Consider the following 42,936-nt stretch of genomic DNA (forward strand, 5'->3'; position numbering starts at 1 on the left):
GTGCTGTGCAGCGAAGCCGATTGTATTTCGGCGGCGACGGAACTGGGCTTCCCTTTGATCGTCAAACCGGCGCATGAAGGTTCAAGTATCGGGATGGCCAAAGTGAGTTCTGCGTCCGAGTTGATCGACGCATGGAAAGCGGCCAGTACCTACGATTCGCAAGTCTTGGTCGAACAATGGATTCAAGGTCCGGAGTTCACCATCGCCACCCTGCGTGACCAGGTGTTGCCTCCTATTGCCCTGGGTACACCGCACACGTTCTACGACTACGACGCCAAGTACATCGCCAACGATACCCAGTACCGCATTCCGTGCGGGCTGGATGCCGCCAAGGAAAAGGAACTCATGGATCTCACGGCCAAGGCCTGTGAGGCGCTGGGTATTGCCGGTTGGGGCAGGGCGGACGTGATGCAGGACGCCGACGGGCAGTTCTGGTTTCTCGAAGTGAACACCGCTCCGGGCATGACCGACCACAGTCTGGTGCCGATGGCTGCCCGTGCGGCCGGTCTGGATTTCCAGCAACTGGTTCTGGCCATTCTGGCCGCCAGTGTTGAAGACGCTAGAGGTTAAGACGATGCAAGGCGCTCAGCTCAGACATCAGTCACCCGCACCCGGCCGTAAGCCGGTGCCGCGGGGTGCCAGCCGAATGGTGGCCAAAGAGCCGATGTCTGCGCGCCTGCCGAAAGCCAACTTCGGTTTTCTGAAAAGCCTGTTCTGGCCAGTGCTGCTGGTGGTCCTGGGGTTTGGCACTTACGAAGGCGCGCAGCGGTTACTGCCGTACGCCGACCGGCCAATCACCAAGATCGCCGTGCAGGGCGACCTGAGCTACATCAGCCAGCAAGCGGTGCAGCAGCGAATCGCCCCGTACGTGGCGTCGAGCTTCTTCACCATCGACCTGGCCGGTATGCGCACCGAGCTTGAGCAGATGCCGTGGATTGCCCACGCCGAAGTGCGCCGGGTATGGCCCGACCAGGTGGTGATCCGCCTCGAAGAGCAACTGCCCGTGGCCCGTTGGGGCGACGAGTCGCTGCTCAACAACCAGGGCCAGGCGTTTACGCCCAAGGAACTGGCGAACTACGAACACCTGCCGCAGCTGTTCGGCCCACAACGGGCCCAGCAGCAAGTGATGCAGCAGTATCAGGTGCTGAGCCAGATGCTGCGGCCGTTGGGCTTCTCGATTGCACGCCTGGAACTGCGTGAACGCGGGAGTTGGTTCCTGACCACCGGTGCCGGCAGTTCCGGCCCCGGCATCGAGTTGCTGCTGGGACGCGGCAACCTGGTGGAAAAGATGCGCCGCTTCATTGCCATCTATGACAAGACGCTTAAAGACCAGATTACGAACATTGCGCGCATCGATCTGCGCTACGCCAACGGCCTCGCCGTTGGCTGGCGGGAACCTGTAGCGCCGACGACAGCCCAACCCGCTGTCGCAAAGAATTAAGAAGAGGCAGGACCCATGGCAAACGTGCAAAGCGGCAAAATGATCGTCGGTCTGGATATCGGCACCTCCAAAGTGGTGGCGCTGGTAGGCGAGGTCGCGGACGACGGCACGCTGGAAATCGTCGGTATCGGTACTCACCCGTCCCGCGGCCTGAAGAAGGGCGTGGTGGTGAATATCGAGTCCACCGTGCAATCGATCCAGCGCGCGATCGAAGAAGCCCAACTGATGGCGGGCTGCCGCATTCACTCGGCGTTCGTCGGCGTGGCGGGCAATCACATCCGCAGCCTGAACTCCCACGGCATCGTCGCGATTCGTGATCGCGAAGTGAGCTCCGCTGACCTCGAGCGTGTACTCGACGCCGCCCAGGCCGTGGCGATCCCGGCTGACCAGCGCGTGCTGCACACCCTGCCGCAGGATTACGTGATCGACAACCAGGAAGGCGTCCGCGAGCCTCTGGGCATGTCCGGCGTCCGTCTGGAAGCCAAGGTTCACGTGGTCACCTGCGCCGTCAACGCCGCACAGAACATTGAAAAATGCGTGCGTCGCTGCGGTCTGGAAATCGACGACATCATTCTCGAGCAGCTGGCCTCGGCCTACTCGGTGCTGACTGACGACGAAAAAGAGCTGGGCGTGTGCCTGGTCGACATCGGCGGCGGCACCACCGACATCGCGATCTTCACCGAAGGCGCGATCCGCCACACCGCAGTGATCCCGATTGCCGGTGATCAAGTGACCAACGACATCGCCATGGCGTTGCGCACCCCGACCCAGTACGCCGAAGAAATCAAGATCCGCTACGCCTGCGCCCTGGCCAAACTGGCCGGTGCCGGTGAAACCATCAAGGTGCCGAGCGTCGGCGACCGTCCACCGCGTGAACTGTCGCGTCAGGCTCTGGCCGAAGTGGTCGAGCCGCGTTATGACGAACTGTTCACCCTGATCCAGGCCGAGCTGCGTCGCAGCGGCTACGAAGACCTGATCCCGGCGGGCATCGTCCTGACCGGCGGCACGTCGAAGATGGAAGGCGCCACCGAACTGGCCGAAGAAATCTTCCACATGCCGGTCCGCCTCGGCGTGCCGCATGGCGTCAAGGGCCTGGATGACGTGGTGCGCAACCCGATTTATTCCACTGGCGTTGGTTTGTTGATGTACGGCCTGCAGAAGCAGTCCGACGGAGTTTCGTTCTCCGGCATCGGCAGCCGCGACAGCTACAGCAACGAAGAGCCACAGGCGCCGTTGCTGGACCGATTGAAGAAGTGGGTTCAAGGCAACTTTTAAAAGCAGCTCGGAGCGTCAAGCTTCAAGCGGCACGCAATAGCAGTAGATGCACCGCAACAAACAGCAGTAGGCGAAAAAACTAGAGAATGTAAGGAGAGGGAAAATGTTCGAACTCGTAGACAACATCCCCGCAAGCCCGGTAATCAAAGTTATCGGTGTTGGCGGTGGCGGCGGCAACGCTGTCAACCACATGGTCAAGAGCAACATCGAAGGCGTTGAGTTCATCTGCGCCAACACCGATGCTCAAGCGCTGAAAAACATCGGCGCGCGGACCATCCTGCAACTGGGCACCGGCGTGACCAAAGGTCTGGGCGCTGGCGCCAACCCTGAAGTAGGTCGTCAGGCCGCTCTGGAAGACCGTGAGCGCATTGCCGAAGTCCTGCAGGGCACCAACATGGTGTTCATCACCACCGGCATGGGCGGTGGTACCGGTACCGGTGCTGCGCCGATCATCGCCGAAGTGGCCAAGGAAATGGGCATTCTGACCGTTGCTGTCGTAACGCGTCCGTTCCCGTTCGAAGGCCGCAAGCGTATGCAGATCGCCGATGAAGGCATCCGCATGCTCTCCGAAAGCGTCGACTCGTTGATCACCATTCCCAACGAGAAGCTGCTGACCATCCTCGGTAAAGACGCAAGCCTGCTGTCGGCTTTCGCCAAGGCAGACGATGTACTGGCCGGTGCCGTTCGCGGTATCTCCGACATCATCAAGCGTCCGGGCATGATCAACGTCGACTTCGCCGACGTGCGTACCGTGATGAGCGAAATGGGCATGGCGATGATGGGCACTGGCTGCGCCAGCGGTCCGAACCGTGCACGTGAAGCCACTGAAGCGGCGATCCGCAACCCGCTGCTGGAAGACGTGAACCTGCAAGGCGCGCGCGGCATCCTGGTGAACATCACCGCCGGTCCTGACCTGTCCCTGGGTGAGTACTCCGACGTGGGTAGCATCATCGAAGCCTTCGCTTCTGAGCACGCGATGGTCAAGGTCGGTACCGTGATCGATCCGGACATGCGCGACGAACTGCACGTTACCGTGGTTGCCACCGGTCTGGGCGCGAAAATCGAGAAGCCTGTGAAGGTCATCGACAACACCGTTCACACTTCGATGGCGGCTGCTCAGGTGCAACAACCGGCTCCGACCCGTCAGGAAGCACCTGCGGTGAACTACCGTGATCTGGACCGTCCGACCGTCATGCGCAACCAGGCTCAGGCCGGTGCTGCGGCTGCCGCGAAGATGAATCCGCAAGATGACCTGGACTACCTGGACATCCCGGCTTTCCTGCGTCGTCAGGCTGATTGATGGAATGTATCAGGGCTATGAAGGTGATTGGTGTTCAGCAAAGGCTCGGTCTGCTATCATCGCCAGCCTTTGTTGATACCAGTTCGCAATTTGCGCTGAAGCGGCCCAAGCCATGATTAAACAACGCACACTGAAAAATATTATCCGTGCCACAGGTGTAGGCCTGCACTCCGGTGAGAAGGTCTATCTGACCCTCAAGCCTGCGCCTGTCGACACTGGCATTGTGTTTTGTCGCGCTGACCTCGACCCTGTGGTGCAGATACCTGCCCGCGCGGAAAACGTCGGTGAAACCACTATGTCGACGACGCTGATTAACGGCGACGTCAAAGTGGACACGGTAGAGCACTTGCTCTCGGCCATGGCTGGCCTGGGCATCGATAACGCCTACGTCGAGCTCTCCGCGTCCGAAGTCCCGATCATGGATGGCAGCGCTGGACCTTTCGTATTCCTGATTCAATCGGCTGGCCTGGAAGAACAGGACGCCGCCAAGAAATTCATCCGCATCCTGCGTGAAGTGACAGTGGAAGACGGCGACAAGCGCGCCACTTTCGTCCCTTTCGAAGGGTTCAAGGTGAGCTTCGAGATCGATTTCGATCACCCGGTATTCCGGGACCGCACCCAAAGTGCAAGCGTGGATTTTTCCAGCACTTCGTTCGTAAAAGAAGTCAGCCGCGCCCGTACCTTTGGTTTCATGAGTGATATCGAGTACCTGCGCAAGCACAACCTCGCACTCGGCGGCAGCGTTGAAAACGCGATCGTGGTCGATGCCGATGGCGTACTGAACGAAGACGGTCTTCGCTATGAAGACGAATTCGTGAAGCACAAGATCCTCGATGCCATTGGCGATCTGTACCTGCTGGGTAACAGCCTGATTGGTGAGTTCAAAGGCTTCAAGTCCGGTCATGCACTGAACAACCAGTTGCTGCGCAAGTTGATTGAGCAGACAGATGCTTGGGAAGTGGTGACGTTCGAAGACGCCAGTACCGCACCGATCTCTTACATGCGCCCGGTTGCGGCAGTGTAAGTAAAAAACCTCTCTAGTTTTTTGAAGGCCATCCTCGGATGGCCTTTTTTTATGCCTGTGGTTTCTCTAGTGCCTGATCTGGCCTCTTCGCGAGCAAGCTCGCTCCCACAGGGGAATGCACTTCAAATGTGGGAGCGAGCTTGCTCGCGAAGGCGCCGGTGCAATCGCCACAGACCTTTCAGGTAGCCACCACCACCCGATTGCGCCCACCTTCCTTGGCCTGATACAGCGCCTTGTCCGCCGCAAACAACAGCTGCTCCAGCGTCATTTCCTTCGCCGCCGTCCACGTCGCGATGCCAATGCTCACGGTCATCGGCCACTCCGCGCCGTCGACCAATGGCAACTGCTCTACCGCCTGACGAATATGCTCGGCAATCTGCTGTGCGCCATGGCCATCGGTCTCGGCCAGAATCACTGAAAACTCCTCGCCGCCATAGCGCGCCACCAGATCCGCCGGTCGCCGCACATTTTCGGTGATGACCTTGGCCAGCGTCTTCAGTGCCCGGTCGCCGGCCTGATGGCCATGCCGGTCATTGAACGCCTTGAAGTGATCGGCATCGATCATCATCACCGACAACGGCTGGCCTGAACGCTGGGCGCGGAACCACTCGTGGCGCAACGACTGATCGAGCATGCGCCGGTTGGCCACGCCGGTCAGTGCATCGGTGGCGGCCAGTTGCGCCAGCTCGCGCTCGGCGCGCTGGCGCAAACGCAGCTCCCGGGCGAGCAGCCAGGTCAGCCAGAGTAATCCGGCGCAGAGCACGCCGGTGGCACCACTGATCAGTATCGCGGTACGGCGCCAGGTGCCGAACACTTCATCGCTGGACAGCGCGACCATCACCGTCAGGGGCAGATTGCCGACCCGCGAATAGGTGTAGAGGCGTTGCTGATGGTCCATGCTCGAGGTGCTGGTGAAACTGCCACTGCCGTCCTTGTCGCCCAGTATCCGCACCACGTTTGGTCGGTTGCCGAAACTCTTGCCGATGGAGTCGCTTTGCAGATACGGCTTCTGCGCCAACAGGACGCCGTCGCTGTTGATGATGTTCAGCGTGCTGTCTTTGCCGATGTCGAGGCTGTTGAACAACTGATCGAAGTAGTCGAGCTTCATCGACGCCACCGCCACGCCGACGAACTCGCCGGTGTCCGAGGAGATCCGCCGACTGAAGCTGATGCGCCACTGGTTGGCCTCGTCGCAATCGCAGCGGGTTTTGAATGGACGACTGATGAACATACCGGTGTCGCGGTTTAAGGCATGGGCGAGGAAGTACTCGCGGTCGGCAAAGTTGCCCGGCTTGGGCACTATCCGTGAAGAGTCGGCGACCACATCGCCGTGCTTGTTGAGCAACAGGATGTCGCCCTTGAAGCGGGCCGCCGTGGAGCGGTCGAACAGCGCCAGATGGCGAATCTGCGGGGTGACGTCGTGCAAGTCATCGCGTTGGGCGGCGGCGATCAGGCCTTGCAGGGTCAGGTCGTAGAGTTCGACCGTGCGCAGCACGTCGGCGTCGATCAACTGCGCGATGGTGGTTGCGCTACGGGTGGCCGTTTCCTGAGCGCTGGCGTGCTCGCGAATCAGTAGAAAAGTGACGATGCACAGAATCGCGATCACCGTCAGCGAACTGCCGCAGATCAGCAGCAATTCGGGGCGTCCGGTCTTGCCCGCAGGTGAGGTACGGTTCGCGATCATGGTGGGGGCTGTCGGTTGAGGAGATCTTGTTAGCGTAGTTGCACAAACACTGAATCGACTGTGGCGAGGGCGCTTGCTCGCGCTGGGTCGCTTAGTGACCCCTCTTTTTTGCGGAGGGGCCTGCTGCGCAGTCCAGCGGGAGCAAGCGGCCTCGCCACAGGATCTGTGCGAGTCGCGCCTGACTTTGGGGGTGATCTTAGAAGACGTTGATCGGGTAGTCGATGATGACACGGTATTCATCTGTGTCAGTGTCGATCGCGCCGTAGCCGTTGCCGCCACGGTTGGTCGCCCATTGCAGGCGTATCGCGAGGTCTTTGGCCTGGCCGCTCTGCACCAAGTATTTCAGGTCGATGTCGCGCTCCCAGTGCCTGGCGTTGCGACCGTCGGCGCTGTACCACGAGGCGTAACCTTTGCTGGCCGGGTCGACCTTGGTCAGGTCCACGGTACCGCGCGAGTAGGACACCGCCGAGGTCAGGCCCGGCATGCCGAGACCAGCGAAGTCATACGCGTACTTGAGCTTCCACGAGCGCTCGTTCGGACCATTGAAGTCCGAGTACTGCTGGGAGTTGTCGAGGTAAACGCTGTCACCCTGGCTGATGTAGTCGAACGGCGTGTTGCCGTTGACCCGTTGGTACGCGGCCGTGACGCTGTGGCTGCCGATACCGATGGTGAAATGCAGGCTGTAGGTGTTGTTGTCGATGTCACCCAGCAATGCGTCGCCGGTGTCCTGCGTGTGATAGAAGTGCAGGCCCGGGTTGAGGCTGACCAGATCGTTAAGCGTCCAGGTGTAGTCGAGGTCGTAGTAGTACTGGTTCCAGATGTCCTTCAGCTCGGCGGCGTACAGGTTGCTGGTCAGGCCTTCGACGCCGCTCCAGGAAACCCCGGCCCAGTTCAGATGGCGGCTTTCGTCACCGTCGGCGAGTTGGCCGTACGAGGTGCCGATGCGCTGGCGACCGCTCTGGTTGTAAGGCTTGGTGAAACTGGCCTGGCCACCCTCGAACATCCAGCCGTCGAAGCTGTGGTTGGTCAGGCTGACGCCACGGAAGGTCTGCGGCAGCATGCGGCTGTCACCACCGGCGATCACCGGGTTGGTGAGGAACAGGTCGCCGGCCTTTAACTCGGTATCGAACGCACGCATTTTCAGGGTGCCGCCGGCAGTCGAGAATGCGCCCGGTGCCTTGCCGTTGCCATCGCTCACCGGGAGGATGCTCGAACCATCCGTGCCGCCACCGCCATCGAGCTTCAGCCCGAGCATGGCGTGCGCGTCGATGCCGAAGCCGACGGTGCCTTCGGTGTAACCCGACTGGAAGATCCCGAGAAACCCCTGGCCCCACTCGATGTTGTCGTCCGTCTGCTGCAGACGGTTGCGATTCATGTAGTAGTTACGGGCGTTGAGGTTGAGGCTCGCGCCTTCAACGAAACCTGCTTTGGCCGCTTCGTCGGCCTGGGCGGCGGGAGCAATCGTTGCGGCGATTGCAATGAATAACGGGGTATAGCGGACTGGGTAACGCACTTGCGGTAAAGCTCCTTGGGTCAACTGACCCCTCAATGTCTTGAGGGGCTGGATGTTTCTTGTTGTTACAGACGAACCGGATGGCTTTCAGACCACAACGAAAAAAGGCCGCTGAACATCAGCGGCCTGGAATGACGACGGTTGAACGGGAAGAGCCAAACAACCGCGTCGAGGGAAACGTTGGAACGGCGCGCGACTCAGCTGTCCTTCTCGGACGCTTTAGCCTGGGAAGCGGCGGCCTGCGGGGCTTGTGTGGCGTCTTGCGATTTGGCCATCACTTCTGCCTGAGACTGTTCGAATGCGTGAGCGCGAGCGGCATTCTGCGCTACGAACGACTGCGATTCTTCAGCCATCGCCATCGGCGACAGGATCAACGAGGACAAAACGAAAGCGCTGGCAATACCCATACTGTTGGACATCTTGAAAACCTTCTTGCTTGGCAAGTGCTGTTTGGTGCGGGCAAAGATAAGGTTGCCGGGCGTTGGGAAACAGCGTGATTTTCATAAATGACTGTTACAGCAGAAGCAAAAGTCACCCCCTCACCCCAGCCCTCTCCCCCAAGGGGGAGAGGGGGAAAGGGAGCAGATCTCCATGCTTTTCAAAGCCGGAGTTCGACTGGCTATTTCAGGTCGGCGTACTTCGGAACAACAACGCGGTCAGTCCCAGTGGGCTAGGGGGAAAGGGAGCAGATCTCCATGCTTTCAAAGCCTGAGTGCGACTGGTTATTTCAGGTCGGCGTATTTCGGAAGAACAACGCGGTCAGTCCCAAAGGGGCGAGGGGGAAAGGGAGCAGATCTCCATGCTTTTCAAAGCCTGAGTGCGACTGGTTATTTCAGGTCGGCGTACTTTGGAAGAACAGCGCGGTCAGTCCCAAGGGGGAAGGGAGCAGGTCTCCATGCTTTTCAAACCCTGAGTTCGGCTGGCTATTTCAGGTCGATGTATTTCGGAACAACAACGCGGTCAGTCCCCTCTCCCTCTGGGAGAGGGTTAGGGTGAGGGGCTTTTCAGACCGGCAGATAAATCCCGAAGGTATTCATCCCTCGATCACTGCGCACAAACACATCCCCGCCATGCATCAGCGCAATCGCCTTGACGATCGCCAGCCCCAAACCATGGTTGTTGCCGCTGTTGCTGCGCGACGCATCCACTCGGTAGAAGCGCTCGAACAGGCGCGGCAAATGCTCGCTGGCAATCGGCGATCCGGGGTTGGCCACGCCGATGCTCACCTGGTGCTCTTCCACCTCGATGTGCACTTCGATCACCTGGCCCGGCCCGGTGTGCTGCACCGCGTTGCTCAACAGATTGATCAACGCCCGACGCAAATGCGCGATCTCGATCCGCACCTGCGCATCGCCACTCACGTGCACCTGTACTTGCGCGTCTTCGAGGATGAAATCCAGGTACTCCAGCGTGGTCGCCACTTCATCGGCCAGCGAAGCTTCGGTGAGCCTGGTCGCCTTGCTGCCCTGATCGGCGCTGGCCAGAAACAGCATGTCGTTGATGATCGAGCGCAGCCGTTCCAGCTCTTCAAGATTGGATTGCAGCACCTCGAAATAATGCTCGGCAGAGCGCCCGCGGGTCAGTGCGACCTGGGTCTGGCCGATCAGATTGGTCAGCGGCGAGCGCAGTTCATGAGCCACGTCGGCGTTGAACGATTCCAGCCGCGAATAAGCTTGTTCGACCCGTTCCAGCGTCGAGTTGAACGAGTCGACAAACTGCTCAAGCTCCGGCGGCAACGGCGACATCCGCAAGCGCCCGGCCCGCAGTGGCGGCGCCAGTCGTTGCGCCTCCTGAGACAGTTTGATCAGCGGTTTGAGGCCGATGTGCGCCACCCAGTAACCCAGCGCGGAAGCCATCAACACCCCGGCAATCGCCAGGCCGATCAGGGCGATCAGCAGGTTGTGCTGGGTCTCGTGGAAGGTCTCGGTGTCGATGCCGATCATGAAGCGCAGCGGCGGACGCTGATCCTTGGCCGGCAGTTCGGTAAGTAGCACTTTCAGCGGATAGGGATGATCGGGCAACTGCAGGTCATGCATGCCCGTCGGGCCTTTGGCGAAGGCGCGGATCAGCGCATCCGGCTGACCATATTCGTAGCCCGGATCACCACTCACCACCCAGAACCGAATGCGTTTGTCCTCTTCGCCCAGCAGCTTCAGCTTGGCGTTGATCTTCACCCAGTGTTCCGGCGTGCCGTAGCGATTGAGCGCCGACTCGAGCACGCTGTAACGTGCGTCCAGTTCGGCTTCCGGCAGCAGGCCGAGGCCTTTGTCGACCTGCTGATACAACGCGCCGCCGATCAACAGAAACACCAGCAGCGCCACCAGCGTAAACATGCCGCTTAAACGCAGGGCAATCGAGTTACTGGACACCGCGGCTCTCCAGCACATAACCCATGCCGCGAATGGTGTGCAGCAGTTTCTCGTCGAACGGCCCGTCGAGCTTGGCGCGCAGGCGTTTGATCGCGACTTCGACGACGTTGGCATCGCTGTCGAAATTGATGTCCCAGACCATCTCGGCAATTGCGGTTTTCGAGAGGATTTCACCCTGGCGGCGGGCGAGGACGCTCAACAGCGAGAACTCTTTGGCGGTCAGATCCAGTCGGGTACCGGCCCGAGTGGCCTTGCGGCTGATCAAATCTATCCACAGGTCGGCGATGCTCACCTGCACCGGTTCATGGCCGCCGCTGCGCCGGGTCAGCGCTTGCAGGCGCGCCACCAGTTCGAGGAAGGAAAACGGCTTGCCGAGGTAATCGTCGGCACCGTCGCGCAGGCCTTTGATCCGGTCTTCGACCCGTTCGCGGGCGGTGAGCATGATCACTGGCGTCTGCTTGCGCGCACGCAACGCGCGCAGCACACCGAAGCCATCCAGGCCCGGCAACATCACGTCGAGGACAATCACCGCGTAGTCGCCTTCCAGCGCCAGGTGCAGGCCTTCGACGCCGTCGCGGGCCAGATCCACGGTGTAACCCTGTTCCGTCAGACCGCGGTGCAGATAATCCGCGGTTTTTTCCTCGTCTTCGATAATCAGAACGCGCATGACCCTGCCTCAGTCTGTGGTCGCCAGTGCCGCCGTGGGTACTGGTTTGGGGCGGTGAAACAGCCGCTCAAGCCACAAGTATATGACCGGCGTGGTGAACAGCGTCAGCATCTGGCTGACCAGCAACCCGCCGACCACGGCGATCCCCAGCGGCTGGCGCAGTTCGGCGCCGGTGCCGTAGCCGAGCATCAGCGGCAGGGCGCCGAGCAGGGCGGCGAGGGTGGTCATGATGATTGGCCGGAACCGCGTGATGCACGCCTCGAAAATCGCCTCCTGCGGCGACAGCCCTCCATTACGCTGCGCTTCAAGGGCGAAGTCGATCATCAGGATGCCGTTCTTCTTGACGATACCGATCAGCAACACCAGCCCGATCAACGCCATGATCGAAAAGTCCTGGCCGCAGATCCACAGCATGATCACCGCACCCAAACCTGCCGCCGGCAGGGTCGAGATGATCGTCAGCGGGTGCACGAAGCTCTCATAAAGCACGCCGAGAATGATGTACACCGCCACCAGCGCCGCAAGAATCAGCCACGGCTGACTGGCCAGCGAACTCTGGAACGCCTGCGCCGCGCCCTGGAAATTGCCGCTGATCGCCGTCGGCATGCCGATCTCGGCCTTGGCCTGATTGAGCAGGATCACCGCATCACCCAGTGCCACGCCGGGCGCGAGGTTGAACGACAGGTTGGCGGCGGGGAACATGCCGTCGTGGGCAATCGACAGCGGACCGATGGTCGGCGCGTCGAATTTGGCCAGCGCCGACAGCGGCACCATCTCGCCACTCAACGGCGAGCGCAGGTAAAAGTAATTGAGGCTTTCGGCCTTGCCACGTTGTTGGGTGTCCAGCTCCAGAATCACGTTGTACTGGTTGACCTGGGTCTGGAACTCATTGATCTGCCGTTGGCCGAAGGCGTCGTACAGCGCCTCGTCGACATCGCTCGCGGTCAGGCCGAAACGTGCGGCGGCGCTGCGGTCGATGCTGATGTGGGTGATGCTGCCGCCCAATTGCAAGTCGTTGGAGATGTCGCGGAACGCCGGGTTGCTGCGCAGTTTTTCGGTCAGGCGCTGGGTCCATGTCGCGAGGGTTGCGCCGTCGTTGCTCTTGAGCACGTATTGATACTGTGCGCGGCTCGGGCCGGAGCTGAGGTTGATGTCCTGGCCGGCGCGCAGATAGAGGACGATGCCGGGGACTTTCATCAGTTGCGGACGAATCCGGTCGATGAACTGACTGGCCGAGACATCACGGTCGCCGCGTTTTTTCAAAGCAATCCAGAAGCGCCCGTTGGCGATGGTCTGGTTGCTGCCGGACACACCCACCGAGTGGGAAAACGCTTGCACGGCCGGGTCGGCGGCGACGATTTCGGCCATCGCCAGGTGTTTTTTCACCATGTCGCCGTAGGAGATATCCGCCGCGGCTTCGGTGGTGCCGAGGACGAAACCGGTGTCCTGCACCGGGAAGAAACCCTTGGGGATAAAGATGTAACCGCCAATCGCCATCGCCAGCGACAGGCCAAACACACCAATCATCAGTTTCTGATGGGCGAGGGCGCGGCGCAGGCCTTTCTCATACCAGCCGAGCAGGCGTTCGCTGAAGCCCGGTTTATCGCTGGCGTGATGCACCGGTTTACGCATGAACAGCGCCGCCAGCGTTGGCGCCAGGGTCAGCGACACCACCACGGAAATCATGATGGTCGAGGTCGCCGTCAGGGCGAATTCCTTGAACAGCCGTCCGACCACGCCGCCCATGAACAGCAGCGGAATAAACGCCGCCACCAGCGAAAAGCTGATCGACACCACGGTGAATCCGATCTCGCCGGCGCCCTTGATCGCCGCTTCGCGCATATCGTCGCCGGCCTCCAGATGTCGGTGGATGTTTTCCACCACCACAATCGCATCGTCGACCACGAAGCCGACCGCGACGACGATCGCCACCAGCGTCAGGTTATTCAGGCTGAAGCCCAACAGGTACATGAGGGCGAAACTGGCGGTCAGCGACACGCCGAGTACCGCCGACACAATCATCGTCGCCGACAACTGGCGCAGGAACAGCGCCATCACCGCCACCACCAGCAGGATCGCGATCAACAGGGTGATCTCGACTTCATGCAGCGAGGCACGAATGGTCTGGGTGCGGTCGATCAGGGTTTTCACCTGCACCGAGGCCGGCAACATGGCTTCGAGGCCGGGCAGGGCGGCTTGAATACGGTCAACGGTTTCCACAATGTTGGCGCCGGGCTGGCGCGAGATCACCAGGTTTACCCCCGGTTGATCGCCGGCCCACGCTTGCACATAGTCATCTTCCGAACCGTTGATAACGTTAGCGACATCTCTTAGGTGAACCGGGGCGCCGTCCTTGTAGGAAACGATGAGCTGGCGGTATTCCTCGGGCTGGAACAACTGGTCGTTGGTCGACAGCGTGGAAATACTCGACTCGCCATACAGCGCACCTTTGGCCAGGTTGAGGCTGGTCTGCTGGATCGCCAGACGAATGTCGGCGAGGGTCAGGCCGATCGCCGCCAGTTTGTCGGCTGAGGCTTGGACGCGGATTGCCGGACGTTGCTGACCGGTGATGTTGATTTGGCCTACACCGTCGATCTGACTGATCTGACGCGACAGCAGGGTTTCCACCAGGTCGCTGAGTTCGGTGCCGGGCATCTGCGTCGAGCTGACGCTGAGGATCAGCACCGGGCTGTCGGCGGGGTTGACCTTCTTCCAGGTCGGCAGCGTCGGCATGTCCTTGGGCAGTTTGCCGGCGGCGGTGTTGATCGCCGCCTGGACTTCTTGCGCGGCGGTGTCGATGCTCTTGTCGAGGGTGAATTGCAGGGTCAGCAGGCTGGAGCCGAGGGCACTGCTGGAGGTCATCTGGGTCATGCCGGGAATGGCGCTGAATTGCACCTCCAGCGGCGTGGCCACGGACGAGGCCATGGTGTCGGGGCTGGCGCCGGGTAACTTTGCCGAAACTTGAATCGTCGGAAATTCCGCTTCCGGCAGTGGTGCAATCGGCAAGCGCGGGAAGGCAATCGCGCCGACCAACACCAAGGCAATCGTCAGCAGAATCGTCGCGACCGGGTGGTCGATGCACCACGTGGAGATGCCTTTGTGCTCCTTCATGGTTTCGGCTCCGCTTGCACCACCTGCGGCGGCTCGCTCATGACCTGCACCGTGGAACCAGGTTTGAGCCGCGACTGGCCGTCGGTCACCAGCACGTCACCGGCCTTCACGCCTTTGATGATGTCCTGGCCGCTGCCCTGATAAACCATCTGCACTTGTACGACTTCGACCTTGTCGCCGTTCACCCGGTAGACGAAGTGTTGATCGAGCCCACGTTGTACGACGGTGGGCGGGACCACCAGCGCATCTTTGTCGAGGGCTGTCTGAATTTTTACCGTCACCAGCAGGCCGGGCCAGAGCTTCTGGCTGGCGTTGTCGAACTCGGCCTTGGCGCGGATGGTGCCGGTGTTGGCGTTGATCTGGTTGTCGATCAGGGTCAGGTGGCCTTCGCCGAGCAGGTTGCCGGTTTCGCCGTCGGTGTCGGCGCCGATGTAGGCTTTGACCGGGGCGTGTTGCGGGTCGTTGATCAGGCCTTGCAGGGTCGGCAGCATTTGCTGGGGCAGGGAGAACTCCACGGCGATCGGGTCGATCTGGGTCACGGTGAACAGGCCCTGGGCATCGGTCATGCGCAGGAAGTTGCCTTCGTCGACGGTACGAATACCGACGCGACCGGTGACCGGGGAGCGAATCTGTGTGTAGGACAGTTGTACCTGCGCCGCGTCGATCGAAGCCTGATTGCCTTGGGCGGTAGCTTTCAGTTGGTTGACCAGGGCTTGTTGCTGATCGTAGGTCTGCTTGGAGACGCCGTCGTCGACGCTGAGCAATTTGTAGCGTTTGAGGTTGACCAGGGCGACTTGCAGTTGCGCCTGGCTTTCGCCCAGTTGCGCGCGGGCCTGGTCGAGGCTGGCGCGGATGGAGCGGTCGTCGATGGTGGCCAGCAGGTCGCCTGTTTTGACGAGTTGGCCTTCTTTGACGAGGATTTTGGTGAGGATGCCGTCGACTTGCGGGCGCACGACCACGCTGTGGAGCGAGAGTACCGAGCCGATGCCGCTGGTGTAGCGGGGGACGTCTTTTTCGCTGACCGCGATCACTCGCACGGGGATGGCGGTGGGGGTGGCGAGTTTGGCCGGGGCGGGTTTGATTGCCCACCATGTGCCTGCGGCGGCCAGGACGATCACTAGGGCTAGCAGGGCTTTGTTCTTTTGGATTCGCATGCGGGGTGGGCGCCGGACGGAGTTTGGGCAGGTGTGTTGTCTTTATAAACCTGTCTGCGGGTCAGTAGGGTGACGGCTAGCTGTCAGCGTTGTCAGTTTCGTTGTGTATATATCCGTTGCTGCGGGTGTTGCTGATTAGGGTTCCGCCCTTACGGCGGGTCACTTTTTCCAGGCGCCGAAAAAGTAACCAAAAACGCTTGCTCCTACGTGCGGCCCGCTCGCTGGGGCTCGGGGTTCCTTCGCTGCGGGAACGATCCGGGCGCAGCGCCTCCGGTTTGCTTCGCTGCACCTCCTCTCGCTGTGTTTGGCTGCGCCAAACGGTCGCTGCGCTCCCACGCCCTGATCAATCCCTCCACTCAGCCTTCCGATGTCGCCTTACAGATCAAAAGCCACAGCCGAGCTAACGCTCATCCTGTTGAGTGGTGAAGAGCCACAGCGTGCTCGGCTTTGGATTTGTGGTGGAGCTGCCCCTCACCCCAGCCCTCTCCCGAGGGAGAGGGAGCCGATTTGTGTGCTTTTCAAGATCCAAATTCAACGAGGTATTGCACGTCGGCGTACCTCCCGCAAACACCACGGTCAGTCCCCTCGCCCTCCGGGAGAGGGCTAGGGTGAGGGGCTTTTGATCTGTTTCAGAATCTGCGTTCGACTCGGTGTTTCAGGTCGGCGTAGCCCTGCCAAACACCTCGATCAGTCCCCTCTCCCTCCGGGAGAGGGCCAGGGTGAGGGGCTTTCGATCTGATTCAGAATCTGAGTTCGACTCGGTGTTTCACGTCGACGTAGCCCTGCCAAACACCTCGGTCAGTTCCCTCTCCCTCCGGGAGAGGGCCAGGGTGAGGGGCTTTTGATCTGATTCAGAATCTGAGTTCGACTCGGTGTTTCACGTCGACGTAGCCCTGCCAAACACCTCGATCAGTCCCCTCTCCCTCCGGGAGAGGGCCAGGGTGAGGGGCTTTTGATCTGTTTCAGAATCTGAGTTCGACCCGGTATTTCAGGTCGGCGTAGCCCTGCCAAACACCTCGATCAGTCCCCTCTCCCTCCGGGAGAGGGCCAGGGTGAGGGGCTTTTGATCTGTTTCAGAATCTGAGTTCGACCCGGTATTTCAGGTCGGCGTAGCCCTGCCAAACACCTCGGTCAGTTCCCTCTCCCTCCGGGAGAGGGCCAGGGTGAGGGGCTTTTGATCTGTTTCAAAACCTGAGTTCAACACGGTATCGCACGTCGGCGTAGCTCTGCCAAACACCACCGTCAGTCCCCTCTCCCTCCGGGAGAGGGCTAGGGTGAGGGCTGGCTTCTGGTTGTTTAAATTTGTGTCGAATAATCAGAACCTTCCCACAAGATTTTCAGGTTGTCCGTCGGACGTGCGCTCTCTAGTCTTTGGTTGTCGCCGACAACTCGGTGATCGGGTGTGAGAACCCTGAAAAATTAGTGATTCAGTCCATCAGTCCGCATAATTGCCGGCGGCTTGTCCGCTGCTTGCAAATGCTTCATGGCGGCTATGTGCGGGCAGACTTCGGTCTGGCCGGTTTCCTATTTTTCCGGTTTCTCACCCCGCACATAGCTGCCACCCACTTCGCCGCGTGAGAAACGGCAAGGGATGGCTCCCATTTGCAAAATAGGGTTTCCAATGACTAAGCCAGTTCCAGATCCACCCAACGATCCCTCCACCCCACTCGAAGACGCCCTCCGCGCCGACGACCAGCTCAAAACCCGCGAAGCCATCAAGCGCGCTCTCGATTTCTACCTCTGCCCCGAACCGGTCAAACCGCGTCAGCCCAGTACGATGTTCCTCATCCAGCCGAACATCGACACCGAAAGCCTGCTTGCCCATGCCTGCGAATCGCTGGCTTCAGCCAATGTCATGGCCGGTGATCTGGCCGATCAGCTCAGTCGCCCGCAGCGCAGTACGGCGCTGGCGATCCAGCAGATCGTCATGCTTGCCGAGCTTGCGGTAAACCGGGCGCTGGATCGGGTCGATCCTCAGGGTTGAACACCGCGTCATCGTTCATCGCCAGCAGGCTGGCTCCCACAGTTAAAACGCATTCCAATTGCAGGAGTGAGCCTGCGCGCGATGGCGGTATAACGGTCCCAAAAAGGGACCGATCAGTCCCTATTCGGGACCCATCTGCCAACTATGCTTCTCAAGATCCGTCCCAGCACGCGGATAACATTGTGTAGCCCGGGTTTTCTGGGCCGCTCACCGCGGGAGTGTCTTGAAATGAAGCTGAAAACCGCTCTGCCGTATGTGCTTCTGTTGGTTCCACTCACAGCCTTCGCCGCGCCGGCCAGTCAATCCGGCGAGATCCGCTTCACCGGGCAAATCGTTGACTCGGGCTGTCAGGTCGGACCGGTCGGGGCGTTTGCTGCTCGTGAGTCTCGCCAGATCGAAATCAAGCCCGGCGTGAAAGTCGATGTCGACACTGAGCGCAACGCTTGCAGTCATCAGGCGCTGCCGATTTCCATGCGTTACGAAGCGCTGAAGACATCGACTGACAAAGGCATCGTGATCATCACCTACCTGTAAACCGTTCGGCGTGCGCTGCAAATCTTCAGGTGCCGAGCCATGGCGCACAGGTATACTGCGCGCCTTCGCGGCTCACTGATCGGGCCCGACTTTTTGCTTTCCGGAGCTTTTATGACTTCCCCGACCCTGCCGCCGGTTGACGACGCTGTGAGCGATGTCTCGGCTGAACTGGCCGATACCAGCGACACCAAAGCCGAAATCCCGGCCTTCAAGTTCCCCTTCAAACCGGGCGAACTGGCCGCAGCCAAAGGCTCGAACCAGCCGTGGTACAAGAACGGCGCCAAGAACGGCCACACCAAGACCCCGGGCATGGCGCCGCCGGGTACCCGTCGTTCGATGGGCAAGCGCTGAGTTTTATTCCCGCCCTGCGCCATCGACTGCGATTTTCGGTCGCAGTGATGGCTAAGTGCTCAGATCCTGAGCCAGATCAATATTTGACCAATTGGTGCGCTTAGAGTCAGCAGCCCTGCCGACTCTTTCCAATAAAACGAGCGCGCTATTCATGAAGATCAATCTCCCGGTGACCGGTCGCAATGTCGATGTGGCGCTGGATGCGAACATTCTCTCGACCACCGATCTGACCAGCGCGATCACTTACGCCAACGACGACTTCATCAAGATCAGCGGTTACAGCCGCGATGAGTTGCTGGGTGCGCCGCACCATCTGCTGCGTCATCCGGACATGCCGGCGCAGGCGTTTGCGCATATGTGGCAGACGCTCAAGGGCGGGCGGTCGTGGATGGGGCTGGTGAAAAATCGCTGCAAGAACGGTGATCATTACTGGGTCAGTGCCTATGTCACGCCGGTGACGCAGAACGGTACGGCGGTGGAGTATCAGTCGGTGCGCACGCGGGCGGATGCGCGGCAAGTGGCGGCGGCGGAGCTGGCGTACGCGCAGTTGCGCGGCGAGCGTGTGACGCGCTGGCAACCGCAAGCGTTGGGGGTGCGGACCAAGGTCACGGCGCTGGCCAGTGCGCTGCTCGGCGTTGTGCTGGGTGCCGAGACCTGGTTGCAGCCGGATTCTGCCTGGTTGAACCTGGCAGCATTTGTGTTGGGCAGCGGCGCTTGTGCGTTGGCGCTGCGCTGGATTTTGTGCCCGCTGGAGCAACTGGCCGAGCGTGCGCGGAGCGTTGCGGACAATCCGTTGAGTCAGTCTGTGTATACCGGACGTCGCGATGAAATCGGCCAGATCGAGTTCGCCTTGCAGATGCTCGAAGCGCAGGTCGGCGCGGTGCTCGGGCGTATCGGCGATGCGTCGCAACAGTTGGCTGGACACGCTGCGCAACTGGTTGATCACCTGCAAAGCAGCCATAACAGTTCACTGCAGCAGCAGGCGGAAACCGACCAGGTGGCGGCGGCCATTCACCAGATGGCCGCGAGTGTCGCGCAGGTTGCCAGTCATGCGCAGCAGGCGTCTGTAGCGGCGGACATGGCCGGAACGGAAACCCGTGAAGGGCATTGGCTGGTCGGTGAAAGTCGCAGCGCCGTGTTGCGCCTGGCTGAAGAACTTGGCCGGGCGACCGAGGTGATTCATCAGCTCGAAGGCCACAGCAGTGAAATTTCCGGTGTGCTGGAGGTGATCCGCAGCATCGCCGAGCAAACCAATCTATTGGCCCTCAACGCGGCGATCGAAGCCGCACGCGCCGGCGATGCCGGGCGCGGGTTTGCCGTGGTGGCGGATGAGGTTCGCGGGCTGGCGCAACGCACGCAGCAATCGACCAACGAGATTCAACGAATGATCAGCACCCTGCAGAACGGCGCGCGTGACGCGGTGCTGGTGATGCAGCAAAGCAGTGAGCATGTGGATAACAGCGTCGAACAGGCGCAGCGGGCGGCGCGGGCGCTGGACGGGATCAGCGAGCGGGTCGAGCAGATCACCGAGATGAGCCTGCAGATTGCGGCAGCGGTGGAGCAGCAGAGCGCGGTGAGCGAGGACATCAACCGCAACATCGTCAGCATTCGTACGGCGTGCGAGGTGACGGTGGATGAGGGGCGCGAGAGTCAGCGCAATTCCGAAGATGTGGCGGGGCTGGCGGGGGATTTGAGGTTGCTGGCGCGGGAGTTCTGGGGGCGGCGGCAGGTTCGCGAATGAGGGTGTGCTCACTTGCGCTATCGCGAGCAGGCTCACTCCTGCAAGGGAATGCATTTCAAATGTAGGAGTGAGCCTGCTCGCGATGAGGTCCGGGCGGACGCTAAAGAATCTGGATCAGGCCGCCCGCAACGAAATAAACGCATACGTCTGCGCCGGCTCCGTCACCACCTGTGCCCCGGCCGCCAACACTTGCCCGGCCACATCATCGCCCGACAGATGAAACACCCACTCACTCGGCGCCATCGTCAACGGCTGGGCAGTCACCTGATCAATCACTGCCGCAAACGCCTCCATATTCGGCAAGTAGGCAGTAAACCCGTCCCCCTTCAGCGCCGTGGTACGAATCCCCAGCATCGCGCAGATCGCGTCCTTGATGCCGATGTCATCGCGATCGGCCTGGCGCGAGCGTTGAATCAATTCAACCAGCGCCTGATCGACCAACTCGCCCCCGGCAATCAGCACGGGCCCCTGTTGCCAGGACTCCGGCGGGCAATCCTTGGCAGCAGGGGTGAGCGGGATATGCGGATTGATTTCCGCCGGGTAAATACGACACACCAGCGGCCGGCGCTCGTAGATGCGGCACAGGTTGTCTTCGTCAAGATTCCGGCAGGGACCGACGTTGTATGCGGCGAAGGTGATTGCCACATGGGCGTCTGTCGTGCCGCTGCGAACAAGCGCTGAACGCCGTTCGGCATGTTCTCGCTGCTGCGCCGGCAAACCCAGGCCATTACCGAGAAAAGCCTCCACCAGCACGATCACCTGACCGCCATCCGCCGCCCACATGCGGGCCTCGGCCAGGGTCAGCGGGACATGGTGGTCGGTGCAGCATTTGCCGCAGCCTACGCAGGAAAACGTCGTATTCATTGAGCGATCTGTCTTCAATCAGTGCGTGAAACGGTGGCGGAAAACCACCGCACAGGCGCGGATCGAAGCAAGTTATGCGCCACTCACTGCGCTTTGCCGGTCGGACGGATCGAGTCCCACTCGGTGACGAAGGCGGTTTTCGATTTTTTGTTGTACAGGCACAGCTCGGTGCCCTGCTGGCCTTTCATGTGTTTTTGCGGGTATTGACCTTGCAGCAACACGGCGGTGTAGCCGACGCGGTCGTCGAATTGCGCGGGTGTGCCGACCGGTTTGGCGTTTTTCAGGCCACTGGCCTTGGTGCAACTGGCGAGCACGGTTTTGTCGTAGGCGGCCCAAGCGTCAGGGCTGGAGGCGTGGGCCTGGGAGGTGAGGGCGGTGAGGCAGAGCAGGCTGAGGGTGAGCACTTTCATGGTGGGCGTCCTTGGTCGTGAGTGGCCAAGGTTGGAGTCTGCCTGAGAAAGGAAGTTGCCTGTGCTGGCCTGCTCGCGAAAGCGGTCGATCAGTCCGGCACCAGTTCCCGGCGGACCACATACATCCCGGCACTTTCATACAAGCGCTGCGCGCGCCGGTTGTCTTCCAGCACCTTCAGATCAACAAACCCTTCGCGCCGTTGCTGAAATACCTTGAATGCATTGAGCAACAACGCCCGGCCCAATCCACGCCCTTGCATGCGCGGATGCACCACCAGATTCTTGATATATGAGCTGGTCCAGCATTGCGCCACGCCGACCACACCTTCGCCGTCGCGGGCAATCAAGCACAGCGACGGATCGTATTCGGGATCGGTCTCGAATTGCTGCTGCCAAGTGTCCAGCGCCGGCACCCTGCCGCCGCCTTCGTGGTAGCCGAGTTGCATTAGGGCGTGCACGTCCGGCGCGAGTTCGACGGAGTACGTACACAGTTCAATGCCTTGAGGCCAAAGCGCATCCGGCGCGTCCTTGGCAAGATCGCGCCGCATCAAAAAACAATACGTCTGCGCCAAGACTCAGTGACCGTTGGCCGCGACGTGTTTGGCCGCTTCGATCAGGCGTTGAGTCAGTTCCGGCGAGGAGAACTTGGTCAGCACCGCATTTGCTCCGGCCAACCGGGCCTTTTCGCTGTTCATCGCGCTGTCGAGCGAGGTGTGCAGCAGCACGTAGAGGTGGGCGAAGTCCGGGGTTTCGCGCAGGGTGCGGGTGAAGGCGTAGCCGTCCATCTCGGACATTTCGATGTCGGAGACGATCAGGTTGATCTGCTGCGCGGTGCCTTGCAGGTCGAGCAGGCAGTCGATGGCTTCCTTGGCGCTGCGCGCGGTGTGGCACTGCAGGCCGAGGTTGCGCAGGGTGTGCACCGATTGCTGCAGCGCCACCTGACTGTCATCGACCACCAGAATCCGCGCATTGCCGAGGACTTCGGCGTCTTCCATGCTCAGGTCGGTCGGGGCCATTTCGATCTGCGCCGGGGCGATGCTGTGGATAACCTTTTCGATATCCAGCACCTGCACCAGCGTGCCGTCCACCGAGGTCACGCCGGTGATGTAGGCACGTGAGCCACCGGAACCGAACGGTGGTGGCTTGATGTCGGTGGTCAGGCAATGGACGATTTTGCTCACGGCCTGCACGTGCAGGCCCTGTTTGGAGCGGCTGACATCGGTGACGATCAGGCAGCCGCCGTTCGGATCTTCCAGCGGCCGTTCGCCGATCGCACGGCTGAGGTCGATCACCGACAGCGACGCGCCGCGCAGGGTGGCGATGCCTTTGACGTGCGGGTGCGACTCCGGCAGCTTGGTCAGCGGCGGGCAGGGGATGATTTCACTGACTTTCAGCAGGTTGATCGCCATCAGCTTGCCGCTGCGCAAGGTAAACAGCAGAAGCGAAAGTGAATCTGCGCGGGCTTTGGTGGAAGACATATAAACCTTCTGTGGAAAAAGGTGATGGGCGAGGGGCATATCGCCAGAAACTATTGATGCCGGGTTATCGGCGTCAAAAGGTTGGGCTTTAGGTTAGTTGTCGGGTAGTCGGCCTGGGTTGATCGCTGTTCTCTCGATCACTGCCCCTCACCCCAGCCCTCTCCCGGAGGGAGAGGGGGCCGATTGGGGGATATTGTAGTAGTTCACGACCTGAACCTCCCGGAGGGAGAGGGCGCCATTGGGGGACATTGTCGTAACTCACCGACCTGAACCTGCGCTGCCGAATCCATAATCGAATCGATATTTCAGGTCGGCGTATTACGCAAAACACCTCGGTCAGTCCCCTCTCCCTCCGGGAGAGGGCTAGGGTGAGGGTGCTTTTAGCTCTTCATCCCCAGACGTTTAGCCATGCGGCCCAGGTTCGCCCGATCCAGCCCCAACTCCCGCGCCGCACTCGCCCAGTTATCCTGATTGCGTTCCAGCGCCGCACTGATCAAACGCCGCTGATACTGCTCGGTAGCACTGCGCAGATCCCCGCTGATGAGCGGCATCTCAGCCACGACACCGGCAACCGGCTCAACCGAGTTATCCACAACCTCACGCGGCAGATCCAGATCTGCCGCACTGAGGCTGAGGATCTTCGGCCGCACTTTGCAGTTGCCCAAGGCCTTCAGCGCGCTGCGCCCGATCAAGTGTTCCAGTTCGCGCACGTTGCCCGGCCAAGTGTAGGCGAGCAACGCTTCCTGGGCGTCGCTGCTCAGGCGCAGGCTGTTGAGGCCCATGCGCGAGCGGTTCTGCTCCAGAAAAAAGCCGCTGAGCAACAACACATCACGCCCGCGATCGCGCAATGCCGGCACCCGCAGTGGGTACACGCTCAAGCGATGGTAGAAGTCGGCGCGATAACGACCGCTGCGCACTTCTTCGGCCAGGTCGCGGTTGGTCGCGGCGATCAGGCGTACATCGACCTGATGTTCCTTGTCCGAACCCAGCCGCTGTAACTGGCCGCTCTGTAACACGCGCAACAACTTGGCCTGCACGGTCAGCGACAACTCGCCGACTTCATCGAGAAACAGCGTGCCGCCATTGGCCAGTTCGAACTTGCCGCGACGGTCGCTGGTGGCGCCGGTGAAGGCGCCGCGCACGTGGCCGAACAGTTCGCTCTCGACCAGCGTGTCGGGCAGCGCGGCGCAGTTGAGGCTGATGATCGGTTGGTCGGCGCGCGGTGACGCGGCGTGGATGGCTTGGGCGACCAATTCCTTGCCGACCCCGGTTTCGCCAGTGATCAGCACGGTCAGATCGCTGCCGCCGACCAGGTTGATTTCTTCCACCAATTTCTTGAGCGCCTTGCTCTGTCCGATCATTTCGCGGTGCTGCTGGCCGCTGGCCTGGCGATAGACCTCGGCGCGCTGGTGTTCGTCTTCGGCGCGGACGGCCAGGCGTTCGATGCGCTCGGCGGCGTTGACCGTGGCCGAGGCGAGGCTGGCAAAGGCTTGCAGGACGTCGAGTTCGATCGGCTCGAAACGCTCGGGATCAAGGGCGTCAAGGGTGATCAGGCCCCAAAGTTTTTCATCGACGAACAGCGGGCACCCGAGGCAGTCGTGGACTTCGAGGTGATCGGCGAGGCCTTCGACCAGGCCGTCATAAGGATCAGGCAAATCGCTGTCGGCGGCGAACCGTGTCGGCCCGGCGCCGGCCAGCAGAATTTCAAAGCGCGGGTGCTCGCTGACTTTGAAGCGCCGGCCCAGGGTGTCGGTACTCAAACCGTCCACCGCCAGCGGCACCAGCGATTCACCTTCCAGGCGCAACAATGCGGCGGCATCGCACGGCAGGAGGGCGCGCATGGCTTGGAGCAGGCGTCGATAGCGCTCGCCCTCGGGCAGTTCGCGGGACAGATCGGAGACTAAAGGCAGCAGGGCGGTGAGCAGGGATTTGGCGGACATGGTGATGTAGTCAAAGAGACAAGATGTAGTCGGGATGACTATAAAGGTCTTCGTGTCGAAATGACTACGTGTTTCTTAAATTATTGATTTGTATGAATAAAATATCTGGCACGAAAACTGATAAGCCTAAGGCAACTTATCAAAAAAGCTCAGGAGTCACTCTTATGCTTAGCGTCCAGGATCGTGCCATCGTCAAATCCACTGTGCCTCTGCTCGAAAGCGGTGGTGAGGCGCTGATCACGCATTTCTATCGCATGATGCTCTCCGAATACCCCGAAGTCCGTCCGCTGTTCAACCAGGCGCACCAGGCCAGCGGTGATCAACCGCGTGCCTTGGCCAACGGTGTGCTGATGTACGCGCGCCACATCGACCAGCTCGACCAATTGGGCGATCTGGTGGCGAAGATCATCAACAAGCACGTGGCCCTGCAAATCCTGCCGGAGCACTACCCGATTGTCGGCACCTGCTTGCTGCGCGCCATTTCCGAAGTGCTCGGCGATGAGATCGCCACGCCCGAGGTGATGAGTGCGTGGGGGGCGGCGTACGGTCAGTTGGCCGAGATCCTGATCGGCGCCGAAACCGCCATCTACGATCAGAAAGAGCAAGCTGTCGGCGGCTGGCGCGGGGCGCGTGAGTTCATCGTGGCGGCGAAGGTCGAAGAGAGTGCGGAAATCGTTTCCTTCTACTTCGAACCGGCCGACAAAGGCCCGATCCTTGCGGCTGAACCGGGTCAGTACATCGGCATGAAGCTGATCCTCGACGGCGAAGAAGTCCGCCGCAATTATTCGCTGTCGGCGCTGGCGAACAACGGTCAGTACCGCATCAGCGTTAAACGCGAACCGGGTGGTCGCGCCTCCAACCACTTGCACGATCAATTGCACGTCGGCTCGAGCATTCAGCTGTTCCCGCCATCGGGCGAATTTACCCTGACTGCCAGCGATAAACCGCTGGTGTTGATCAGTGGCGGCGTGGGCATCACTCCGACGCTGGCGATGCTCGAAGCGGCGCTGGAGAGCGAGCGGCCGGTGCACTTTATCCACTGCGCGCGCAATGGCAGCGTGCATGCGTTCCGCGACTGGATCGACGGGTTGGCGGCGCGGCATCCGCAACTCAAGCGGTTTTATTGCTATGCCGAAGACGACGGCGTCAGTCCGGCGGCGGACAAGGTCGGGATGTTGACTCAGGAGCAGTTGGGCGAGTGGCTGCCAGCGCAACGGGATGTCGACGCTTACTTTCTTGGGCCGAAGGGTTTTATGGGGGCGATCAAGCGCCATCTGAAAGCGCTGGGCGTGCCGGAGCAGCAGAGCCGGTATGAGTTCTTCGGACCGGCTGCTGCTTTGGAATAACTCCTGAGACCGAGTCGTCTGCATCGCGGGCAAGCCCGCTCCCACAGGATTTATGTCGTACACAGCATCTGTGAACGATGCCAGACCTGTGGGAGCGGGCTTGCCCGCGATTGGCCGTTATGCGGTCCTGATTATTAAATTCTGTTTAAAGGTTAATCGTTTCTTAACCGGTTTATCGTTTATTCCCCGATGCTGATGATAGGCGCTCGTTCGTTGACCTGATCAGGATCGCCCCATGTCGCACTTCATCTTCGCTCGTCGTTTCAGCTTCGCAGCCATCGGTCTTTCGGCCGCGTTGCTGGCCAGCCCTTTTGCTTTTGCCGAATCTGCCCTGATAAAACCGCAGACCCTGATCGTCGATCAGAGCCTGTCCAAGGCACAGGTAGAAGCCATGGAACTGGCCGCACGGCGCTATGGCAGTTTCTGGAATTCCGGTGAAGAGGCCCTGGCCACGGCAGCCTTGTCGCCGCAATTTGTCGACAAGACACCGCCCGAAGGCCGGGTGCAGGGACCGACCGGACCGTTGCTGGCGTCGAAGTTCTTTCGTACGGCGGTGCCGGACCTGAGCTGTGAGATCGAACAAATGATCATCGCCGGAGACCGCGTGGTGGTGCATCTGCACTTTCGCGGGCACTTCAGCGGCACGTTCAAGGCTCTCAAAGGGCAGGGCCAGCGTGTAGACTTCCGGGCAACCGATATCTATCAGATCGACAACGGTCGCATCGCGGCCAATTGGCATATCGAAGACAACATCAGCCTGATGGCGCAACTGCAAGCGCAGCCGCCGGCCAGCTGAACCATGGACATACAAGGGAAACGCGATGAGCGAGGAAACGATTCGACTGGGACGTGAGCGGCGCTTTCTGGTGCTGCTGGGGATTATCTGCCTGGCACTGATCGGCGGTGCGCTGTACATGCAGATTGTGTTGGGTGAGGCACCGTGCCCGCTGTGCATCCTGCAGCGTTATGCACTGCTGCTGATCGCGCTGTTCGCCTTCGTTGGCGCGGCCATGCGCAGCCGCCGCAGCATCACCGTGTTCGAAGTGCTGGTGGTCATTTGCGCGATTGCCGGCGCCGGTGTTGCCGGGCATCACGTCTACACCCAGTTCTATCCGGCAGTGAGTTGCGGCATTGATGTGCTGCAGCCGATTGTCGATGACCTGCCGCTGGCGAAGATCTTCCCGCTGGGCTTCCAGGTCGACGGTTTCTGCTCGACGCCGTACCCGCCGATTCTCGGTCTGTCGCTGGCGCAATGGGCACTGCTGGCATTCGTGCTGGTGGTGATCCTGGTGCCGCTGTTGACCTCGCGTAACCGAAAAACACTGCGCTGAGTCAACTCTTCGGCGGATTGGCCGATACAGAAAACGCCCCGATTTGCGGATCAGCTCATCGGGGCGTTTTGCATTTCAGAGTGTTTGTGAAATCACCGTGACGAATGGCAAGGATGGGTGCGACAGGTGTGCGACATGTTGTCACACAGAGCGTGTCGCAAGCCGATTGAACGACACGGAATGGCGTAATGTTACAAAAAAGGATTGGTCTGTTTCGGTATTTTTCTGGTTTTGCACGTGTGTGCCAGATCAGGCAGTTTTAACAAGCTCCGGGAGATGGCCAGAGGCCTTTGAATATCGGGCTTTGCGCCGATTCGGTGGTGGGAGAAAGCGTTCAGAGCTGTCTGAACTGAGGTGGATAGACCTACATTTTTTGGTGTTTTTGTTGAGAATTGATTTCGATAAGATGCGGAACTTTTGCAAAAACGGTGATGGATTGTTGCTCTGAGCGATAAAAATTATTTCGGGATAAGACATGGTGTATAGGGCGCTACCTATCTACAATCGCCCGCATTGAATTCCCGGCACTGTTCAACCTTTATTAAGGAACTGGACAGGAAGTCGGGTGTCGAGCAGGCCGAAAGGCTTTTGAGACACCCAGGTGTCGGTGCCTTCCAACTTTCCGCACCAAATGGAATTGGTCTGTAACAAGGCCTTTGACCACGAATTCGAATAAGAACTGACCGCTGTCCCAAGGTTTTGTCGAGCGTCTGACGCGCGACGGGCGGCCCTTATTCAATCCAAAGAAAATGCCAACCCTTGGCAGGGTGAAGTGTTGGCGATCAAAACCCAACTGCATTGCGCAAGCTGCTTTAGAGGTCGTGAGATGAGTAAAAACAGGTACCCCAGATTACTAGGCCTAGTGCCGCTGCTCGGCACGTTGTTGCTGGGAGGCTGCAACATGACCTTGCTCAATCCAACGGGCCAGGTCGGCCTGGAACAGCGCAACCTGATCATCACCGCCACGCTGCTGATGCTGTTGGTCGTTGTGCCGGTTATCGTCATGACCTTCCTGTTCGCCTGGAAGTACCGCGCGTCCAACAAGAACGCCGTGTACACCCCGAAATGGTCGCACTCGACCAAAATCGAAGTGGCAGTCTGGACCATTCCGGTCCTGATCATCATTGCCCTGGGTTACATCACCTACATTTCGACCCACGAACTGGACCCGTATCGTCCAATTCAATCCGACGTCAAGCCAGTGACCATCGAAGTCGTTGCGCTGGACTGGAAGTGGCTGTTCATCTACCCGGAACAAGGCATTGCCACGGTCAACAAGATCGTGTTCCCGGCGCACACGCCAATCAACTTCAAGATCACCTCTGACGCTGTGATGAACTCGTTCTTCATCCCGGGTCTGGGCGGCCAGATCTACGCGATGGCGGGCATGCAGACCAAGCTGCACCTGATCGCTGACCGTAACGCTGAAATGGACGGTATCTCCGCCAACTACAGCGGCGCGGGTTTCACCGGTATGAAATTCAAGGCTATCTCCACCACTCAGGAAGATTTCGACGCCTGGGTAAGTGAAGTCAAGAAGTCACCTAAACAGCTTGATCAAGCTGAATATGCGGCCCTTGCCAAACCGAGCCAGAACAACCCAGTCGAGCTCTACTCCTCGGTCACGCCGAACCAGTTTCAGATCATCGTCGACAAGTACGAAGGTATGAAGCCGGGCAAGCCGCTGAAGCACGAGAAGAAAGAGAAAGAAGTGGCGGCCACGGAAATTGACTCGAGTTCGCATTCAGCTGCCGGGGCAGAGGAGTAAACGATGTTTGGTAAATTAAGTTGGGAAGCAGTCCCATTCCACGAGCCGATCGTGATGGTGACCATCGCCATGATCGCCCTCGGTGGTCTGGCGCTGTTCGCTGCAATCACCTACTTCAAGAAGTGGACCTACTTGTGGACCGAGTGGTTGACCTCGGTCGACCACAAGAAAATCGGCGTGATGTACATCATCGTTGCCATGGTCATGCTGCTGCGCGGTTTTGCCGACGCCATCATGATGCGTACCCAGTTGGCCATGGCCACCGAGGGTTCGCCTGGCTACCTGCCACCTGAACACTATGACCAGATCTTCACCGCTCACGGTGTGATCATGATCATCTTCATGGCGATGCCATTCTTCACCGGCCTGATGAACCTTGCAGTGCCGCTGCAGATCGGCGCGCGTGACGTTGCGTTCCCGTTCCTGAACTCCCTGAGCTTCTGGTTGCTGGTGTCCGGCGTTGTGCTGATCAACCTGTCCCTGGGCGTCGGCGAATTCGCCAAGACCGGTTGGGTTGCCTATCCACCATTGTCGGGTCTGCAATACAGCCCTGGCGTGGGTATGGACTACTACATCTGGGCGCTACAGCTATCCGGGTTAGGTACGACGCTGACGGGGGTTAACTTCCTCGCGACCGTACTGAAAATGCGTACCCCTGGCATGAAACTGATGGACATGCCGATCTTCACCTGGACCTGCACCTGGGCAAACGTTCTGATCGTGGCTTCGTTCCCGATCCTGACCGCGACCCTGGCACTGCTGACCCTTGACCGTTACATGGATTTCCACATTTTCACCAATGAACTTGGTGGCAATCCAATGATGTACGTCAACCTGTTCTGGGCCTGGGGCCACCCTGAGGTTTACATCCTGATCCTGCCGGCATTCGGCATCTTCTCGGAAGTGATCTCGGCGTTCACCGGCAAGAAACTGTTCGGCCACCACTCGATGATCTACGCCTCGGGCGCGATCTCGGTACTGGGCTTCATGGTTTGGCTGCACCACTTCTTCACCATGGGTTCGGGTGCCAGCGTCAACGCCTTCTTCGGTCTGGCGACGATGCTGATTTCCATCCCGACGGGTGTGAAACTGTTCAACTGGCTGTTCACCATCTATCAGGGCCGTCTGCGCTTCACCAGCCAGGTTATGTGGACTCTGGGCTTCATGGTGACCTTCGCCATCGGCGGCATGACCGGCGTACTGCTGGCCATCCCGGGTGCTGACTTTGTGCTGCACAACAGCCTGTTCGTGATCGCGCACTTCCACAACGTGATCATCGGCGGTGCGGTATTCGGTTACATCGCTGGTTTCGCGTTCTACTTCCCGAAAGCGTTCGGCTTCAAGCTGCACGAAGGCTGGGGTAAAGCAGCGTTCTGGTTCTGGATCTCGGGCTTCTTCGTCGCGTTCATGCCGCTCTATGCACTGGGCTTCATGGGCATGACCCGTCGTCTGAATGCCACCACCAACCCTGAGTGGGTACCGTACCTGTACGTTGCCATGTTCGGTGCGGTGATGATCGCTGTCGGTATTGCCTGCCAGCTGATCCAGCTCTATGTGAGCGTGCGTGACCGTAACAAGCCAGAGAACGTTTGCGATCACGGTGACCCGTGGAATGCACACACCCTGGAATGGTCGACCTCGTCGCCACCTCCGTTCTACAACTTCGCTGTGCTGCCTAAGGCTGACTGCATCGACCCGTTCACCGAAGCCAAGGAAAACGGTACTGCGTACCAGCGTCCGGCCAAGTACGAGCCGATCCACATGCCGAACAACACCGCCACTGGCGTGGTGATGGGCGCACTGTTGACCGTCTTCGGTTTCGCGATGATCTGGCACATCTGGTGGTTGGCGATCGCCAGCCTGGCCGGCACCGTCATCTACTTCGTGATCCACGCTGCACGTGACGACCAGGGCTATATGGTTCCGGTTGAAACGATCGAGCGTATCGAAGCCGAGCAGCACAAGCGTCTGGTCGCGGCAGGGAAAATCCCGGCCGGTGCCACCCGTGTTGAAACCTCGTTGGAACAGGCTTAAACCATGTCGAATTTAGTGACCAATGTTGGACACGCCCATGGTGACCATGGGCACGATGACCATCACCACGACTCGGGCGAGATGACCGTATACGGTTTCTGGCTCTACCTGATGACCGACTGCATTCTGTTTGCGTCGATCTTCGCGGTGTACGCAGTACTGGTAAACAACGTAGCCGGTGGCCCGTCGGGCCACGACATCTTCGAACTGCCATACGTGCTGGGCGAAACCGCTCTGCTGTTGTTCAGTTCGATCACCTACGGCTTCGCCATGCTGGCGTTGTACAAAGGCAAGAAGCAGGCGGTACTGGGTTGGTTGTTCATGACCTTCCTGCTGGGCGCAGGCTTTATCGCCATGGAGATCAACGAGTTCCACCTGCTGATCTCCGAGGGCTTCGGTCCTAGCCGTTCGGGCTTCCTGTCCGCGTTCTTCACCCTGGTCGGTACCCACGGTCTGCACGTATCCGCAGGTCTGATCTGGATGGGCATCATGATGTACCAGGTCAACAAGCACGGCCTGACGGCGACCAACAAGACCCGTCTGAGCTGCCTGAGCCTGTTCTGGCACTTCCTGGACGTGGTGTGGATCTGCGTATTCACCGTTGTTTACCTGATGGGGACTCTGTAATGGCTAATGCACACTCCCATGACAGCCATGATGCTGGCCACGGCAGCGTAAAGTCGTACGCCATTGGCTTCATCCTGTCGGTGATCCTGACCGTCATACCGTTCGGCCTGGTGATGTACCCGAGCCTGCCGAAGGCCACCACGCTGGCAATCGTTCTGCTGTTCGCAGTGATCCAGGTGATCGTTCACCTGTATTACTTCCTGCACCTGGACCGTTCCATTGCTCAGCGTAACAACGTGATTGCATTCGTCTTTACGGCGATCGTGATCGTGCTGCTGGTTGGCCTGTCGCTGTGGATCATGTTCAGCATCCACACGTACATGATGGCGAAGTGAGGTAAGACCCGATGTCGCTCAAGCACTTTATCCAAATCACCAAACCGGGGATCATTTTCGGTAACGTGCTTTCTGTGGCAGGCGGGTTCTTCCTGGCCTCGAAAGGGCATGTCGATCTGGCGGTGTTTCTGGCAGCCATGATCGGCACCTCCCTGGTTGTAGCGTCCGGTTGCGTGTTCAACAACTGCATCGACCGCGACATCGACCTGAAGATGGAACGCACTAAAAACCGGGTACTGGTGCAGGGCTTGATCTCCCTGAAACTGGCCCTGGTTTACGCGACCATCCTTGGTGTTCTCGGCGTTGCGTTGTTGTACAAGGTAGCCAACCCGTTGGCCGCGCTGTTCGCGGTCATCGGCTTTATCATCTACGTCGGCTTCTACAGCCTGTACCTCAAGCGCAAGTCGGTTCACGGCACGCTGGTGGGCAGTCTGTCGGGCGCCATGCCGCCAGTGATCGGTTACGTCGCCGTAACCAACAGCTTCGACATGGCCGCGCTGACGTTGCTGGTGATGTTCAGCCTGTGGCAGATGCCGCATTCCTACGCCATCGCGATCTTCCGCTTCAACGATTACCTGGCCGCATCGATTCCGGTGCTGCCCGTTAAGCGCGGGATTCAAGTGGCCAAGAAGCACATCCTGCTCTACATCCTGGCGTTCCTCGTAGCGACCTTGATGCTGACCTTCAGCGGTTACGCCGGCATGAGCTACCTCGCCGTTGCCGCGGCCATGGGCATGTACTGGCTGTACATGGCCTGGACCGGCTACAAGGCAGTGGATGACACGGTCTGGGCACGCAAGCTGTTCGTGTTCTCGATCTTCACCATCACTGCGTTGAGCGTCATGATGTCCCTGGACTTCAAGGTGCCCGCAGAGCTGCTGCTGACGTACGCGCCGTAAGGTTTCGAGGCTTCAAGAAAAACCCCGCACATTGAGAGATGTGCGGGGTTTTTTGTTGGGTGGATTATGCTGATTTGATGTGCCGCCAATGGCCGCAACGCAACAAGCGCTTCAGGCAGGCAGGTTGCGGTATCGCCGCAAACCTCCTAGATTTGGATCCAGCCATGTCAGTGATAGCGCCATGCCATTCCCTCGGCGCTCAACTGTTTTACTCCGCGATATTTCACGCATAGATCAAGAGGCTGGGCGAAATGACTGAGAGGATGACCTGTGATGAACGCTTCATCGCCCTGGCCCAAGAGCTGAACTACGACATTTATGGCGAGAACACCGCCGGTGGCAATTACGCGCCGCTGATCCGTCATCATGATGAGCTTTACATCAGCGGTATGGTGCCGCGCACTAACGGCAAGATTCAGTACCTGGGGCGTGTCGGCCTGGAGTTGACCCTCAAGGATGCGCAGGCCGCCGCCAGCATCAGTGCGATGCGCTGCCTGGCGCTGATCGTTGATGCGGTGGGTTCGCTGGACAAGATCAAGGCGTTGTTGCGAGTCACCGTGTACGTGAAGTCGACGCCGGACTTTGTTGACCTTAGCGAAGTGGCCAACGGCGCGTCGGACGTGTTCAGCCATGTGCTCGGCGATGCCGGCCGGCACACGCGCAGCACGGTCGGTGTGTATCAGTTGCCGAAGAACGCGGCGATTGAAGTGGACATGATTGTAGCGTTGCATCCGTCGGCTTGAAGGTGATTTGGCAGCTTGCCCTCACCCTGACCCTCCCGAAACGTCGGACCGCCCGGACGGGGAGGGGACTGACCGAGGCGTCTTGCGCTATACATCGACCTGAGAGATCGAGTCGATAGCGGATTCCGCACAGTACGTTCATTTCGATGCGTCGCTTCAATATCTCCCGATCGGCTCCCTCTCCCTTGGGAGAGGGCTGGGGTGAGGGGCTGGGATTTACGCCATTCCACTAACGCCCGCCGAAAACCAAAAAGCCCCGCCTGAATATCAGCGCGGGGCTTTTCCGTACAGCAGCTGCGCGATTACTGCGCGGCGATGCTGTAGCCATCGAACGCGGTCTGCTGTTGCAGCGCGGTGATGATGTTCTTGCGGTTTACCGCCTGCTCGGTGCCGGCGTTGTCGAGGAACGTTTCGCTTTCCAGTTCCGCTTCTTCGCCTTCACCGACGAAGGTGAAACCGAGGAATTCCAGCGCTGCACGGTCAACGTTCAGGCGCGAACGCGGAGTGCGCAACGGCAGCGTTACGCTCATACCGTCCTTGCTGATGGTGAAGATTTCGACTTCTTTCTTCTTGGCCGCTTTGCTCTTGCCACCGCTCGGGTTACTGATCGCCTGATGAGTCTGGTTCAGCACTTTCAGCGCCAGGCCATAAACGATTTCCTGAAACGCCGGATCGTCCTTGAAGCTGGACAGGATGCGGCCGATCGAGAACTTGCTGCTCAGGTCTTCCAGGGCGGCGATGTCGGCGGCTTCGGCGTCTTTCAGGCGCTTGAGTTCGCCCATCAGCTCGTAGGCCTTGTCGTCATCGAAGCTGTCGTGCGCTTGACGGATCGCGGCGCGCAGTTCGCGGATCTGGTCGCTTTCGCGGGTGGACTGGAATGCATCCAGCACCATCTCGCTGATGATTTTGGCTTGTGGGAGGTGTTGTGAAAGATTGATGGAGTTTTCGTATTCCGCTTTGGACGATTCGGTGACTACGGATTCAGCGGTGTTGAAATCGGACATTGAAATTTCACTACTTTTTTAACTTGAGTGGAGATGAGAAAGCGCGAGGTCTTTTTCAGGCCGGTTAATTTAGGGGAGCGGGGCGGTGTTGTCACGGAACAACGGTCTGCCGGTCGAGTTTTTTCCCGGCTCGTGCTATTTCCGGCGCGGCCGTTCCATGGCAATCACCGAGGTCTCGAAACCCAGGCTGGCGAAAAAAGTCTCAGCGCCTTCGCGCCCGGCACGCAGCACCCACGTGATACCCGGGTTGTCGCCCATGATGTGCTCGACCAGTGCGCGGCCAATCCCTGCACGCCGATGCTGCTCATCGACCACCACCATCGACAGGTAGCCGTTGGACAAGCCATCGGTGATCCCGCGAGCGAAACCGATGATGCGCTCACCCTGGACGGCGACGGCGGTGCGCTGAGAGTGCTCGATCAACTGGGCGAAGTGTTCAGCTGAGCCGGTGCGATGGCCCCAGCCATGCTGCCCGAGAAACTGCTGCACCGATTGCGTTTCGGCGGGCTGCAAATCGCGTACGTTGAGTGTGTTGTTCATCTGCTGTTCGGGTCCTTGTCAGCGATTCTTCATGGTGGGCTGGTGCAAGTGACGTCAGGATTTACCCCAGCGCAGCATGACAAACTCTACGAAACGACGCAGTTTCGGCAAGCGATAGCGATCCGGTGCGTAGAGCAGATGCATCGGTCGGCTGGGTGGCTGGAAATCGGCGATCACTTTTATCAGGCGGCCTTCGCGCAGGTCTTGTTCCACCAGCGCATCCGGCAACATCACGATGCCCATGCCGGTGCGGGCAGCCTGATGCAGCCCGGCGGAACTGTTGATCAGCATCGGCCCGCTGACGTCGACCATGATCTCCCCGTCGGGGCCGCTGAGGCGCCAACGTTTTTCCACTGATTGCCAGTCATCACCGGCGGGATAGGCGAACGACAGGCAATCGTGATGCTGCAAGTCTTCCGGCGTTTTCGGCATGCCGCGCCGGGCGACATATTGCGGCGACGCGCACGCGGTCAGGGTGTAGTCGATCAAGGGCCGGGCGATCAGGTTGGACTGCTCGAAATTGCCGAGCCGAAACGCCACATCGAGACCGCTCTCCAGTAGGTCGGGACGGCTGTTGGTCAGCACCACATCGAGTTTGACCTGTGGGTACAGCAAGGAAAACTCACTGAGCGCCGGCGCCAGCCGTTCAACGCCGAACGTCAGCGGCGCGGTGAGGCGCAGCATGCCCCGGGGTTGATCGAGGGTCTGTTCGGCCAGGCGTTCGGAGTCGGCGACCAACCCCAATACTTCCAGGCAGCGCTGGTAATAAACACTGCCAAATTCGGTAAGCCGTTGTCGCCGGGTGGTGCGTTGCAGCAGTTGCACGCCGAGCCGTTGCTCCAGCGCCCGCAGGTGATTGCCGACCATGGTCGTTGACATGTCGCACTGCAACGCGGCTGCCGTCATGCTCCCGGCTTCAACGACTTTGACGTAAACATTCATCGACTGGAACAGGTCCATTATAAAGCCCTGCTTTTAAATGAAAGAAGTTTTGCCGAGTTTATCCAGTTCTGGTGGCTAACCATACTGCAGACACACCGACCTGCACTGGAGTTTGAAGTCATGACCGCCGCCCTGATGAACACTTACCAACCGCTGGCCTTGAGTTTCACCAAGGGCCTGGGCACTCGCCTGTGGGATCAGGCCGGTCGTGAATATCTCGATGCCGTCGCTGGCGTTGCGGTGACCAACGTTGGCCATTCGCATCCGCGTATTGTCGCTGCCATCAGCGAGCAGGCAGGGCTGCTGTTGCACACGTCGAACCTGTACAGCATCGACTGGCAGCAGCAACTGGCGAAGCGGCTGACCGGGTTGTCGGGGATGGATCGGGCGTTCTTCAACAACTCCGGTGCTGAAGCCAACGAAACCGCACTGAAACTGGCGCGTTTGTACGGCTGGCGCAAAGGCATCGAACAGCCGCTGGTGGTGGTCATGGCCAACGCGTTTCATGGCCGCACGCTGGGCACCTTGTCGGCCAGCGATGGCCCGGCGGTGCGCCTGGGTTTCAACGAACTTCCGGGGGATTTCATCAAAGTGCCGTTCGGTGACCTGGTGGCGCTGGAGCAGGTGCAGCAAAAGCATGGCGAGCGGATCGTTGCGATTCTCGTCGAGCCGATTCAAGGCGAAAGCGGCGTACAACTGGCTCCACCCGGTTACCTGAAAGCCCTGCGTGACCTGTGCAGCCGGCGCGCCTGGCTGCTGATGCTCGACGAAATCCAGACTGGCATCGGCCGCACCGGCCGGTGGTTCGCGTTCCAGCATGAAGACATCGTTCCGGATGTGATGACCCTGGCCAAGGGGCTGGGCAATGGCGTACCGATCGGCGCCTGCCTGGCACGGGGCAAGGCGGCGGATCTGTTCACGCCCGGCAGTCATGGCAGTACGTTCGGTGGCAATCCGCTGGCTTGCCGGGTCGGTTGCACGGTGCTGGATATCATCGAAGAACAGGGGCTGCTGGAAAACGCGCGGATTCAGGGGGATCGCCTGTTGACTCGCCTGCGCGCAGAACTGGCAGACAATCCGAATGTACTGGCGATTCGTGGGCATGGCTTGATGATCGGTATCGAGTTGAAACAGCCGGTGCGTGATCTGACGCTGATTGCCGCACGGGATCATGGGTTGCTGATCAACGTCACGCGTGGCAAGACGATACGGTTGCTGCCACCGCTGACGATTGATGAGCGCGAGGTGGGGATGATTGTCAGAGGTGTGGGGCTTGCTGTAACCGCGCACTGACAGGCAACCGATGACACCTGTGGGAGCGCGCCTGCTCGCGATGGCGGTGGGTCAGTCGATACTTATATTGAATGATCAATCGCATGCGCGAGCAGGCTCGCCCACATTGGAAAAATGCGAGGCGCTAATCAGGATAATCCGTCAACTCCGGCGCCAGCATCCGCGTCTTCTCCGCCCCATTTGAATTGTGCTGAATGATCTCGCTCGGCTGCCCCTGTTCATTGAAAAACACCTGCCCGATCCCCGCCGAGTTCCACAAGCGTTCACCGGCCTCTGCATGTTCGGGCCTGTACGGCACGATGCGCATGCGTCGGCGTTTGGTAAACCAGTTGAGTGGCGAGCGCGGCGAGTAGAGCCAGCGATTGAGCCGGTCGAACCACTCCAGCAAGGTTTTCGGAAACTCGTTCTTGATCCCGCTGCTGGTGATCTGCCAGATCCGCGGACCGGCCTTGCGGTGCCGGATCAGCACTTCGTAGACGAAGGAATAATGCACATCGCCGGACAGCACCACGTAGTTACCGGGGGTACGCGAGTGTCGGAAAATATTCAGGATCACCTGTGCGGCGCCGCGATGGGCCATCCAGTTTTCCGCGTCCACCAGCAGCGGGTAACCGCACCAGCTGAACAGCTTCTGCACGGTTTCAATCAGCTTCACGCCGAAGATCGGCGCCGGTGAAACGATGATCGCCGACGGGTGATCGAGCAACGCCTGCTGCAACTCGCTCAAGGCTTCCCAGTCAAGCAAGCCCGACGGTTGCTTGAGCGCCATTTCACTGCGCCAGCGGCGGGTGCGGGTGTCGATGACCAGCAGCGCCGGACTGCTCGGCAATACGAAATGCCAATTCTGAAAACGCAGCAGGTCATCAATCAGCGCGTCCTGTACCGGGCTGTCGAGGTACTGATCATCGCCGCTGGCGCTCAGGCATCCGGTTTTCTCCAGGACATCCTTGAAGGCATCAGGGTTATTGCCCCAGCCCTGGCACAACATATACGCGATCAAGGCGTTACCGATGATGCGTTTGGAGAACGGATGGCCGTAGGCCGTTTCCTCCCATTGCGCGGACAGGTTCCAGTCATCGGTGATGTCGTGATCGTCGAAAATCATCAGGCTTGGCAGGTGCGCCAACGCCCGGGCGACATTGCCCAAGCCGGCCTTGAAGCCAATGATGCGAGTCTGTTCGAGGGTATAGCGCTTGAGCCGTGCAGGCGTCAGTTCGGGCGTTTGCGGATTGATCAGCGTCCAGGCCGTCGGCGACCACACCAGCAAGTACATCGCCATGACCTCGGCGAAAGTCACCAGATGATTGTCGGCACTGCTGCTGGTGAAAATCGGCTTACGCGCGCCACCGAAAAATCGCTCACGCAAGGTCTCGTTGCTTTCCAGCGCCGGTAACAAATCCGCGCGGTGGTAGTAACTGGCTGGGTGTTCGTAAAGCCTGGCGCTGTCGCTGACGACGGCGCCTTCGAGGTGTTCATCGTACAGGCCAAGGCGTTCGATCAAGGCGTGGATCGCCCGCAGCATCGGGCCGGCAACGTCGTCGGCGTAGACCTGGTCACCGCTCATCATCAACAGTGCCGGGCGTTGTTGCGGATCGGTTTCGTCTGCCAGCAATTGGTCGACACACAGCAAGCCATCGGTTGCCGGGTGATGCGGCTTGCGACAGGACCCGTGCAGCAGTTGGTCGATCCGCGAGCGCAGGACGAAGTTCGGGCTCGTCGCATCGCCGTACAGCAGATGCGGCGCCCAGTCGGCGATACCGGCTGTGTGGTCGATCAGCAGGTCATAGTCGATACGCGTATCGCCGGGCAGGGCGCTATCGAGAGGAACATCAATCAGATGAACAAATGCTTTGCGACCGACAGGAATGACCGTGCATTTCCCGGCGTCGAGAGGGATATCTCCTACACCTTGCAGGCGCAAGGTCAGCGACAGTTGTCGGCTGCCCACCAGCCATAGCACCAGTCGCGTCGGTTCCAGCCGTCGCAGCAGCGGGCCGGCCAAGACGGGAGGCAGCGGATTCAGTTCAGCAAGTGTCAGGGACATTCCGGGGCAAAGCTCAAGGCGCACAAGCCGGCGATGATAGCGCAGCCGGCGCCTTGAACCCTTAAATGAGGCTTAAGACTCGATCTTCTTCAACTTCAGACTGAGCAGGCGCCACGCGGCCTTGTCAGTGTCTTTACTGTCCACTTGTTGAACCGAGCAGTCGAAACCGTAGCTGACGTTGTCGCCCAACATGTTGCGAGCGCTGACGGTGCTGCTGATGGTGTAGGTCTGATCCTTGAACCGCTGGCTGCTCGCGCTCTTCGCACTGGCGATCGCGGTCGACGCGGAAAAGCGCATGGCGCTCTTGATGAAGGGTTCGCAAATCATGAACGCCATCAGGGACCGGTCCGCGTTCGGATGAGTGCCGGCCAATCGGCGCGAAACGGCAAAGTCGTTGTGCACGTTGTCCTTGAAGTCCTTCTCCAGCAGTGACGCGGGCAGGCGTTTGCTGTAGTTCGGCAGAAGGGCGGACTCGGGCGGAGAAGGCTCGTTCTGTGGTTCGCTGGCGACGTAGGTCGCAAGATTGTCGGAATCGGCAGGGGTCGATGCGATCACCGGTACAGGCTCCATTGACCTTTCTACTTCCGGCATGAGTGCTGCCGCGGCGCGCTCTGTTTCGCGGCTATCGGTTTGCACCGGTGCCAATGGAAACACCGAAAACGTAATCGACAGTACGACCATTGCCACGATGAAACCGCCCGCTGCACCAACAATATTGCCGTAGAAGATATTCCAGCTACCGCGGTTCTTAACCACCCAGCGCCACATGAAACCCCAAGCCGCGACAAACGCCAGAAAACGCAGAAACTCCATTCGATCCTTTCCTTAATACTTCGAAACCTGAAATCAACGCACGCCCGAAGTGAACGCTGACGATGGGCGGCAAGATAGCAAAACAGTCACGCCGTCCGATCATGTGTTGGGGAAATAATTCACAGCAAGCAGCAGCAAGGTCGTCATGCCGGCGGCGAAGCCACAAACCGCGCCCAGCAACTGACGCGCAACCGGATGTTCGGGTTGGCGGCGATTGGCAATCCACAACCAAACCCCCGCCAGAACACCCGCGCTTGTGATGAACACCACCAGACTGCGATTGAGGTTTGGTGTCGCCATCGACGTACCAATGACTGCGCCGTAAATCAGCGTGAACACAATACCGGTCACCACGCTACTTCCGGCGCCAGCAAGGTTGGCAAGTAACAAGTTCCACTCACCCCGTTGTTTCACCACCCACATCCAGGTTCCGGCCATCACTGCCAAGCACAACAAAGCATCCATTGGTTTATTCCCGAGTGCGCGATTATTGAGGCGGTTGAGATGCCTCCTGCGAAGTGGACGGCAAGATAGCAAAATAGTAGCTTTGCGCCACTTTCTTCAACAACGTAACGGACTACGCATGCCGATTGTTTCTTCTGTCTCGCGCCTGCTCGGCGCATTCCTCTTCGCCATCGTAATGACCCCGGCGTTTGCCGGCTGGGATGAAACCCCGGAGGTCGCCTGGAAAGGATACCTCTCCGATTGTCAGGGTTTTCAGCAAGTAGTGAACAACGTTCAAAACGGGGTCATGACGACCAGGCAAGCGTTGAACCGCGTCGACAGCTTGAATCACACTCTTTACGTCCATCGCGATCACCTCGCCCAGGCAAACCTTGCCTCTCCCGAATATGCCCGTTGCGAAAACGTCATTGCGCAAGCGTTCGAGATCCGGAACAAGGAAGAGGAGGTCCTGGTTGCAGAGCTTCAACAGCAATACTTCAAAGATCAGGCCGAGCACCAGGAGTCTCCGGAATACAAGCGCGCCCGCGCCCTGGGCTTTAGCGACGTCGGCGGACTTGGCAAGCTCAAAGAGCTCGCCGAGGATTCGGAAACGGATGGCGAAGACTACCTGAAGACCCTGATGATCACGGTCGACTGGGGCTGCGGCCGACATTTCCGCGCCGTGCAGTACGTCAAACCTTATGTGATCTACACCGCCCATCCCGATGAGGGCAACTGCGCCATCTATAAAGGGGTGGCGGTGCTGGGCGGAGAAATGGTAGAGAGGGGAGACACCATCGATCAGGACGCGGTTTTTCAATACGTGGGATGGAAGAAGCTGGAAGGGCCAGATGGGTTTCCCATCGACATTCGAGTGGTAAAGGTACTGAAGTAATCCGAAGGGATGTTTCTTCAGATCGCGCGTCTGTTTAGAGAATTTCCTTCAAATAACCCTTGAGCGCGAGGAGCGGCTGATCGAGTTGCTCCAGCGATTGCGCCTGACTGAAATCGGCTGACAGCTTGTGCAGCTCACGCCCCAGCGGTTTCTCGACACCGCCCAACGCATTCATCGCCAACCCCAGGCACTCGTTCAGCTTGAATTGGATGGTCTGGATATCGCGACGTTTCACCAGCAACTCGAACACGTCTTTCTGGTAATCCCCCATGACCATGTCATCTCGCAGAATCGGGCTCAGGCCTTCTTCCTCATAAGCGAGTTTGAGGGAGAACAGGGCGACGGTTTCCAGTGACGTTTCCATGCAATGAATCCTTTGAGATGTCCTGTTGGTGAAACAGAGGAAGATCAAAAGATCGCAGCCTTCGGCAGCTCCTATAAAAGCAGCCACTTTCCAGCAGACGAAAAAAAGGCCTTGCCAGGCAAGACCTTTCTTAATTGGTGCCCGAGGGGCGACCCGAAACTAACATTGGTTACTTGATTTGTATAGATTCAATTTTATGCGCATCTTTTTGTGCGCGTGAATTTGTCAAAACTGTTTAGAGCAGGTTTGACAGTCAGAACTCGAACGAAAGTCGCGTTCCTGCGCAAATTTCAGACCCGGCTGATTCACCGTTTATTGGCAGATCTTACGTAGCGACGCAGACTTCAAAACAGTGTCTGGGTTTTTACACAGTCCAGGCCAATAGCTGCCCCTTGGCGAGAGGCAGCTTACGACGATGAACTCAACGACGATCGATCCAAACCAACCGAACGCCCGCCTGAATGCCCGGGAAAATGCTTCGGGGCTTTCGAAGCCCGCACTGAGCGCGGCTTCCAGTACCGAGTAATCCGCGAGGGAGGACAGGCCATGCACTGCGCGTCGTAGCCGCATCAACTGTACATAACCTGAAACAGGCACGCCCACGAAGGTGGTGAATTGTCGATGGCAGTGAAACGCCGAAAAGTTCGCCACTTGGCTCAACGTCTTCGCACAAG

Annotated in this window: 39 protein-coding genes and 2 pseudogenes (2 of these 41 cut by a window edge); 21 read left to right on the forward strand and 20 right to left on the reverse strand. The window is 59.4% G+C overall.

The features are described from left to right. The 5 genes from K5Y35_RS12740 to lpxC all read left to right on the forward strand — a co-directional run. Positions 1-570, forward strand: partial view of a D-alanine--D-alanine ligase gene (locus tag K5Y35_RS12740; RefSeq protein ID WP_128615092.1) — the 3' portion only. The gene continues 390 nt to the left of window position 1, outside the view; the window shows 570 of its 960 coding nt (coding positions 391-960); the start codon falls outside the window, past its left edge; the stop codon is at positions 568-570. A 4-nt stretch (positions 571-574) separates the two neighbouring features. After that, a complete protein-coding gene (locus K5Y35_RS12745; RefSeq protein ID WP_123463150.1) occupies positions 575-1,441 on the forward strand; it encodes a cell division protein FtsQ/DivIB in 867 nt (288 codons plus the stop codon). A gap of 15 nt (positions 1,442-1,456) precedes the next feature. Continuing rightward, entirely contained in the window at positions 1,457-2,716 is a 1,260-nt protein-coding gene (ftsA, locus tag K5Y35_RS12750; RefSeq protein ID WP_123463152.1) for a cell division protein FtsA, read from the forward strand. Positions 2,717-2,819: 103 nt separating this feature from the next. Further along, positions 2,820-4,016, forward strand: coding sequence for a cell division protein FtsZ (ftsZ, locus tag K5Y35_RS12755; protein ID WP_123463154.1), 1,197 nt, complete (start codon positions 2,820-2,822; stop codon positions 4,014-4,016). A 112-nt stretch (positions 4,017-4,128) separates the two neighbouring features. Beyond that, positions 4,129-5,040: a UDP-3-O-acyl-N-acetylglucosamine deacetylase gene (gene lpxC, locus K5Y35_RS12760; RefSeq protein WP_007916984.1), complete on the forward strand. Its 912-nt coding sequence runs from the start codon at positions 4,129-4,131 to the stop codon at positions 5,038-5,040. Between the two features lie 178 nt (positions 5,041-5,218). Here lpxC and K5Y35_RS12765 read toward each other — a convergent pair whose 3' ends face one another. From K5Y35_RS12765 to K5Y35_RS12795, 7 genes are all read right to left on the reverse strand, one after another. Next, a complete protein-coding gene (locus tag K5Y35_RS12765; protein ID WP_222834324.1) occupies positions 5,219-6,724 on the reverse strand; it encodes a sensor domain-containing diguanylate cyclase in 1,506 nt (501 codons plus the stop codon). Positions 6,725-6,920: 196 nt separating this feature from the next. Next, a complete protein-coding gene (locus tag K5Y35_RS12770) occupies positions 6,921-8,237 on the reverse strand; it encodes an OprD family porin (protein ID WP_222834325.1) in 1,317 nt (438 codons plus the stop codon). A 197-nt stretch (positions 8,238-8,434) separates the two neighbouring features. After that, on the reverse strand, positions 8,435-8,656 hold the full coding sequence (locus K5Y35_RS12775) for a hypothetical protein (RefSeq protein WP_123463160.1): 222 nt from the start codon (positions 8,654-8,656) through the stop codon (positions 8,435-8,437). Positions 8,657-9,241: 585 nt separating this feature from the next. After that, positions 9,242-10,606, reverse strand: a complete 1,365-nt coding sequence (locus K5Y35_RS12780) for a heavy metal sensor histidine kinase (RefSeq protein WP_186748519.1) — start codon at positions 10,604-10,606, stop codon at positions 9,242-9,244. Beyond that, positions 10,596-11,273, reverse strand: a complete 678-nt coding sequence (locus K5Y35_RS12785) for a heavy metal response regulator transcription factor (protein ID WP_025109277.1) — start codon at positions 11,271-11,273, stop codon at positions 10,596-10,598. Before K5Y35_RS12785 ends, K5Y35_RS12780 begins: the two co-directional genes overlap by 11 nt. Before the next feature lie 9 nt (positions 11,274-11,282). After that, positions 11,283-14,384 carry a multidrug efflux RND transporter permease subunit gene (locus K5Y35_RS12790; RefSeq protein ID WP_222834326.1) on the reverse strand — a complete coding sequence of 1,034 codons (3,102 nt, stop codon included), beginning with the start codon at positions 14,382-14,384 and terminating at the stop codon, positions 11,283-11,285. Further along, positions 14,381-15,538 carry an efflux RND transporter periplasmic adaptor subunit gene (locus tag K5Y35_RS12795; RefSeq protein WP_222834327.1) on the reverse strand — a complete coding sequence of 386 codons (1,158 nt, stop codon included), beginning with the start codon at positions 15,536-15,538 and terminating at the stop codon, positions 14,381-14,383. The genes K5Y35_RS12790 and K5Y35_RS12795 overlap by 4 nt, the downstream gene beginning before the upstream one ends. Positions 15,539-17,159: 1,621 nt before the next feature. On the opposite strand from K5Y35_RS12795, the gene K5Y35_RS12800 reads away from it, so the two are divergent. The 5 genes and pseudogenes from K5Y35_RS12800 (at position 17,160) to K5Y35_RS12815 (ending at position 20,148) form a co-directional block, all read left to right on the forward strand. Beyond that, on the forward strand, positions 17,160-17,522 hold the full coding sequence (locus tag K5Y35_RS12800; RefSeq protein ID WP_222834328.1) for a DUF6124 family protein: 363 nt from the start codon (positions 17,160-17,162) through the stop codon (positions 17,520-17,522). 228 nt (positions 17,523-17,750) lie between these two features. After that, positions 17,751-18,056: a type 1 fimbrial protein gene (locus tag K5Y35_RS12805; protein WP_123463169.1), complete on the forward strand. Its 306-nt coding sequence runs from the start codon at positions 17,751-17,753 to the stop codon at positions 18,054-18,056. Positions 18,057-18,167: 111 nt separating this feature from the next. Next, positions 18,168-18,407 carry a hypothetical protein gene (locus K5Y35_RS12810; protein ID WP_123463171.1) on the forward strand — a complete coding sequence of 80 codons (240 nt, stop codon included), beginning with the start codon at positions 18,168-18,170 and terminating at the stop codon, positions 18,405-18,407. 151 nt (positions 18,408-18,558) lie between these two features. Further along, positions 18,559-18,840, forward strand: a pseudogene (locus tag K5Y35_RS28185) (PAS domain-containing protein); the annotation flags it as partial. A 204-nt stretch (positions 18,841-19,044) separates the two neighbouring features. Beyond that, positions 19,045-20,148 carry a methyl-accepting chemotaxis protein gene (locus K5Y35_RS12815; RefSeq protein ID WP_410055926.1) on the forward strand — a complete coding sequence of 368 codons (1,104 nt, stop codon included), beginning with the start codon at positions 19,045-19,047 and terminating at the stop codon, positions 20,146-20,148. A gap of 114 nt (positions 20,149-20,262) precedes the next feature. Here K5Y35_RS12815 and K5Y35_RS12820 read toward each other — a convergent pair whose 3' ends face one another. The 5 genes from K5Y35_RS12820 to norR form a co-directional block, all read right to left on the reverse strand. After that, on the reverse strand, positions 20,263-21,012 hold the full coding sequence (locus tag K5Y35_RS12820; protein ID WP_186748523.1) for a YkgJ family cysteine cluster protein: 750 nt from the start codon (positions 21,010-21,012) through the stop codon (positions 20,263-20,265). An 83-nt stretch (positions 21,013-21,095) separates the two neighbouring features. Further along, complete coding sequence (locus K5Y35_RS12825) at positions 21,096-21,422, reverse strand: hypothetical protein (protein ID WP_123463177.1); 327 nt, start codon at positions 21,420-21,422, stop codon at positions 21,096-21,098. 89 nt (positions 21,423-21,511) lie between these two features. After that, positions 21,512-21,970: a GNAT family N-acetyltransferase gene (locus tag K5Y35_RS12830; RefSeq protein WP_222834330.1), complete on the reverse strand. Its 459-nt coding sequence runs from the start codon at positions 21,968-21,970 to the stop codon at positions 21,512-21,514. A 27-nt stretch (positions 21,971-21,997) separates the two neighbouring features. After that, the gene (locus K5Y35_RS12835) at positions 21,998-22,900 is read right to left on the reverse strand and encodes a chemotaxis protein CheV (RefSeq protein ID WP_025109268.1); all 903 of its coding nucleotides are present in this window, start codon (positions 22,898-22,900) and stop codon (positions 21,998-22,000) included. Positions 22,901-23,280: 380 nt separating this feature from the next. Then, complete coding sequence (gene norR, locus K5Y35_RS12840) at positions 23,281-24,840, reverse strand: nitric oxide reductase transcriptional regulator NorR (protein ID WP_123463181.1); 1,560 nt, start codon at positions 24,838-24,840, stop codon at positions 23,281-23,283. A gap of 164 nt (positions 24,841-25,004) precedes the next feature. Between norR and hmpA the strand changes: the two genes are divergently transcribed. The 9 genes from hmpA (at position 25,005) to K5Y35_RS12885 (ending at position 33,923) form a co-directional block, all read left to right on the forward strand. Beyond that, the gene (hmpA, locus tag K5Y35_RS12845; protein WP_222834331.1) at positions 25,005-26,186 is read left to right on the forward strand and encodes an NO-inducible flavohemoprotein; all 1,182 of its coding nucleotides are present in this window, start codon (positions 25,005-25,007) and stop codon (positions 26,184-26,186) included. Positions 26,187-26,421: 235 nt separating this feature from the next. After that, entirely contained in the window at positions 26,422-26,982 is a 561-nt protein-coding gene (locus K5Y35_RS12850) for an ester cyclase (protein ID WP_186748525.1), read from the forward strand. Positions 26,983-27,007: 25 nt separating this feature from the next. Beyond that, a complete protein-coding gene (locus K5Y35_RS12855; RefSeq protein WP_123463187.1) occupies positions 27,008-27,517 on the forward strand; it encodes a disulfide bond formation protein B in 510 nt (169 codons plus the stop codon). A gap of 826 nt (positions 27,518-28,343) precedes the next feature. Continuing rightward, positions 28,344-29,285 (forward strand): ubiquinol oxidase subunit II, encoded by a 942-nt coding sequence (gene cyoA, locus K5Y35_RS12860; RefSeq protein WP_007916947.1) that lies wholly within the window; start codon positions 28,344-28,346, stop codon positions 29,283-29,285. 3 nt (positions 29,286-29,288) lie between these two features. Beyond that, on the forward strand, positions 29,289-31,319 hold the full coding sequence (cyoB, locus tag K5Y35_RS12865; protein ID WP_103304511.1) for a cytochrome o ubiquinol oxidase subunit I: 2,031 nt from the start codon (positions 29,289-29,291) through the stop codon (positions 31,317-31,319). A 3-nt stretch (positions 31,320-31,322) separates the two neighbouring features. Next, positions 31,323-31,946 (forward strand): cytochrome o ubiquinol oxidase subunit III, encoded by a 624-nt coding sequence (cyoC, locus tag K5Y35_RS12870; RefSeq protein WP_007916943.1) that lies wholly within the window; start codon positions 31,323-31,325, stop codon positions 31,944-31,946. Beyond that, the gene (cyoD, locus tag K5Y35_RS12875) at positions 31,946-32,281 is read left to right on the forward strand and encodes a cytochrome o ubiquinol oxidase subunit IV (protein ID WP_007916940.1); all 336 of its coding nucleotides are present in this window, start codon (positions 31,946-31,948) and stop codon (positions 32,279-32,281) included. Before cyoC ends, cyoD begins: the two co-directional genes overlap by 1 nt. 11 nt (positions 32,282-32,292) lie before the next feature. Continuing rightward, positions 32,293-33,180: a heme o synthase gene (gene cyoE, locus K5Y35_RS12880; protein WP_007916939.1), complete on the forward strand. Its 888-nt coding sequence runs from the start codon at positions 32,293-32,295 to the stop codon at positions 33,178-33,180. A gap of 251 nt (positions 33,181-33,431) precedes the next feature. Continuing rightward, the gene (locus K5Y35_RS12885) at positions 33,432-33,923 is read left to right on the forward strand and encodes a RidA family protein (RefSeq protein ID WP_222834332.1); all 492 of its coding nucleotides are present in this window, start codon (positions 33,432-33,434) and stop codon (positions 33,921-33,923) included. A 302-nt stretch (positions 33,924-34,225) separates the two neighbouring features. Here K5Y35_RS12885 and K5Y35_RS12890 read toward each other — a convergent pair whose 3' ends face one another. From K5Y35_RS12890 to K5Y35_RS12900, 3 genes are all read right to left on the reverse strand, one after another. Next, entirely contained in the window at positions 34,226-34,927 is a 702-nt protein-coding gene (locus K5Y35_RS12890) for a hypothetical protein (RefSeq protein ID WP_123463191.1), read from the reverse strand. Positions 34,928-35,062: 135 nt separating this feature from the next. Next, entirely contained in the window at positions 35,063-35,467 is a 405-nt protein-coding gene (locus K5Y35_RS12895) for a GNAT family N-acetyltransferase (protein ID WP_222834333.1), read from the reverse strand. A 54-nt stretch (positions 35,468-35,521) separates the two neighbouring features. Then, positions 35,522-36,427: a LysR family transcriptional regulator gene (locus K5Y35_RS12900; protein ID WP_222834334.1), complete on the reverse strand. Its 906-nt coding sequence runs from the start codon at positions 36,425-36,427 to the stop codon at positions 35,522-35,524. A gap of 102 nt (positions 36,428-36,529) precedes the next feature. On the opposite strand from K5Y35_RS12900, the gene K5Y35_RS12905 reads away from it, so the two are divergent. Continuing rightward, a complete protein-coding gene (locus K5Y35_RS12905; protein WP_222834335.1) occupies positions 36,530-37,702 on the forward strand; it encodes an aspartate aminotransferase family protein in 1,173 nt (390 codons plus the stop codon). A 124-nt stretch (positions 37,703-37,826) separates the two neighbouring features. Here K5Y35_RS12905 and K5Y35_RS12910 read toward each other — a convergent pair whose 3' ends face one another. The 3 genes from K5Y35_RS12910 to K5Y35_RS12920 all read right to left on the reverse strand — a co-directional run bounded on the left by K5Y35_RS12910 (position 37,827) and on the right by K5Y35_RS12920 (position 41,024). Further along, complete coding sequence (locus K5Y35_RS12910) at positions 37,827-39,746, reverse strand: alkaline phosphatase D family protein (protein WP_222834336.1); 1,920 nt, start codon at positions 39,744-39,746, stop codon at positions 37,827-37,829. A gap of 72 nt (positions 39,747-39,818) precedes the next feature. Further along, the gene (locus K5Y35_RS12915) at positions 39,819-40,559 is read right to left on the reverse strand and encodes a hypothetical protein (protein WP_222834337.1); all 741 of its coding nucleotides are present in this window, start codon (positions 40,557-40,559) and stop codon (positions 39,819-39,821) included. Between the two features lie 99 nt (positions 40,560-40,658). After that, complete coding sequence (locus K5Y35_RS12920) at positions 40,659-41,024, reverse strand: hypothetical protein (RefSeq protein ID WP_128614994.1); 366 nt, start codon at positions 41,022-41,024, stop codon at positions 40,659-40,661. Between the two features lie 118 nt (positions 41,025-41,142). Here K5Y35_RS12920 and K5Y35_RS12925 point away from each other — a divergent pair, with 118 nt between their 5' ends. After that, complete coding sequence (locus tag K5Y35_RS12925; protein ID WP_222834338.1) at positions 41,143-41,898, forward strand: hypothetical protein; 756 nt, start codon at positions 41,143-41,145, stop codon at positions 41,896-41,898. A gap of 34 nt (positions 41,899-41,932) precedes the next feature. Here the strand turns inward: K5Y35_RS12925 and K5Y35_RS12930 are convergent, their stop codons facing one another. Then, on the reverse strand, positions 41,933-42,262 hold the full coding sequence (locus K5Y35_RS12930; RefSeq protein ID WP_222834339.1) for a hypothetical protein: 330 nt from the start codon (positions 42,260-42,262) through the stop codon (positions 41,933-41,935). A gap of 444 nt (positions 42,263-42,706) precedes the next feature. Further along, positions 42,707-42,936 (reverse strand): annotated as a pseudogene (locus K5Y35_RS12935) (helix-turn-helix domain-containing protein); its annotated part runs 83 nt beyond the window's last position; the annotation flags it as partial.

This window comes from Pseudomonas sp. SC3(2021), from assembly GCF_019856535.1.
GTDB classification, from domain to species: Bacteria; Pseudomonadota; Gammaproteobacteria; order Pseudomonadales; family Pseudomonadaceae; genus Aquipseudomonas; species Aquipseudomonas monsensis.

Coding starts and splice junctions, on each gene's coding strand:
- K5Y35_RS12775 (WP_123463160.1), bottom strand. CDS start 8,656: ATGTCCAACAGTATGGGTATTGCCAGCGCTTTCGTTTTGTCCTCGTTG.
- cyoD (WP_007916940.1), top strand. CDS start 31,946: ATGGCTAATGCACACTCCCATGACAGCCATGATGCTGGCCACGGCAGC.
- K5Y35_RS12835 (WP_025109268.1), bottom strand. CDS start 22,900: ATGTCTTCCACCAAAGCCCGCGCAGATTCACTTTCGCTTCTGCTGTTT.
- K5Y35_RS12900 (WP_222834334.1), bottom strand. CDS start 36,427: ATGGACCTGTTCCAGTCGATGAATGTTTACGTCAAAGTCGTTGAAGCC.
- hmpA (WP_222834331.1), top strand. CDS start 25,005: ATGCTTAGCGTCCAGGATCGTGCCATCGTCAAATCCACTGTGCCTCTG.
- K5Y35_RS12795 (WP_222834327.1), bottom strand. CDS start 15,538: ATGCGAATCCAAAAGAACAAAGCCCTGCTAGCCCTAGTGATCGTCCTG.
- K5Y35_RS12805 (WP_123463169.1), top strand. CDS start 17,751: ATGAAGCTGAAAACCGCTCTGCCGTATGTGCTTCTGTTGGTTCCACTC.
- K5Y35_RS12905 (WP_222834335.1), top strand. CDS start 36,530: ATGACCGCCGCCCTGATGAACACTTACCAACCGCTGGCCTTGAGTTTC.
- cyoC (WP_007916943.1), top strand. CDS start 31,323: ATGTCGAATTTAGTGACCAATGTTGGACACGCCCATGGTGACCATGGG.
- K5Y35_RS12810 (WP_123463171.1), top strand. CDS start 18,168: ATGACTTCCCCGACCCTGCCGCCGGTTGACGACGCTGTGAGCGATGTC.
- K5Y35_RS12830 (WP_222834330.1), bottom strand. CDS start 21,970: ATGCGGCGCGATCTTGCCAAGGACGCGCCGGATGCGCTTTGGCCTCAA.
- K5Y35_RS12745 (WP_123463150.1), top strand. CDS start 575: ATGCAAGGCGCTCAGCTCAGACATCAGTCACCCGCACCCGGCCGTAAG.
- norR (WP_123463181.1), bottom strand. CDS start 24,840: ATGTCCGCCAAATCCCTGCTCACCGCCCTGCTGCCTTTAGTCTCCGAT.
- K5Y35_RS12885 (WP_222834332.1), top strand. CDS start 33,432: ATGACTGAGAGGATGACCTGTGATGAACGCTTCATCGCCCTGGCCCAA.
- ftsA (WP_123463152.1), top strand. CDS start 1,457: ATGGCAAACGTGCAAAGCGGCAAAATGATCGTCGGTCTGGATATCGGC.
- K5Y35_RS12925 (WP_222834338.1), top strand. CDS start 41,143: ATGCCGATTGTTTCTTCTGTCTCGCGCCTGCTCGGCGCATTCCTCTTC.
- K5Y35_RS12765 (WP_222834324.1), bottom strand. CDS start 6,724: ATGATCGCGAACCGTACCTCACCTGCGGGCAAGACCGGACGCCCCGAA.
- cyoA (WP_007916947.1), top strand. CDS start 28,344: ATGAGTAAAAACAGGTACCCCAGATTACTAGGCCTAGTGCCGCTGCTC.
- ftsZ (WP_123463154.1), top strand. CDS start 2,820: ATGTTCGAACTCGTAGACAACATCCCCGCAAGCCCGGTAATCAAAGTT.
- K5Y35_RS12910 (WP_222834336.1), bottom strand. CDS start 39,746: ATGTCCCTGACACTTGCTGAACTGAATCCGCTGCCTCCCGTCTTGGCC.
- K5Y35_RS12820 (WP_186748523.1), bottom strand. CDS start 21,012: ATGAATACGACGTTTTCCTGCGTAGGCTGCGGCAAATGCTGCACCGAC.
- K5Y35_RS12785 (WP_025109277.1), bottom strand. CDS start 11,273: ATGCGCGTTCTGATTATCGAAGACGAGGAAAAAACCGCGGATTATCTG.
- K5Y35_RS12850 (WP_186748525.1), top strand. CDS start 26,422: ATGTCGCACTTCATCTTCGCTCGTCGTTTCAGCTTCGCAGCCATCGGT.
- K5Y35_RS12855 (WP_123463187.1), top strand. CDS start 27,008: ATGAGCGAGGAAACGATTCGACTGGGACGTGAGCGGCGCTTTCTGGTG.
- K5Y35_RS12825 (WP_123463177.1), bottom strand. CDS start 21,422: ATGAAAGTGCTCACCCTCAGCCTGCTCTGCCTCACCGCCCTCACCTCC.
- K5Y35_RS12890 (WP_123463191.1), bottom strand. CDS start 34,927: ATGTCCGATTTCAACACCGCTGAATCCGTAGTCACCGAATCGTCCAAA.
- cyoB (WP_103304511.1), top strand. CDS start 29,289: ATGTTTGGTAAATTAAGTTGGGAAGCAGTCCCATTCCACGAGCCGATC.
- K5Y35_RS12800 (WP_222834328.1), top strand. CDS start 17,160: ATGACTAAGCCAGTTCCAGATCCACCCAACGATCCCTCCACCCCACTC.
- K5Y35_RS12920 (WP_128614994.1), bottom strand. CDS start 41,024: ATGGATGCTTTGTTGTGCTTGGCAGTGATGGCCGGAACCTGGATGTGG.
- cyoE (WP_007916939.1), top strand. CDS start 32,293: ATGTCGCTCAAGCACTTTATCCAAATCACCAAACCGGGGATCATTTTC.
- lpxC (WP_007916984.1), top strand. CDS start 4,129: ATGATTAAACAACGCACACTGAAAAATATTATCCGTGCCACAGGTGTA.
- K5Y35_RS12790 (WP_222834326.1), bottom strand. CDS start 14,384: ATGAAGGAGCACAAAGGCATCTCCACGTGGTGCATCGACCACCCGGTC.
- K5Y35_RS12915 (WP_222834337.1), bottom strand. CDS start 40,559: ATGGAGTTTCTGCGTTTTCTGGCGTTTGTCGCGGCTTGGGGTTTCATG.
- K5Y35_RS12930 (WP_222834339.1), bottom strand. CDS start 42,262: ATGGAAACGTCACTGGAAACCGTCGCCCTGTTCTCCCTCAAACTCGCT.
- K5Y35_RS12895 (WP_222834333.1), bottom strand. CDS start 35,467: ATGAACAACACACTCAACGTACGCGATTTGCAGCCCGCCGAAACGCAA.